55 protein-coding genes (1 of these 55 only partly in view) are annotated in these 55,882 nt (G+C 66.0%); 21 read left to right on the top strand and 34 right to left on the bottom strand.

Annotated elements, in window-relative coordinates; genetic code table 11:
* Nucleotides 1–66: 66 nt before the first annotated feature.
* The 4 genes from bchO to lepA form a co-directional block, all read right to left on the bottom strand.
* Nucleotides 67–1,023 carry an alpha/beta fold hydrolase BchO gene (bchO, locus tag D4Q52_RS08705; protein ID WP_119856239.1) on the bottom strand — a complete coding sequence of 319 codons (957 nt, stop codon included), beginning with the start codon at nt 1,021–1,023 and terminating at the stop codon, nt 67–69.
* A 761-nt stretch (nt 1,024–1,784) separates the two neighbouring features.
* Complete coding sequence (locus D4Q52_RS08710; RefSeq protein ID WP_119856150.1) at nt 1,785–2,534, bottom strand: sulfate transporter family protein; 750 nt, start codon at nt 2,532–2,534, stop codon at nt 1,785–1,787.
* Nucleotides 2,535–2,785: 251 nt separating this feature from the next.
* Nucleotides 2,786–4,603 (bottom strand): bifunctional isocitrate dehydrogenase kinase/phosphatase, encoded by a 1,818-nt coding sequence (gene aceK, locus D4Q52_RS08715; RefSeq protein WP_119856151.1) that lies wholly within the window; start codon nt 4,601–4,603, stop codon nt 2,786–2,788.
* Between the two features lie 661 nt (nt 4,604–5,264).
* Nucleotides 5,265–7,076, bottom strand: a complete 1,812-nt coding sequence (gene lepA / locus D4Q52_RS08720; RefSeq protein ID WP_119856152.1) for a translation elongation factor 4 — start codon at nt 7,074–7,076, stop codon at nt 5,265–5,267.
* Nucleotides 7,077–7,219: 143 nt separating this feature from the next.
* Between lepA and D4Q52_RS08725 the strand changes: the two genes are divergently transcribed.
* Nucleotides 7,220–8,752 carry a glycosyltransferase family 39 protein gene (locus tag D4Q52_RS08725; RefSeq protein WP_119856153.1) on the top strand — a complete coding sequence of 511 codons (1,533 nt, stop codon included), beginning with the start codon at nt 7,220–7,222 and terminating at the stop codon, nt 8,750–8,752.
* A 157-nt stretch (nt 8,753–8,909) separates the two neighbouring features.
* On the opposite strand, the gene D4Q52_RS08730 is transcribed toward D4Q52_RS08725, so the two are convergent.
* The 5 genes from D4Q52_RS08730 to D4Q52_RS08750 form a co-directional block, all read right to left on the bottom strand.
* On the bottom strand, nt 8,910–9,236 hold the full coding sequence (locus D4Q52_RS08730; RefSeq protein WP_119856154.1) for an HPr family phosphocarrier protein: 327 nt from the start codon (nt 9,234–9,236) through the stop codon (nt 8,910–8,912).
* A 10-nt stretch (nt 9,237–9,246) separates the two neighbouring features.
* A complete protein-coding gene (locus D4Q52_RS08735; RefSeq protein WP_054160899.1) occupies nt 9,247–9,648 on the bottom strand; it encodes a PTS sugar transporter subunit IIA in 402 nt (133 codons plus the stop codon).
* Between the two features lie 132 nt (nt 9,649–9,780).
* The gene (locus D4Q52_RS08740; RefSeq protein WP_119856155.1) at nt 9,781–10,302 is read right to left on the bottom strand and encodes an HPr kinase/phosphatase C-terminal domain-containing protein; all 522 of its coding nucleotides are present in this window, start codon (nt 10,300–10,302) and stop codon (nt 9,781–9,783) included.
* The gene (locus tag D4Q52_RS08745; RefSeq protein ID WP_425328465.1) at nt 10,299–12,098 is read right to left on the bottom strand and encodes a stimulus-sensing domain-containing protein; all 1,800 of its coding nucleotides are present in this window, start codon (nt 12,096–12,098) and stop codon (nt 10,299–10,301) included. The genes D4Q52_RS08740 and D4Q52_RS08745 overlap by 4 nt, the downstream gene beginning before the upstream one ends.
* Nucleotides 12,099–12,244: 146 nt before the next feature.
* On the bottom strand, nt 12,245–12,946 hold the full coding sequence (locus tag D4Q52_RS08750) for a response regulator transcription factor (protein ID WP_119856241.1): 702 nt from the start codon (nt 12,944–12,946) through the stop codon (nt 12,245–12,247).
* A 210-nt stretch (nt 12,947–13,156) separates the two neighbouring features.
* On the opposite strand from D4Q52_RS08750, the gene D4Q52_RS08755 reads away from it, so the two are divergent.
* Both D4Q52_RS08755 and D4Q52_RS08760 read left to right on the top strand, forming a co-directional pair.
* A complete protein-coding gene (locus tag D4Q52_RS08755) occupies nt 13,157–13,891 on the top strand; it encodes a HugZ family protein (RefSeq protein WP_119856156.1) in 735 nt (244 codons plus the stop codon).
* Between the two features lie 186 nt (nt 13,892–14,077).
* Complete coding sequence (locus D4Q52_RS08760) at nt 14,078–15,694, top strand: phosphoenolpyruvate carboxykinase (protein ID WP_119856157.1); 1,617 nt, start codon at nt 14,078–14,080, stop codon at nt 15,692–15,694.
* Nucleotides 15,695–15,905: 211 nt separating this feature from the next.
* On the opposite strand, the gene D4Q52_RS08765 is transcribed toward D4Q52_RS08760, so the two are convergent.
* The 8 genes from D4Q52_RS08765 to dnaK all read right to left on the bottom strand — a co-directional run bounded on the left by D4Q52_RS08765 (nt 15,906) and on the right by dnaK (nt 23,349).
* Complete coding sequence (locus D4Q52_RS08765; protein WP_119856158.1) at nt 15,906–16,529, bottom strand: 2,3-bisphosphoglycerate-dependent phosphoglycerate mutase; 624 nt, start codon at nt 16,527–16,529, stop codon at nt 15,906–15,908.
* Between the two features lie 32 nt (nt 16,530–16,561).
* Nucleotides 16,562–17,377, bottom strand: a complete 816-nt coding sequence (dapB, locus tag D4Q52_RS08770; protein ID WP_119856159.1) for a 4-hydroxy-tetrahydrodipicolinate reductase — start codon at nt 17,375–17,377, stop codon at nt 16,562–16,564.
* Between the two features lie 150 nt (nt 17,378–17,527).
* Nucleotides 17,528–17,839, bottom strand: a complete 312-nt coding sequence (locus D4Q52_RS08775) for a DUF1330 domain-containing protein (RefSeq protein ID WP_119856160.1) — start codon at nt 17,837–17,839, stop codon at nt 17,528–17,530.
* A 222-nt stretch (nt 17,840–18,061) separates the two neighbouring features.
* Nucleotides 18,062–18,769, bottom strand: coding sequence for an orotidine-5'-phosphate decarboxylase (gene pyrF, locus D4Q52_RS08780; protein ID WP_119856161.1), 708 nt, complete (start codon nt 18,767–18,769; stop codon nt 18,062–18,064).
* 4 nt (nt 18,770–18,773) lie between these two features.
* Entirely contained in the window at nt 18,774–19,355 is a 582-nt protein-coding gene (locus tag D4Q52_RS08785) for an NADPH-dependent FMN reductase (protein WP_119856162.1), read from the bottom strand.
* A gap of 101 nt (nt 19,356–19,456) precedes the next feature.
* Nucleotides 19,457–20,062: a class I SAM-dependent methyltransferase gene (locus D4Q52_RS08790; RefSeq protein WP_119856163.1), complete on the bottom strand. Its 606-nt coding sequence runs from the start codon at nt 20,060–20,062 to the stop codon at nt 19,457–19,459.
* Nucleotides 20,063–20,152: 90 nt separating this feature from the next.
* Nucleotides 20,153–21,292 carry a molecular chaperone DnaJ gene (dnaJ, locus tag D4Q52_RS08795; protein WP_119856164.1) on the bottom strand — a complete coding sequence of 380 codons (1,140 nt, stop codon included), beginning with the start codon at nt 21,290–21,292 and terminating at the stop codon, nt 20,153–20,155.
* A 155-nt stretch (nt 21,293–21,447) separates the two neighbouring features.
* Complete coding sequence (gene dnaK / locus D4Q52_RS08800; protein ID WP_119856165.1) at nt 21,448–23,349, bottom strand: molecular chaperone DnaK; 1,902 nt, start codon at nt 23,347–23,349, stop codon at nt 21,448–21,450.
* A 534-nt stretch (nt 23,350–23,883) separates the two neighbouring features.
* Here dnaK and D4Q52_RS08805 point away from each other — a divergent pair.
* A complete protein-coding gene (locus D4Q52_RS08805) occupies nt 23,884–24,708 on the top strand; it encodes a hypothetical protein (RefSeq protein ID WP_425328466.1) in 825 nt (274 codons plus the stop codon).
* A gap of 53 nt (nt 24,709–24,761) precedes the next feature.
* Here D4Q52_RS08805 and grpE read toward each other — a convergent pair whose 3' ends face one another.
* Nucleotides 24,762–25,385 carry a nucleotide exchange factor GrpE gene (gene grpE / locus D4Q52_RS08810; protein WP_119856166.1) on the bottom strand — a complete coding sequence of 208 codons (624 nt, stop codon included), beginning with the start codon at nt 25,383–25,385 and terminating at the stop codon, nt 24,762–24,764.
* A 104-nt stretch (nt 25,386–25,489) separates the two neighbouring features.
* Complete coding sequence (gene hrcA / locus D4Q52_RS08815) at nt 25,490–26,578, bottom strand: heat-inducible transcriptional repressor HrcA (protein WP_119856167.1); 1,089 nt, start codon at nt 26,576–26,578, stop codon at nt 25,490–25,492.
* Nucleotides 26,579–26,733: 155 nt separating this feature from the next.
* Between hrcA and rph the strand changes: the two genes are divergently transcribed.
* From rph to D4Q52_RS08835, 4 genes are all read left to right on the top strand, one after another.
* Complete coding sequence (gene rph / locus D4Q52_RS08820) at nt 26,734–27,447, top strand: ribonuclease PH (protein ID WP_119856168.1); 714 nt, start codon at nt 26,734–26,736, stop codon at nt 27,445–27,447.
* Between the two features lie 51 nt (nt 27,448–27,498).
* Entirely contained in the window at nt 27,499–28,131 is a 633-nt protein-coding gene (rdgB, locus tag D4Q52_RS08825; protein WP_119856169.1) for an RdgB/HAM1 family non-canonical purine NTP pyrophosphatase, read from the top strand.
* Nucleotides 28,121–29,278 carry a radical SAM family heme chaperone HemW gene (hemW, locus tag D4Q52_RS08830; protein ID WP_119856170.1) on the top strand — a complete coding sequence of 386 codons (1,158 nt, stop codon included), beginning with the start codon at nt 28,121–28,123 and terminating at the stop codon, nt 29,276–29,278. The genes rdgB and hemW overlap by 11 nt, the downstream gene beginning before the upstream one ends.
* A gap of 251 nt (nt 29,279–29,529) precedes the next feature.
* Nucleotides 29,530–30,339, top strand: a complete 810-nt coding sequence (locus D4Q52_RS08835) for a DUF3800 domain-containing protein (protein ID WP_119856171.1) — start codon at nt 29,530–29,532, stop codon at nt 30,337–30,339.
* A 341-nt stretch (nt 30,340–30,680) separates the two neighbouring features.
* On the opposite strand, the gene D4Q52_RS08840 is transcribed toward D4Q52_RS08835, so the two are convergent.
* Complete coding sequence (locus D4Q52_RS08840) at nt 30,681–31,886, bottom strand: penicillin-binding protein activator (RefSeq protein ID WP_119856172.1); 1,206 nt, start codon at nt 31,884–31,886, stop codon at nt 30,681–30,683.
* Nucleotides 31,887–32,129: 243 nt separating this feature from the next.
* On the opposite strand from D4Q52_RS08840, the gene rsmI reads away from it, so the two are divergent.
* The 8 genes from rsmI to D4Q52_RS08880 all read left to right on the top strand — a co-directional run bounded on the left by rsmI (nt 32,130) and on the right by D4Q52_RS08880 (nt 40,543).
* Nucleotides 32,130–33,089, top strand: a complete 960-nt coding sequence (rsmI, locus tag D4Q52_RS08845) for a 16S rRNA (cytidine(1402)-2'-O)-methyltransferase (RefSeq protein WP_119856173.1) — start codon at nt 32,130–32,132, stop codon at nt 33,087–33,089.
* On the top strand, nt 33,076–33,459 hold the full coding sequence (locus D4Q52_RS08850; RefSeq protein ID WP_119856174.1) for a YraN family protein: 384 nt from the start codon (nt 33,076–33,078) through the stop codon (nt 33,457–33,459). The genes rsmI and D4Q52_RS08850 overlap by 14 nt, the downstream gene beginning before the upstream one ends.
* 68 nt (nt 33,460–33,527) lie before the next feature.
* Nucleotides 33,528–34,469 (top strand): glutathione synthase, encoded by a 942-nt coding sequence (gene gshB, locus D4Q52_RS08855; RefSeq protein WP_119856175.1) that lies wholly within the window; start codon nt 33,528–33,530, stop codon nt 34,467–34,469.
* Nucleotides 34,470–34,956: 487 nt separating this feature from the next.
* On the top strand, nt 34,957–35,184 hold the full coding sequence (locus D4Q52_RS08860) for a hypothetical protein (protein WP_119856176.1): 228 nt from the start codon (nt 34,957–34,959) through the stop codon (nt 35,182–35,184).
* Nucleotides 35,185–35,264: 80 nt separating this feature from the next.
* A complete protein-coding gene (locus tag D4Q52_RS08865) occupies nt 35,265–36,803 on the top strand; it encodes a YifB family Mg chelatase-like AAA ATPase (RefSeq protein WP_119856177.1) in 1,539 nt (512 codons plus the stop codon).
* A gap of 103 nt (nt 36,804–36,906) precedes the next feature.
* Nucleotides 36,907–37,389, top strand: a complete 483-nt coding sequence (locus D4Q52_RS08870; RefSeq protein ID WP_119856178.1) for a hypothetical protein — start codon at nt 36,907–36,909, stop codon at nt 37,387–37,389.
* A 105-nt stretch (nt 37,390–37,494) separates the two neighbouring features.
* Nucleotides 37,495–39,423, top strand: a complete 1,929-nt coding sequence (locus D4Q52_RS08875; RefSeq protein ID WP_119856179.1) for an ATP-binding protein — start codon at nt 37,495–37,497, stop codon at nt 39,421–39,423.
* Between the two features lie 160 nt (nt 39,424–39,583).
* The gene (locus tag D4Q52_RS08880) at nt 39,584–40,543 is read left to right on the top strand and encodes a GNAT family N-acetyltransferase (protein ID WP_119856243.1); all 960 of its coding nucleotides are present in this window, start codon (nt 39,584–39,586) and stop codon (nt 40,541–40,543) included.
* A 129-nt stretch (nt 40,544–40,672) separates the two neighbouring features.
* On the opposite strand, the gene coaA is transcribed toward D4Q52_RS08880, so the two are convergent.
* The 7 genes from coaA to hisB all read right to left on the bottom strand — a co-directional run bounded on the left by coaA (nt 40,673) and on the right by hisB (nt 45,592).
* Complete coding sequence (coaA, locus tag D4Q52_RS08885) at nt 40,673–41,629, bottom strand: type I pantothenate kinase (RefSeq protein WP_234831124.1); 957 nt, start codon at nt 41,627–41,629, stop codon at nt 40,673–40,675.
* Nucleotides 41,630–41,725: 96 nt separating this feature from the next.
* A complete protein-coding gene (locus tag D4Q52_RS08890) occupies nt 41,726–42,049 on the bottom strand; it encodes a phosphoribosyl-ATP diphosphatase (protein ID WP_119856181.1) in 324 nt (107 codons plus the stop codon).
* Nucleotides 42,050–42,116: 67 nt separating this feature from the next.
* Nucleotides 42,117–42,884 carry an imidazole glycerol phosphate synthase subunit HisF gene (gene hisF / locus D4Q52_RS08895; protein WP_119856182.1) on the bottom strand — a complete coding sequence of 256 codons (768 nt, stop codon included), beginning with the start codon at nt 42,882–42,884 and terminating at the stop codon, nt 42,117–42,119.
* 10 nt (nt 42,885–42,894) lie between these two features.
* Nucleotides 42,895–43,632, bottom strand: a complete 738-nt coding sequence (gene hisA / locus D4Q52_RS08900) for a 1-(5-phosphoribosyl)-5-[(5-phosphoribosylamino)methylideneamino]imidazole-4-carboxamide isomerase (protein WP_119856183.1) — start codon at nt 43,630–43,632, stop codon at nt 42,895–42,897.
* 181 nt (nt 43,633–43,813) lie between these two features.
* Nucleotides 43,814–44,464, bottom strand: a complete 651-nt coding sequence (hisH, locus tag D4Q52_RS08910) for an imidazole glycerol phosphate synthase subunit HisH (RefSeq protein ID WP_119856185.1) — start codon at nt 44,462–44,464, stop codon at nt 43,814–43,816.
* The gene (locus D4Q52_RS08915) at nt 44,461–44,976 is read right to left on the bottom strand and encodes a DUF2628 domain-containing protein (RefSeq protein ID WP_119856186.1); all 516 of its coding nucleotides are present in this window, start codon (nt 44,974–44,976) and stop codon (nt 44,461–44,463) included. The genes hisH and D4Q52_RS08915 overlap by 4 nt, the downstream gene beginning before the upstream one ends.
* 22 nt (nt 44,977–44,998) lie before the next feature.
* A complete protein-coding gene (gene hisB / locus D4Q52_RS08920; protein ID WP_119856187.1) occupies nt 44,999–45,592 on the bottom strand; it encodes an imidazoleglycerol-phosphate dehydratase HisB in 594 nt (197 codons plus the stop codon).
* A 191-nt stretch (nt 45,593–45,783) separates the two neighbouring features.
* On the opposite strand from hisB, the gene hslV reads away from it, so the two are divergent.
* The 3 genes from hslV (at nt 45,784) to hslU (ending at nt 48,334) form a co-directional block, all read left to right on the top strand.
* Nucleotides 45,784–46,353, top strand: coding sequence for an ATP-dependent protease subunit HslV (gene hslV / locus D4Q52_RS08925; protein WP_119856188.1), 570 nt, complete (start codon nt 45,784–45,786; stop codon nt 46,351–46,353).
* Nucleotides 46,350–46,961, top strand: a complete 612-nt coding sequence (locus D4Q52_RS08930) for a DUF2585 domain-containing protein (RefSeq protein WP_182915273.1) — start codon at nt 46,350–46,352, stop codon at nt 46,959–46,961. Before hslV ends, D4Q52_RS08930 begins: the two co-directional genes overlap by 4 nt.
* 68 nt (nt 46,962–47,029) lie before the next feature.
* Complete coding sequence (hslU, locus tag D4Q52_RS08935) at nt 47,030–48,334, top strand: ATP-dependent protease ATPase subunit HslU (RefSeq protein ID WP_119856190.1); 1,305 nt, start codon at nt 47,030–47,032, stop codon at nt 48,332–48,334.
* Nucleotides 48,335–48,691: 357 nt separating this feature from the next.
* Here hslU and D4Q52_RS08940 read toward each other — a convergent pair whose 3' ends face one another.
* Genes D4Q52_RS08940 through D4Q52_RS08950 form a run of 3 tightly spaced genes read right to left on the bottom strand, consistent with a single transcriptional unit; the run spans nt 48,692 to nt 51,516 of the window.
* A complete protein-coding gene (locus tag D4Q52_RS08940; RefSeq protein ID WP_119856191.1) occupies nt 48,692–49,279 on the bottom strand; it encodes a Smr/MutS family protein in 588 nt (195 codons plus the stop codon).
* A 4-nt stretch (nt 49,280–49,283) separates the two neighbouring features.
* Nucleotides 49,284–50,831 (bottom strand): MltA domain-containing protein, encoded by a 1,548-nt coding sequence (locus D4Q52_RS08945; RefSeq protein WP_234831125.1) that lies wholly within the window; start codon nt 50,829–50,831, stop codon nt 49,284–49,286.
* Nucleotides 50,809–51,516, bottom strand: coding sequence for a Tim44/TimA family putative adaptor protein (locus tag D4Q52_RS08950; RefSeq protein ID WP_119856192.1), 708 nt, complete (start codon nt 51,514–51,516; stop codon nt 50,809–50,811). The genes D4Q52_RS08945 and D4Q52_RS08950 overlap by 23 nt, the downstream gene beginning before the upstream one ends.
* A gap of 430 nt (nt 51,517–51,946) precedes the next feature.
* Between D4Q52_RS08950 and secB the strand changes: the two genes are divergently transcribed.
* Nucleotides 51,947–52,414, top strand: a complete 468-nt coding sequence (secB, locus tag D4Q52_RS08955) for a protein-export chaperone SecB (RefSeq protein ID WP_119856193.1) — start codon at nt 51,947–51,949, stop codon at nt 52,412–52,414.
* Between the two features lie 114 nt (nt 52,415–52,528).
* On the opposite strand, the gene dnaQ is transcribed toward secB, so the two are convergent.
* From dnaQ to D4Q52_RS08975, 4 genes are read right to left on the bottom strand one after another with little or no spacing between them, the layout of a single operon-like run.
* A complete protein-coding gene (gene dnaQ / locus D4Q52_RS08960; RefSeq protein ID WP_119856194.1) occupies nt 52,529–53,224 on the bottom strand; it encodes a DNA polymerase III subunit epsilon in 696 nt (231 codons plus the stop codon).
* Nucleotides 53,225–53,262: 38 nt separating this feature from the next.
* Nucleotides 53,263–53,862 carry a dephospho-CoA kinase gene (gene coaE, locus D4Q52_RS08965; protein ID WP_119856195.1) on the bottom strand — a complete coding sequence of 200 codons (600 nt, stop codon included), beginning with the start codon at nt 53,860–53,862 and terminating at the stop codon, nt 53,263–53,265.
* A gap of 15 nt (nt 53,863–53,877) precedes the next feature.
* The gene (locus D4Q52_RS08970; RefSeq protein WP_119856196.1) at nt 53,878–54,486 is read right to left on the bottom strand and encodes a Maf family protein; all 609 of its coding nucleotides are present in this window, start codon (nt 54,484–54,486) and stop codon (nt 53,878–53,880) included.
* Nucleotides 54,483–55,322, bottom strand: a complete 840-nt coding sequence (locus D4Q52_RS08975) for a pyruvate, water dikinase regulatory protein (protein ID WP_119856245.1) — start codon at nt 55,320–55,322, stop codon at nt 54,483–54,485. The genes D4Q52_RS08970 and D4Q52_RS08975 overlap by 4 nt, the downstream gene beginning before the upstream one ends.
* Nucleotides 55,323–55,770: 448 nt before the next feature.
* Between D4Q52_RS08975 and hemJ the strand changes: the two genes are divergently transcribed.
* Nucleotides 55,771–55,882 carry the 5' portion of a protoporphyrinogen oxidase HemJ gene (hemJ, locus tag D4Q52_RS08980; RefSeq protein WP_119856197.1) on the top strand. 329 nt of this gene lie beyond the right edge of the window, so the window shows 112 of its 441 coding nt (coding positions 1–112); its start codon is at nt 55,771–55,773; its stop codon lies off the right edge, out of view.

The raw sequence follows: 55,882 nt of genomic DNA on the forward strand, positions 1-55,882 counted from the left end.
CAGCCCGAGTCGTTGCGATGAAGGATGGATTGCCGGGTCAGGCCCGGCAATGACAGCTTTGAATCGTTACTCCGCCGCGACCACCATTGGTGGCAGCAGTCCGGCTTCGCGCGCCAGTTCCGTCATCAGGCCGGCGACGTCGTGGGGGCGTTCTTCGTGGGCGAGATGGCCGAGGCCCTGCATCACTTCGACGCGGGCGCCCGGCACCATCGCGTGCACGCGGGTCGAATCGTGGCTGGCGATGGTCTTGTCGTTGCTGCCGGCGATCAGCAGCAGGCGCGGCGCCAGTTGTGGCAGCTCGGCCGCGAGTTCGTCGAGCCGCCAGTTCGCCATCATCCGGATCGCCGCCGCGACATGGCCGGGGCTGCCCACGAGGCGGCGATAGTACTCGATGCCGGCGGGCTCCAGCGTCGAGCCGGTGTCTGCGACCATGCGTTCGACCATGCCGGGGTTGCGGGCGAAGCGCGCCACCAGCCGCGGCACCAGCGCGCTGGTCGCAAGCATCCGTGCCAGCGGCAGCATGTAGCGGCTGGCAGCGCCGCCGATCGGCAGCAGCGCCGCGTTGAGGCCGATCAGTGCGGCCGGAGCGATGCTGCCGTCGAGGCACATCCGCGCCGCCACCGCGGCGCCGGCCGAATGCCCCGCCACCATCGCCGGACGATGGCCGAGGCCGCGCAGCAGCGCGGCGAGATCCTGCGCCATCGCGGCCATCGACATGCGCGACGCATCGGGCGTCGCCGTGAAGCCGTGGCCGGGCAGATCGGGCGCCACGACGGTGAAATGCTCGGCCAGCAGCGGCGCAAGCATGCGCCAGGAATGCGTCGCCGCGCCGGTGCCGTGGAGCAGCAGCACCACCGGGCCGCGGCCCATCTGCTGCACATGCCAGCGCAGCCCGCCGGCATGCACGAAGACGCTGGTCTCGCGATGCGGCCAATCGCGGCCGTGTTCGGTCCAGTTAGGTTTGGCAAGCGACGCGGCGAAGGATGGACGTGGAGGTTGATTGTCGTTGAGGGCGCGCTGCATGCCATTGTTCTCGTTGTTGCGCCGATGGCAACATTGCCGGCGCACGCTGTCAAATGCCGGACCGGCCGACGGTTCCAGCGCCGCCACGGATTATCTAATGGCTGGTAATTAGTTAGGGTGCGAGTTGTAGTGCAGCGAAGTAAGCGTTTCCTGGATCGACCGCGCGCCGCCGAACGCACGCAGCGGGTTGACACTTTTCGTCAGCTTTACCCGACACCTCGCGGCGGTCTCAAGCGCAGCCGACTCGAGGTCCTGACGAAAACTGTCCGCTCGACGTGACAAGCGTGAAATCGCGCGCGCTATACCCGGTTTGTGGTTTGCCGCCTGCAAATGCAGCCCAATATCAGTCGCAACGAGCGCACGCGGCGACTCACTTTCGATCAAGATGATCGATCTCGTCAGATTCGCCCCCAGCTCGGCTCGAACGGAGATCCTAGCGATGAAGATGTCCCATTTCGCCAATTTCGTGCTGATGATCGTCGGCGGCGCCGCGCAGGAAGTCGCCCATGCGGTGAAGCGCCGCTTCGGCGGCGAGACGCGGGAGAAGTAAGCGCGTCGGTAAGCACTCACAGAGGCGTCATGCGCGGGCTTGATCCGCCTGCGCGGCCGTAGCCGCTTCAGCGCGGCGAAGGCCCGCGCATCCATCGCGCGTGAAGGCGGCTGCTGAAAAGCGTGTTGCAAACGGGATGGATGGCCGGGTCAAGCCCGGCCATGACGGGTCTTTATGAGGAGGCGTGCGTGGCCGGATCGCTGCCGCTTCCTCAGCTCATCGTCACCCGCCGCCGTTCGTCCGACGCGATCACTTCCGGGCGGGAGCCGGACAGGCGTTTGTGCAAATGGACCATGAAGGCCATGCCGAACAGCGGGGTCGCCAGATTGACGATCGGGATCGACACGAAGGCGGCGATGATCAGGCCGCCGATGAACACCGTGGTGGCGTTGTCGCGCCGCATCGCTTTGGCCTCGGCGGCGGGACGAAACCGCATCGCCGCCAGCTCGAAATATTCACGGCCGAGCAGCCAGCCGGTGGCGACGAAGAACACGATGACGCCGACCCCTGCGAACAGCAGGAACGGCAGCGCGACCAGATACACCAGAATGGTCAGCAGCGCGGTCTTCAGCGTCTCGATCAGCGCGACGCCGACCGGCAGCGCCACACCGGGCTGCTCGTTCGGATAGTAGGCGCGCTCGACGTGCTCGGCCGCCTCGTCGACGAAGATGCCGGCGACCAGCGAGGTCACCGCCGGCATCAGGAACACAGCGCCGACCACGATGCCGAGCCCGGCCGCGATTGAGATCACCCAGGAGAAAATGTGCAGCGGCGTCTGGAAGCCGCCGAGCGCAGCTTCGGCCCACAGCTCGCTGGAGGTCGCGCCCCAGCTCAGCAGCCGCTGCAGCCCGACCGCCGCCACCGCGATCAGCGCCAGTGCGAAGCCGATCGAGCGCCACAGAATGGAGCGCATCGGCGGCGACAGAATCTGGGTCAGCGCCTTGATGGCGGCGTCGAGCATTGGGAGTCCTCGTCCGAAACAGAGCTTCGAACAGGTAGAGGCGGCCGGAGTGTTCGGCAAGGGCGGGTAGGTTCGTCAGCCATTTGGCCATCGCCTCTCCCGTCATGCCCGGCCTTGTGCCGGGCATCCGCGCCCTGCTGAGTCAGGCGCAGGAAAGGCGTGGATGGCGGGACGAGCCCGGCCATGACGGAGCCTGTGCGGGAGGTGCGGTTGGCTTGTCGATCGCTGACGTCAACGACGACGCAACGGATCTACGCCCGCAGCCGCCGTGCCGCCGGGTAGTTCATCACCCGCGGCACCTTGCCGGCGCGCAGCGCCTGTTGCATGCCTTGCCAGTATTCGGCCTGCAGCAGTTCCGGATGCGCGTCGCGGAAGGCGCGGCGGAGCGAGGGGTCGTCGATGCGCAGGCCTTCGAGCATGTCGGAGGGGCGGAACACCACGCCATCCTCGAACGTGCTGCGCGGCGCGTCGGCGGTGCGGACCTTGACGGCGGTCAACGGCTCCACCGCGTCGTAATCGAACAGATACACCTTGCGAATGCGGCTGACGCCGTAATTACGACCGTCGAGGTCCTTGTTGAAGATATCCGCGGCGGCGTTGTTCTTAATGCAGTCGCCGAGATTGACCACCGCGGCGCGGGCGTCGTCCGGCTTCGCCGTGCCGAGATAGAGCGGCAGCGGCGTCAGCTTGATCTGCACGATCAGATGCCGGAACACCAGCGCGCCGCGCTCCATCGTCACCGTGCCGATGCCGGCCTCGAGCAGCTCGTCGAGCAGGTCCGGCGCAAACATGGTGCGGTCGAGCTTGACGTTGGAATAGATGATGTTGTCGAGCATCGAGCCGGCACGGTCGATCTCGTGCACCAGATTGTATTTGCGCAGCACCGCGTCGAGGCCGTCGAAATAATCGAACTTGTAATCGTCGGTCGGATGGTCGCGGATGATCTTCAGCACATAGGCCGAGGACGGCATGGTGAAGGCGATCGCCACCGTGCCCTTGAAGCCCGGCGCGGTGGTGAGGCGTTCCTTGCTGCGCTGATGCTCGGCGAGGATCTCGGTCATCACCGCGACCTTGCCGAGGTGGTGGAAGCCGATGCAGGAATATTGCGTGCCGAGCGGGCGCTTCGGCATCAGCTCGAAGAGCAGCCGCGCCAGCTCGTGATAATGCGGGTTCGTGGCGTGGTAATTGGCCAGCGTCGACGAGAACGCGAATTGCAGCTCGTCGCTATCGGTCAGCACGGCGTCGACCACCAGGCCGTCATCCTCGTTGAGCAGCGCGATCAACAGCGGAATGCTGCGCATCGGCATGTCGCCGCGATCGCGCAGCTTGACGCGGCCGATCAGGCAGGCGCCGCGATTGCGGAAGAAGCCGGAGCGCGCGATCTCGATCCGCGCCGGCTCGCCGTCGCGTGGCCCAAGCGGCTCCAGCGCCGCCTCGATCGCCGCGGCGGCCAGCGCAGCGTCGCCGTCGAGATCGCGCCACGTCGCGTCCAGCCCCGCGCTCGCCAGGATATCGCGCACCACCGCCGGCCGGATCGGCAATGTCGTCACCGTGGTGTCGAGGATCGGCGCCGCCGTCGCCGGCGGCCGCGCCGCCGGGCCGGAATCGTAGGACACCGGCCGCCATTCGTCGTCGACCAGCTTGCGGCGCAGCGAATGCCAGAACGCGAACGCAAAGTCGGCCTCGTAGCGGCCGGCGATCGCCGCCAGCAGCTCGGCCTCGGCGCGCTGCCAGAGCTGCTCGTGCTTGACCAGCTCCGGCAGGCCGGCCTTCAGCGGCGGCACCAGCTGATCGATACAGGTGGTGTAGAGCCCGATGCGGATTTTTGACAGCCGCACCGTCAGCGCCCAGTCGCGCGCCTCGAACGCCGCCTTGGCGAGCGCCGGGATCCGCCGCGACACCGCGTAGTACTGATCGAACGCCGCCAGCACCACCCGCGCCAGAATGCGCGCCTGATCGTCCGGATCCTCGCCGCGCACCAGCGCATCGAGCAGATCGGCATCCGGCTCGGCGATGCGGATGGCGGAGTCGAGGTCGGCGGGGTCGAGCGGGTGCGCGGTGGCGGTCATCGGTGGATGATGCGCCGGTTTGGCAGGCGGCAGCGTGATCTGACGCAAATCCCCGCTTCAGCGCCCGTCCGGAGGTGGCGTCAGGGCCGATTCGAAGTCTCGCCGTCATTGCGAGCGAAGCGAAGCAATCCAGACCCGCAAGCACCGAATGGATTGCTTCGCTTCGCTCGCAATGACAGAGGCTGCGTCGACCTGAGGGGCGCCGCAGGGTCGGCCGCCGGCTGGGAGCAGGGCTGATCGGGCTCGGTTGGCATAACGGCAACGTAACAGATCGGGTATCGCGGCGGAGTAGCAGGCGGATTGCTACTCGGCAGCGATGTAGCCCGCATGAGCGCAGCGACATGCGGGTGGTCCTGCCTTGGTATTCATGCCGGGAGAAGCCGCGCGCGACAGCCAGAGCAGGTCGAGCCTACGCCACGCTTGGGAGGTGTTCGAGCGCCGTACGGGGCGACGGTCGACCAACGACGATCCGAGTAGATTCGAACGCATGTGGCTTTGCGTGTATGAAACAACCCCGGAGGCGTTCGGTAGCTGTCGGTGTTTCAATGTCGAGAACGAATTTCCGAGTACAGGTATTTCCGACGTTGCTACGACCCTGTCGAATGTCCTTCTGGAGATCGAAGCGGAATTCAACGCGCGCAATAAATCGCGCTGACGCCCCTCAACTATCCACCTTCAACGCCGCGATGAACGCCTCCTGCGGAATGTCCACCTTGCCGAACTGGCGCATCTTTTTCTTGCCCTCCTTCTGCTTCTCCAGAAGTTTGCGCTTTCGGGTGATGTCGCCGCCGTAGCATTTGGCGGTGACGTCCTTGCGCAGGGCGCGGACGGTTTCGCGGGCGATGACCTTGCCGCCGATCGCCGCCTGGATCGGGATCTGGAACATGTGCGGCGGGATCAGTTCCTTCATCTTCTCAACCATGGCGCGGCCGCGGCCTTCGGCGCGCGTCCGGTGCACCAGCATCGACAGTGCGTCGACCGGCTCGGCATTGACGAGGATCTGCATCTTGACGAGATCGGCCGGCTTGTAGTCGGTGAGGTGATAGTCGAACGAAGCGTAGCCCTTCGACACGCTCTTGAGCCGGTCGTAGAAATCGAACACCACCTCGTTGAGCGGCAGTTCGTACTTCACCATGGCGCGGGCGCCGACGTAAGTGAGTTCCTTCTGATTGCCGCGGCGGTCCTGGCACAGCTTCAGCACGCTGCCCAAGTACTCGTCCGGCGTCAGAATGGTGGCTTCGATCCACGGCTCCTGGATCTCGGCGATCTTGACCACGTCCGGCATGTCGACCGGATTGTGGATCTCCATCTCGGTGCCGTCGGTCAGCTTCATGTGATAGATCACGGAGGGCGCGGTCGCGATCAGGTTGAGATCGAACTCGCGGGAGAGCCGCTCCTGGATGATCTCCAGATGCAGCAGGCCGAGGAAGCCGCAGCGGAAGCCGAAGCCGAGCGCCGCTGAGGTCTCCATCTCGAACGAGAAGCTGGCGTCGTTGAGCCGCAGCTTGCCCATCGCGGCGCGCAGCGTTTCGAAATCGTCGGCATCGACCGGGAACAGGCCGCAGAACACCACCGGGATCGCCGGCTTGAAGCCCGGCAGCATTTCGGTGATCGGCTTTTTGTCGTCCGTAATCGTGTCGCCGACGCGGGTGTCGGCGACTTCCTTGATGGCGGCGGTGATGAAGCCGACTTCGCCCGGGCCGAGCTCGTCGACATTGACCATCTTGGGGGTGAAGAAGCCGACGCGCTCGACGTCGTAGGCGGCGCCGGTGCCCATCATGCGGATGCGCTGGCCCTTCTTCAGCACGCCGTCGACCACGCGCACCAGCACCACGACGCCGAGATAGACGTCGTACCAGCTATCGACCAGCAGCGCCTTGAGCTGGGCGTCGCGGTCGCCCTTCGGCGGCGGCAGCCGGGTGACGATCGCTTCCAGCACGTCGGGCACGCCGAGGCCGGTCTTGGCCGAGATCATCACCGCGTCGGAGGCGTCGAGCCCGATGACGTCCTCGATCTGCTGCTTGACCTTGTCGGGCTCGGCGGCCGGCAGGTCGACCTTGTTGAGGACCGGGACGATTTCGTGATTGGCGTCGAGCGCGTGATAGACGTTGGCGAGGGTCTGCGCCTCGACGCCCTGCGAGGCGTCGACCACCAGCAGCGAGCCCTCGCAGGCCGCCAGCGACCGCGACACCTCGTAGGCGAAGTCGACGTGGCCGGGCGTGTCCATCAGGTTGAAGATGTAGGTCTTGCCGTCCTTGGCGCGGTACGACAGCCGCACGGTCTGCGCCTTGATGGTGATGCCGCGCTCGCGCTCGATATCCATCGAATCGAGCACCTGCTCCTTGCCGGCCATTTCACGGTCGGACATGCCGCCGGTGATCTGGATCAGGCGGTCGGCGAGCGTCGACTTTCCATGGTCGATATGGGCGACGATGGAGAAGTTGCGGATGTTCTCGATGGGGACGGTGGTCATGGCCGCGAGATAGCACCCGGACTCCGGCCCGGCAAGGCGAACGGACGGCGCAACCGCCCGAAAAACCGCCGCTTTTGGCGTGCTTGACGGAGCCGGCGGAAGCGGATCATGTCCGCCGCGCCTGCCTCCAGCCCAGGGTCCGGATGACTTCGCTTGCCACTTCCCGCGCGCCGTCGCTGATCGATCGCTGGACCGACGCGCTGCTCGATCCGAAGCGGCAGGAGCGCGCCGTGGTGCTGTCGCTGGCGGTTTATGCGGCGATCTGGACCGCCTACCGGACGATCGCCACCTGGCCGCGCGACGTCCATGCCGACGTCTCCGAGCTGTACGCCTGGTCGCGGCATCTGGCGTTCGGCTACGACAAGCACCCGCCATTCTCGGCGCTGGTCACCCGCGCCTGGTTCAGCGTGGTGCCGGTGTCGGACATTACCTTCCATCTGCTGGCGACCGTCAACATCGCGCTGACGCTGTACATCGCCTGGCGGACGATGCGGCGTTATCTCGCTCCCGAGAAGGCGCTGTTCGGGCTGGCGCTGCTGACCTTCATCCCGTTCTTCAATTTCATCGCGCTGAAATACAACGCCAATGCGGTGCTGTTGCCGCTATGGGCGCTGACCATCCATTGCTTCCTGCGGGCGTTCGAGTCGCGCGGCTGGCTGTGGCCGGCGCTGGCCGGGCTGTTCGCTGGCTGCGCCATGCTGGGCAAATACTGGTCGATCGTGCTGATCGGCGCGCTCGGGCTCGGCGCGCTGCTGGATCCGCGGCGGGCGCGGTTCTTTGCGTCGCCAGCGCCGTGGCTGATGATCGTGGCGGGCGCGCTGGTGCTGGCGCCGCATCTGGCGTGGCTGGTCGAGCACCGGTTTCCTTCTTTCGCCTATGCGGCCGCGCATGAATCCGACGGCTTCGTGCATAACGCGCGCGACACGCTTGGTTATCTCACCGGCTGCGTCGGCTATGCGGCGCTGGCGCTGATCGTTTGGGCGGCGCTGCTGCGGCCCACGCGCGCGGCGCTGGCCGAGAGCGCCTGGCCGGCCGATCCGCAGCGCCGGCTGATCGTCACCATTCAGGCGTTGTTGCTGGTCGGGCCGGCGCCGGTGGCGCTGCTGACCGGCGTGCGCGTCGTGCCGCTGTGGGCGATGCCGGCCTACACGCTGCTGCCGATCGTGCTGCTGTCATCGCCGCTGATCGCGGTCGGCGGCGACGCGCTGCGCAAGGTGCTGATCGGCGCGGCCGCGCTGGCGCTGGCGATCCTGGCGGCGGCGCCAGGCGTCGCAGTGGCGATCCACACCACCAGCACGCCGGAGCCGTACGAATATGCCTCGCTGCTGGCGGGCGACATCGCGAAGCAATGGCAGCGCCACAGCACCCAGCCGATCGGAATGGTGGCCGGCGAGACGGTCCTGGCGTCCAATACGGCGTATTACCTGCGCACCGAAACGCGGGCGTTCGAGACCGCGGATCCCACGGCACTGAAGGCGGAGATCACGGCGCGCGGCGGCGCGCTGGTGTGCTCGGCGGCCGATCAGGCGTGCCTGGCGAGGGCCGAGCAGATCGTAGCCGGGCAGCAGCAGATCCTGCGCAGCAAGGTCTGGCTCAGCCGGCCGCTGTTCGGCCTCCCCGGCGGCACCGTCCAGGACGTGTTCTTCCTGGTGCTGCCGGAGGTGGCGGCCAAGTAAGCCCGTGAATTGGTCATGGCCGGCTCGTCCCGCCTGCGGGGCCGGAGCCCCTGCGGCGCGGCGAAGGCCCGGCCATCCACGCCTTTGCTGCGGATCGGCCGGGAAGGCGTGGATGCCCGCGACAAGCGCGGGCATGACGGAAGTCTAGGGAGTGAGCTTACTCTTCTTCGCCGAACTTGTTGGCCATCAGTTCGGCCAGCGCATCGACGGCTTCCCTGGCCTGCGGGCCGGTGGCCGAGAGGGTGACGCTGGTGCCGATGCCGGCCGCCAACATCATCAGGCCCATGATCGAGGTACCGCCGACGGTTTCGCCATTGCGCGTCACCGTGATGTCGGCGTCGAACTTCTCGGCCATCTGCACGAATTTGGCCGAGGCCCGGGCGTGCAAGCCACGCTTGTTGGTGACAGGGATATCGCGGGAGATTCTGCCGGCGGGCGAGCCTGCCTGTGCGTCGGGCGCGGTCTGGGGCAGGTCTGCGGTCATGTGTGCGCGGTCATTTGCCGGCCAGCACCCGGCTGGCGATGGTGACGTATTTGCGGCCGGCCTCCTGGGCCAGCGCGATCGCATCGGGAAGGGTGCGCTCCTCGCGGACCTTGGCCAGCTTCACCAGCATGGGCAAATTGATCCCCGCGAGCACTTCGACTTTTGGCCGGCTCATACAGGAGATCGCCAGGTTCGAGGGCGTGCCGCCGAACATGTCGGTCAGGATCGCCACACCATCCCCACTGTCGACACGATTCACCGCCTCAATGATGTCGCTCCGACACAGGTCGGCGTCATCCTCGGCGCCGATCGTGACGGCTTCGATTTGCTTTTGCGGCCCCATCACGTGTTCCAGCGCTGCCTTGAACTCGTCGGCAAGGCGCCCGTGGGTCACAAGTACCAGACCAATCATCGGAAACTCCTCGCGGGCGCTTCTTGGGTGCACCGCGCGAACGGGTCACTTTGACCATCCAGAGCCCCTATGCAAGGGGATCTTTGCGATTCACCCTTCGAGAAAGGGACAAACCGGGAACCAAGGACGGGTCTATTCAGTGACGATAGTGTGGCTCATATGGTTACCAAAATCCTTCCAACAATCGTCCAACGATGCCGCAGCCACGACACCCTCGGTCGTCAGGGCCGCCACCACCACGGGTAACGGATCGTAACCGGCGCCGACCGGTAGCCGCGGCAGAAGGACGCCGCCGAGTTCGATCATCAGCGCCTCGGTCTCGGGCAGCCGTGCCGCATCGGCCGCTGCAAGGTCAACCACCAGGCCCACGGTAGCCTCTGTGGCGAAGTCGCAGCGGCGGATGCCGAGGCCGCGGATTTCGATCAGGCCCGCGAGCTCCGGCACCGGACGAACCCACAGTCGGCCGTCGCGCGGTTCCAGAAAGACCCGGTCGTCGGCGATCAGTTCCGCGGGCGGGATCTGGCCGCTGCGGCCTGCGACGATCAGCCCGAAGGCGAGGCGGGACTTGCCGGAGCCGCTTGGACCGCGGATCAGCACGGCGCGCGCCCCGACCCTGACGGCCGAAGCGTGGACGCTGGGCGCCGCCGCACTCATGTCGAGGGAAGCCGGACCACGAAACGCGCCCCCGCGATGGTCGGCTCACCGTCCGCATCGCGCGGGCCGGGGCGGTTCTCGGCGCGGATCTTGCCACCGTGGGCCTCGACGATCTGGCGGGAGATCGACAGGCCGAGGCCGGAGTTCTGGCCAAATCCCTGATGCGGCCGGTCGGTGTAAAAGCGCTCGAAGATCTTGTCGAAGGCGTCGTCGCGAATGCCGGGGCCCTCGTCATCGACCACGATCTCGATCTCGGTCTTGCGACGGCGGCAGACGATCTGCACCTTGCCGCCTTCGCAGGAGAACGACTGCGCGTTCGACAGCAGGTTGGAAATCACCTGGCCGAGCCGTGAATCATGGCCCGGCACCGAGAAGGTGTCGGTCGGCGGCCCCTCGAACCGGACTTCGACGGCCGCATGGGTGCCGAGCCGGGTCTCGTTGGCGACCAACGTCAGGGTCGTCAGCAGCCGGCGCAGGTCGACCGGCGCGGCATCCTGGCGCTGCAGTTCGGCGTCGAGCCGGCTGGCGTCGGAAATATCGGAAATCAGACGGTCCAGCCGCTTGACGTCGTGCTCGATCACCGCCAGCAGCCGGCCGCGGCTCTTCTCGTTCTTGGCCAGCGGCAGCGTCTCTACCGCGGAGCGCAGCGAGGTCAGCGGGTTTTTCAATTCGTGCGAGACGTCGGCGGCGAACGCCTCGATCGCCTCGATGCGGTTGTACAGCGAATCGGTCATGTCGCGCAGCGCGCCGGACAGATGGCCGATCTCGTCGCGCCGCGTGGTGAAGTCGGGGATCTCGACGCGGGCGCGGATGCGGCGGCGGACGCGCTCGGCGGCGTCGGCGAGCCGGCGCACCGGACCGGCGATAGTCGAGGCCAGCAGCACCGACAGCACGAACATCACCACCGCGGCGACGCCGAACACTTTGAGAATCGCCAGCCGCTCGGCGGTGACCATCTGGTCGATATCGTCGCCCTGCGTCGACAGCATCAGGGCGCCGTGGATGGCGCGGAAGCGCTGCACCGGCACCGCCACCGAGACGATCACTTCGCCGCGCTCGTTGATGCGCACCATCGAGTTCTTCTGGCCCTTCAGCGAGTCGGCGACTTCCTGATAGCCGTTGCCGTTCTCCGGCCCGAGCTCGCGATACAGCGGCAGGTCGCCGCGGTTGAGCCAGGTGCGGATCGCGATCATGGCCCGCTCGACGACGCCGGGTTTCTCGATCGCCGGCGGTGGCAGTTCGAACCGCATCACGTCGCCGCGGCCATACAGGCTGCGGCTGTCGAGGATCAGCACGCCATCGCGATCATAGATCCGAGCGCGTGTCTTGGTCGGCGAGATCAGCCGCCGCAACACCGGCGCGACGCGTTCCGGATTGATCGGAAAATCCAACACCGCATATTCGTCCGGCGGACCATAGGTCTCGCCGGGCTTGAGATCGAGCAACCGGTCCGGATCGATCGTGATGGTGTTGGTTTCGACCGTCGCCGACGCGGCGATGGCGCCGGCGATGATCTCGGCCTGCACCAGCAGGCTCTGGGCGCGGGCGTCGATCAGGCCGGCGCGGAATTGCGACAAATAGAGAATGCTGGTCGACAGCGCCAGCAGGCCGGCGAGGTTGAGCGACAGGATGCGCCGCGTCAGGCTGGAGAAGCTCAGCGTGAAGAAGAATTGCCCGGCGCGCCGAAGCCAGACGAATGGGCGCCGCCACGGCGGCGCCGCCGCGACGACGTCATCCGGCTCGGGGATGTCGTCCCCGGCACGGTGGTCTTGATCAGGCGCGGTGCGATCCAGCAATGGCCAAGCTGCCCGGATGTTGGCGATCAGCAAATTTGTCGGCGCATGATCCGCTTCGAAACCCGGTCATGGGTTTCGGGATCATGCACCAGCATATCGCAGTGCGGCCGCGTCGTCAGGCTCCGAGCCCGACCAGGGCGGCCCGATCAGGTTTCCTTGAAGCGGTAACCGACGCCGTACAGCGTCTCGATCATCTCGAAGTCGTCGTCGACCATCTTGAACTTCTTGCGCAGCCGCTTGATGTGGCTGTCGATGGTGCGGTCGTCGACATAGACCTGATCGTCATAGGCGGCGTCCATCAGCGCGTTGCGGCTCTTCACCACGCCGGGCCGGGTCGCGAGCGCCTGCAGGATCAGGAATTCGGTGACTGTCAGCGTCACCGGCTCGTTCTTCCAGGTGCAGGTGTGACGCTCCGGGTCCATCCGCAGCAGGCCGCGGTCGAGCGCCTTGGCGTCGTTCTCCTTCGGCACCCCCGCGGGATCCTTCGGCGCCGAGCGCCGCAGCACCGCTTTGACGCGCTCGACCAGAAGCCGCTGCGAGAACGGTTTGCGGATGAAATCGTCCGCCCCCATCTTGAGACCGAACAGCTCGTCGATTTCCTCGTCCTTCGAGGTCAGGAAGATTACCGGCAGATCGGACTTCTGGCGCAGCCGCCGCAGCGTTTCCATGCCGTCCATCCGCGGCATCTTAATATCGAGGATGGCAAGGTCGGGCGGCGAGGTGCGGAAGCCATCGAGGGCCGACGCGCCATCCGTATAGGTCATGATCCGGTAGCCCTCGGCTTCCAGAGCGATCGAGACGGATGTGAGAATGTTGCGGTCGTCGTCGACCAAGGCGATTGTCGGCATGAAGCTCTTTCCGAAAGGCGTGGCTAGACCGCGAAGCGATTCGGCGATCTCGGGTTGGCGGTTGCCCAAACACCACAGTCAACGAGCAATGCAAGCTGGGCTGAAATGTGGCCGGTTCCCAAACCCGCGAACGGGAGGCGTGCGGGGATTGATATAGGCCCGTTTTCTGGGCATCAACACCCCTCAGGTCACGATTGGCGGAATAAACCCATGCAGCCGACCGACGATTTTGATCCTGTCCGGGTCGCCAAATCGCTGCTCCGCCGGCGACGCGAGGGTGCGTTGGCGACGCTGATGCGGGATGGCGGCGCGCCGTATTGCTCGCTGGTCAATGTAGCGAGCGCCCCGGACGGCTCGCCGCTGCTGCTGATTTCCCGCCTTGCCGTGCACACCCAGAACCTGCTGACCGACCCGCGGGTGTCGCTGATGCTGGACGAACGCGCCCCGGGCGACCCGCTGCAGGGGGCGCGGATCATGCTGATGGGCGAGGCGGTCGCCGTCGCAGCCGCCGAGCTGCCGGCGCTGCGCAGCCGGTATCTGGCGGCCCACTCCGGAGCCGAGGCCTATATCGATTTCAAAGACTTTTCGTTGTTTCGGATCGTCACCAGCGGCGCCCATCTGGTTGCCGGCTTCGGCCGCATCGTCGACCTGGCTGCGTCAGATTACCTCACTGACCTCGCCGGTGCCGAAGCCCTGCTGGAGATTGAAGCGGCAGCCGTCGCCCACATGAATGCAGATCATTTGATCACGCTGAATTCCTATGCGACCCGGCTGCTGGGCGGCGACGAGGCGGAGTGGCGCTGCACTGGCGTGGACCCCGAAGGCCTCGACCTGCAGGCGGGCCCTTCCGTGTTGCGACTGACTTTCCCCGAACGGGTCAAAAACCCGGCCGAGCTGCGCCACATGCTCAAACGCATGGCAGACATCGCCCGTGCGACCTCGTGACTTGAGGCAGCGCAATGTCGCCTCGGGGTAAACCAAATAATGCCCGCCCGGGTTGGCAAAGTCACCTTTCGCCACTATTCAGTCGCGCCACCGGACCGAGCCGGTATATATTGGCCTGACCGCGGGCTGAGCGCATTGGCGGCAATTGCGCGACCGGGACAACGCGGACTCGAGGAGGATCTATTCGTGCAAGAGACGGGCGTGCATAACGGTGCTCACGGCGCCGATAAATTCGGGCTTAAAAATCTCAAAGGCGTGTACTGGAACTTCGGCGCGCCGCAGCTCTACGAGCACGCCCTGCAGAACGGCGAAGCAGTGCTATCCGCCGATGGCGCGCTGTGCGCCGACACCGGCGTGTTCACCGGCCGCAGCCCGAAGGACAAGTTCACGGTGCGCGACGCCACCACCGAAAATACCATGTGGTGGGGTGGTAATCAGTCGATCACGGCAGAACAGTTCGAGACGCTGTATCAGGATTTCATCAAGCACGCAGAAGGCATGCAGCTGTTCGCCCAGGACCTGTATGGCGGCGCCGATCCGACCTTCCAGATCAAGACCCGCGTGTTCACCGAACTCGCCTGGCACTCGCTGTTCATCCGCACCCTGCTGCGCCGTCCCGAGCAGGCCGACCTCGCGAGCTTCGTGCCCGAACTCACCATCATCGACCTGCCGAGCTTCCGGGCCGATCCCAAGCGTCATGGCTGCCGCTCCGAGAACGTCGTGGCGATCGACTTCGCCCGCAGGATCGTGCTGATCGGTGGTACGCAGTACGCCGGCGAGATGAAGAAGAGCGTGTTCACCACGCTGAACTACTATCTGCCCGAGCGCGGCGTGATGCCGATGCACTGCTCGGCCAATGTCGGCCCGGACGGCGACGCCGCGATCTTCTTCGGCCTGTCCGGCACCGGCAAGACCACGCTGTCGGCCGACCCGAACCGCACGCTGATCGGCGACGACGAGCACGGCTGGGGCAAGGACGGCATCTTCAACTTCGAAGGCGGCTGCTACGCCAAGTGCATCAAGCTGTCGCCGGAAGCCGAGCCGGAGATCTTCGCCGCCTCCAACATGTTCGGCGCGGTGCTGGAAAACGTCGTGCTCGACGAAGTCACCCGCAAGCCGGATTTCGACGACGGCTCCAAGACCGAGAACACCCGCTCGGCCTATCCGCTGGAATCGATCCCGAACGCCTCGCGCACCGGCCGCACCGGCCATCCGAAGAACGTGGTGATGCTCGCCGCCGACGCCTTCGGGGTGATGCCGCCGATCGCCAAGCTGACGCCGGCGCAGGCGATGTATCACTTCCTGTCGGGCTACACCGCCAAGGTGGCCGGCACGGAGCGCGGCCTCGGCAACGATCCGGAGCCGGAGTTCTCGACCTGCTTCGGCTCGCCGTTCCTGCCGCGCGATCCGTCGGTCTACGGCAACATGTTGCGCGACCTGATCGCCAAGCACGACGTCGACTGCTGGGTGGTCAACACCGGCTGGACCGGCGGCAAATACGGCACCGGCCATCGCATGCCGATCAAGGTGACCCGCGCGCTGCTCACCGCGGCGCTCAACGGCAGCCTGCGTAACGCGCAATTCCGCACCGACAAATACTTCGGCTTCGCGGTGCCGACCGCGCTGGACGGCGTGCCGAGCGACATCCTCGACCCGGTCAACACCTGGGCCGACAAGGCCGAGTTCGACGCCACCGCGCGCAAGCTGGTCGGCATGTTCCAGAAGAACTTCGCCAAGTTCGAAGCCCAGGTCGACGCCGAAGTCCGCGCCGCCGCGCCAGACGTGAAGATGGCGGCCGAGTAAGCGACGAACAATATCTACAAACGCAAAGGGCGGCCGCGAGGCCGCCCTTTGTCGTTACATCAACGCTGCTGCGCTTGACGTTCGCGACTACGAATTCCGTCATGGCCGGGCTCGTCCCGGCCATCCACGCCTTTTCCGCGTTTCCGTCAGCAAGGCGTGGATGCCCGGCACAAGGCCGGGCATGACGAAAATCAGAATTCGTAGCTGAGTATCAGCCCGCCAGATCGACCACCGACGCGACGGTCGAGTCGGCGTTGAGGCGGTACACGACCGGGGCGCCGGTGCCGAGTTCGCGCTTGAGGATCTGCTCGGGGGTGAGCTTCTCCAGCACCATGATCAGCGCGCGCAGCGAATTGCCGTGCGCCGCCACGATGGTGCGCTCACCGCGCAGCACGCAGGGCAGGATCTCCTGCACGTAGTAGGGCAGCGTGCGGGCCAGCGTGTCCTTCAGGCTCTCGCCGCCGGGCGGCGGCACGTCGTAGGAGCGGCGCCAGATGTGGACCTGCTCCTCGCCCCATTTGGCGCGGGCGTCGTCCTTGTTGAGGCCCGACAGGTCACCGTAATCGCGCTCGTTCAACGCCAGGTTCCTGGTGGTTTTCAGCCCGGTCTGGCCGAGCTCGGCGAGCATCAGATCGAGCGTGGTCTGGGCGCGGGTCAGCACCGAGGTGAAGGCGACGTCGAACGTCAGCCCTTCGGCCTTGAGCTTCTGGCCGGCCGCCTTGGCTTCGGCGATGCCCTTCTCGGTCAGGCCGGGGTCCTTCCAGCCGGTGAACAGGTTCTTGAGGTTCCATTCGCTCTGGCCGTGGCGGACGAGCACGAGAAGACGATCGCTCATTGTCGGAATTCCGTTTGCTGCTGCGATGAGTGTCAGAAGTCGGCAAGCCCGAGCACGTCGGCCATCGAGTAGAGGCCCGGCTGTTTGCCGTGCGCCCACATCGCCGCCTTGAGTGCGCCGTGGGCGAAGATCATGCGATCCTCGGCCTTGTGGGTGAGTTCGATCCGCTCATAGGGCCCGGCGAAGATCACGCTGTGATCGCCCGTGACGGTGCCGCCGCGCAGCGATGCGAAGCCGATGTCGCCGGTCTTGCGTGCGCCGGTGAAGCCGTCGCGGCCGCGCGCCGAATGCGTCTCCAGGTCGACATTGCGGCCGGCCGCCGCGGCCTCGCCGAGCAGCAGCGCGGTGCCGGACGGCGCGTCGATCTTGGCGCGGTGATGCATCTCGACGATCTCGATGTCGAAGCCGTCGTCGAGCGACTGCGCCACGCGCCGCGTCAGCGCCGCCAGCAGATTGACGCCGAGGCTCATATTGCCGGACTTCACCACGATCGCCTGCCTGGTGACGCTCTGGATCACCGCATTGTCGGAGGACGACAGCCCGGTGGTGCCGATGACGTGGACAATGCCGCGCTGCGCCGCGATCGCCACATTGGCGAGCGTCGCGGCCGGCACGGTGAAGTCGAGGATGCCGTCGGCATTGGCCGACAGCTTCCACAGATCGCCCGACAGCTCGACGCCGTTCGCCGGCAGGCCGGCGAGCAGGCCGGCATCCTTGCCGAGCAGCTCCGAGCCCGGCGCTTCGAGCGCGCCGGTCAGCACCACGCCTTTGGTCTCGCTGATCGCCCGCGTCAGGGCGCGGCCCATGCGGCCGCCGGCTCCGGCAACGATCAGGCGCATCTCGGACATCGGCTTGCGATCCTTTCTGGCGATCGACGGGTCACTGCCCCGCGAGGCCCGGTGCTGCGACCGGTGCTCCGCCAGACAGGCTCGGGGTATAGCGGCCACCGTCCGGCGCGGCAACTGATCGCACGGCCGCCGCGCTTGCTGCGGCGCCGTTCAGGCCTGCGGTTGCGGGCCGTCGTAGCCTTCGACGATCACGATCTCGCCTTGCGAATACGGCCCGCGGGCCTTGATCAGCGCCTGATATTCGGGCGAGTGGTAGCACGCCAGCGCGGTGGCGTAGTCCTTGAACTCGATCACCACGTTACGCGAGCGCGACGGGCCTTCATGCGCCTCGTAGGTGCCGCCACGGGTGAGAAACTTCGCCCCGAACTTGGCGAACACCGCGCCGTTATGCGCGACGTAGTCGCGCTTGTAGCCGTCAAGATCGTGCACGTCGATCCGCGCCACCCAGTAGCCTTTGGCCATCGTTGTCTCCTGAGAGTTTGACGCAAAACTAAGGCCGGATTCTTGGCCACATTTTGCAATCGGCTCGTTTGCTTACAGAGTCCGTCATGGCCGGGCTTGTCCCGGCCATCCACGCCTTTTCTGCATTTCCGGCAGCAAGGCGTGGATGCCCGGCACAAGGCCGGGCATGACGCGTGGAGACGGAACTGCTCGATCTCATAGACCGCATATCCGGCCAGGCTGTTAGCTCCGACCTGCTTGCTCGATTTCTGCGACGATCGCGTCGGCCGCCGCTTTCGGGTCCGCCGCCTCCATCACCGGCCGTCCGACCACCAGATGGCTGGCGCCGGCGGCGATCGCCTTGGCGGGCGTCATGATTCGCTTCTGATCACCGGCGGCGGCGCCGGCCGGGCGGATGCCCGGCGTCACCAGCGCCATGTCCGGGCCGATCAGGCCGCGCAGATGGCCGGCTTCCTCCGGCGAGCACACCAGCCCGTCGACCCCGATCGCCTGCGCCTGACGGGCGCGGGCCTCGACCAGATCGCGAACGCCGAGCGCATAGCCGGCGTCGGTGAGATCGCGGTCGTCATAAGAGGTCAGCACGGTGACGGCGAGGATCTTGGGGCCGGAGCTGCCACGCGCCTCGACCGCGGCCTTCATGGTCTGCGGATAGGCATGCACGGTGAGGAAGGTCGCCCCCAGCGAGCTGAGGCTCTCGACGCCGCGCGCGACGGTGTTGCCGATGTCGTGCAGCTTGAGATCGACGAACACCTTCTTGCCGGCGCGCGCCAGCTTCTCGACCAGCGGCAGGCCGCCGGCGTAAGCGAGCTGATAGCCGATCTTGTAGAAGCCGACGCTGTCGCCGAGCCGGGCGATCATCGCTTGCGCGGCATCGACGCTCGGAACGTCGAGCGCGACGATCAGCCGGTCACGAGCGGTGGTGTCGGCCATGTGGTTACCTCATCATCTGCTGGGCGAAGTCGATCAATTGCCGAACCATCGCATCCATCGCGGCGATGTCGGCGGCAAGTTTCAGCCGATCGCGCTCGTCATAGGCCTGGTGGGCGAACGATAGCGTCAGCTGATTGGGGATCACCGGCGCGCGGCACCCCGACAGGATCAGCCGCAGCGCCGCCAGACAGCGCGCGCCGCCGAGCTTGCCTTCGGAGGCCGCAGCCAGCGCGAAAACGCGCTCGCGAAATACCTGGCCCTGGGTCTCGTGCGGATCCTCGACCCGCGACACCCAGTCGATCGCGTTCTTGAGGAGCGGCGGCGGCGCCGAGTTGTATTCCGGGCTGACGAGCAGCACGCCATGATGCGCGCCGATCATCCGCTTTAGCTTCACGGCATTGATCGGCACACCGGACTTCGCTTCCAGATCGGCGTCGTAGATCGGCAGCGGATAGTCGGCGAGCGAGATCCGGGAGACGTCGACGTCGGCGCGGGCGAACTCATAGGCCGCGGCCGCGGCCAGCCGCACATTGTGCGAGCCGGTGCGGAGCGAACCCGGAATGATCAGGATCTTGACCGCGGACATCACGCCGAACTCCTGCCGGCCAGCGGACGCATGGCCGCGCTTTGTTTAGCGAAACGGCGCGGCGGGGAAACCGGAAAAATCCGGACAGAGAGGGGAAGGGCTCAGCCCTTGCGATACACCCAGACCCGGGCAGGCGGGATGTTCATCCAGATCCGCTCGGAGGCTTCGGTGACGACGCCGGGGAGCGATTTGGGGATCGGGGGCGCAACCGAATAGGTGAACTGCACGAACGGGGCGCCGGGATCGAGCAGCGTGAAGGAATCCCGGATCAGCTTCATCCGGGTCAGCATCGGCTTGGTGACCAGCGGCAGGCCGGACACCACCGCGGTCGCCGGCTCCGGCAGCACCTGCCACAGCGTGTCGCGCAGCCGGTAGGCGTCGCCCTGAACGACGGTGGCTTGCGGATAACGCTCGCGCAGCAGCGCGCAGAAGCCGGGATTGTATTCGACCAGCACGAGGCGCTTTTGATCGACGCCGTGCTCGACCAGCGCGTTGGTGATGGCGCCGGTCCCCGGGCCAAGTTCGATGACTGGCCCGGTCGAGTGGATATCGACATATTGTGCCATGGTGCGGGCGAGCAATTTGCCCGACGGCATTACCGCGCCCATGTGCAGCGGCTTCTCGATCCAGGAACGCAGGAAGCGCACCTCGTCATCGAGAGGACGGGGCGGCTTCTTCAACGCACGAGCCGTGGACTGCAAAGCCATTCCGCTACCAAACCGGGAGGTATTCGCCCAGTGTCAAATTATTGTTACATCACAACTATAGGGCACATCCCGGCCGGTCAAGTTAGACAGTTAGGGAGTGCTCGTGCGGGAGCCGAAGAAGTCCTTGACCATGGAGAAGAAACCCGCGGCCTCGGGTTGGGTTGCACCGGACGATAATTTTTCGAACTCGGCCAGCAACTCCTGCTGCTTCTTGGTCAGATTTTGCGGCGTTTCCACGGCAACCTGAACATACATGTCGCCGACCTGGCGCGAGCGCAGCACCGGCATACCCTTGCCGGCAATCCGGAATCGACGGCCGGTCTGGGTGCCTGACGGGACCTTCACCTTGGTCTTGCCGCGTTCGATGGTCGGCACTTCGAACTCGCCGCCGAGCGCCGCGGTGACCATCGAGATCGGCACACGGCAGTGCAAGTCGGCGCCGTCGCGCTGGAAGATGTCGTGCGGGGCCAGCGACAGGAAGATGTAGAGATCGCCGGGCGGGCCGCCGCGGACGCCGGCTTCGCCCTCGCCAGCGAGACGGATGCGGGTGCCGTCCTCGACGCCCTGCGGGATGTTGACCGACAGGTTGCGCTCTTTGGTGACCCGGCCGGAGCCGCTGCATGACGGGCACGGGTCTTCGATGGTCTGGCCGCGGCCCTGGCAGCTCGGGCAGGTACGCTCCAGCGTGAAGAAGCCCTGGGCCTGGCGGACGCGTCCGGCGCCGCCGCAGGTCGCGCAGGTCTTCGGCTTGGTGCCGGCCTTGGCGCCGGTGCCGGAGCAGGGATCGCAGGTGACCGAGACCGGAATCTCGATCTGCGCGGTCTTGCCCTTGTAGGCGTCCTCGAGGGTGATCTCCATGTTGTAGCGCAGGTCGGCGCCGCGCTCGCGGCCGCTGCCGCGGCCGCGCTGGCCGGCCATCCCGAACAGATCCTCAAAAATGTCGGAGAACGACGAGGCGAAGCCGGCGCCGAAGCCGGGACCACCGCCGCCCATGCCCTGTTCGAACGCAGCATGGCCGTAGCGGTCATAGGCGGCGCGCTTGTCGCCGTCCTTGAGCACCTCATAGGCTTCGTTGATTTCCTTGAACCGGACCTCGCTCGAGGCGTCACCCGGATTGCGGTCCGGGTGCCATTTCATCGCCAGCTTGCGGAAGGCGCTCTTGAGCGTCGACTCGTCGGCACCGCGCTCGACTTCGAGGGTTTCGTAGTAGCAACGTTTGGTCGTGGACATCCGTCAAACCTGCTCGAACTCGCTTCATCGCTGCGCAACTTTCAGCGTGAGCGTGCGGCGGTCGCGCCGCGTTTGGCCTAACGAAAAACAACCCCCACCCGATGATCGCAAGGCTGCGCTCGTCAGATGGGGGTCGCGGTCTCCGTTACGACGTCTTAGGCGGACTTCTTGTTGTTCTTGTCGTCGTCGACTTCGGTGAAGTCGGCATCGACGATGTCGTCCTTGGCGGCGTGCTTGGCCGCGTCGGACTCCGCCTGCTGGGTGTACATCGCCTCGCCGAGCTTCATCGAAGCCTGCGCCAGCGTGTTGGTCTTGGCCTTGATGGCCTCGGCGTCGTCGCCCTTGAGGGCTTCGCGCAGGTCGCCCAGCGCATCCTCGATGGCGCGGCGCTCGGGCTCGGCGACCTTCGAACCATGCTCGGCCAGCGCCTTCTCGGTGGAATGCACCAGCGCGTCGGCGTGGTTCTTGGCGTCGACCGCCTCGCGGCGCTTCTTGTCCTCGGCAGCGTTGGCCTCGGCGTCCTTGACCATCTTGTCGATGTCGGCGTCGGACAGACCGCCCGAAGCCTGGATGCGGATCTGCTGCTCCTTGCCGGTCGCCTTGTCCTTGGCCGAAACGTTGACGATGCCGTTGGCGTCGATGTCGAACGTCACCTCGATCTGCGGCATGCCGCGCGGGGCCGGCGGAATCCCCATCAGGTCGAACTGGCCGAGGATCTTGTTGTCGGCCGCCATTTCGCGCTCGCCCTGGAAGACCCGGATGGTGACCGCGTTCTGATTGTCTTCGGCGGTCGAGAACACCTGGCTCTTCTTGGTCGGGATCGTCGTGTTGCGATCGATGATGCGGGTGAACACGCCGCCCAGCGTCTCGATGCCCAGCGACAGCGGGGTCACGTCGAGCAGCAGCACGTCCTTGACGTCGCCCTGCAGCACGCCGGCCTGGATCGCCGCGCCGATCGCCACGACTTCGTCCGGGTTGACGCCCTTGTGCGGCTCCTTGCCGAACAGCTGCTTCACCACTTCCTGGACCTTCGGCATGCGGGTCATGCCGCCGACCAGCACCACTTCGCTGATTTCACCGGCGGTGAGGCCGGCATCCTTCAGCGCCTTGCGGCACGGCTCGATGGTCTTCTGCACCAGATCGTCGACCAGCGCTTCGAACTTGGCGCGGGTCAGCTTCATGGTGAGATGCTTCGGACCGGACTGGTCCGCGGTGATGAACGGCAGGTTGATTTCGGTCTGCGTGGTCGACGACAGCTCGATCTTGGCCTTTTCGGCGGCTTCCTTGAGCCGCTGCAGCGCCAGCTTGTCGTTGCGCAGGTTGATGCCCTGCTCCTTCTGGAATTCGTCGGCCAGGTAGCTGACCAGACGCATGTCGAAGTCTTCACCGCCCAGGAAGGTGTCGCCGTTGGTCGACTTCACCTCGAACACGCCGTCGCCGATCTCCAGGATCGAGACGTCGAAGGTGCCGCCGCCGAGGTCGTACACCGCGATGGTGCCGGACTTGGTCTTGTCGAGGCCGTAGGCCAGCGCGGCCGCGGTCGGCTCGTTGATGATGCGCAGCACTTCGAGGCCGGCGATCTTGCCGGCGTCCTTGGTGGCCTGGCGCTGGGCGTCGTTGAAGTAAGCCGGGACGGTGATGACCGCCTGATCGACCTTCTGGCCGAGATGCGCCTCGGCGGTCTCTTTCATCTTCTGCAGAATGAAAGCGGAGACCTGCGAGGGCGAGTAGGTCTGGCCATCGGCCTCGACCCAGGCGTCGCCGTTGCCGGCCTTGACGATCTTGTAGGGGACGAGCTTCTTGTCCTTCTCGACCATCGGGTCATCGTAGCGGCGGCCGATCAGGCGCTTCACTGCGAAGAAGGTGCGTTCGGGATTGGTGACTGCCTGGCGCTTGGCCGGCTGACCGACCAGCCGCTCGCCGTCGTCAGTGATCGCGACGATCGAGGGGGTGGTGCGCATGCCCTCAGCGTTTTCGATGACTTTCGAATTCTTGCCGTCCATGACGGCGACGCACGAATTGGTGGTGCCGAGATCGATCCCGATGACCTTTCCCATAGTGCTCATTCCTTCCTTTTGCGGCGGGTCGGGCGGGCCCTGGCGGCGCACCAGTCCAAACCCCCAGATATCACTTGCGCGCGATTGTGCGGCGGTGAGCCTCATATAGGAGGGGGGGGTGGTGGCCGCAAGGACTGGCGCGGGGCTGCGATCACGAAAACATGGGCTTTGATGAATCCCGTGTGATCGCCGAGATGGCGCGGCCGGAGCCGGTTTGCAGCGCCGGCGCGGCGGCTCGTCCCACTGCGCGGTTGCGTCTTGACGTCGGGACTAAACATGGTCTGGTGAGCGTCCGCCACGACGCGGGAATGGCCGATTGACCGGCGCGGCACGGCGCGGGCCGACCATCGAACGGCCGCATTGCGATCTCAGGAGAGCCCCGATGAGACAGACAGCGCGCCTCTTTGCGATCGCCCTGAGTTTAACCCCGGCCGTCGCCGTCAGCTCGCCGCGACGCTGGCGGCCACGCCGGCGCTTGCGGCCGATGCGATTTATCCGCGCGGCATCCGGGTCGGCATCGTGCCGATGCCGGGATTGACTGAGTCGCAGAGCTTTCTCGGCTTTGAATCACCCGGACATGGCGTCAAGGTGCTGCTGGCGGAATTGCCTGGTCCCGCTTATGGCGAAGTCGAAGCCGCCTTCAAGGCGCTGCCCGACAGCCCCGCCATCAAGGTCAAGCCACAGAGCGTCGAGACGCCGGCCGGCACCGCGTACTACACGGCCGAGGACGCAGTCGCCGGCACCGACAAGGTGCGGCGCTACTCGCTGATCGTGCCCGGCGGCAAGGCGTTCTCCGGCTATGTGGCGGTACAGATCGCCGACAGCGAGGCGACTAATTTTCCCGAAGACGCCGTCAGGAAAATGCTCAGCACGGTGACGGTGCGGCCGGAGGTGCCGGTCGCCGAGCAGATCGCCCAGATGCCGTTCGACGTGCGCGAGATGGCCGACTTCAAGAAGGTGCGGATGCTGGCACCAGGGGCCGCGCTGCTGCTCGCGGACGGCAACGAGGACACCGGCATCGAAGCCGCGCCGTTCATGGTGCTCGGCCTGATCGGCTCGGTGCCGGAGCAAAACGACGATCGCGCCCGCTTCGCCCAGCAGGCGGCCGCCTCGATCCCGGGATTGCGCGAGGCCCGGATCACCAGCTCCGAGCCGCTGCGGATCGACAGCCAGCCCGGCTACGAGACCCGGCTCGAAGGCATCAGCGGCAAGGACAATACGCCGGTGACCGTGGTGCAATGGCTGCGGTTCGGCAGCTCCAACGTGGCGCTGCGGGTGATCGGCAGCACGCCGCGGGACAAATGGGCGGAGGCATTTCCGCGCTTTCGCAAGGTCCGCGACGGACTGAAGCCGCGCTGATCGCACGGCTTCGTCTCCTCACACCGAAAACCTTCGGCTGAGCGGCCCGGCGATCAGGCCGCGCCGCCGGGCTCGCTTCCATTCGAAGCGGGCGCCGGCTTGGCGCCGCCCTTCGAGACGCCGACCAGCGCCGGACGCAGCACGCGATCGCCGATTGTGAAGCCGGCCTGTACTACCTGCACCACGGTGCCGGCGGGCACCGACGGATCCGGCACTTCGTACATCGCCTGCTGGAAGTTCGGATCGAACTTCTGCCCCTGCGGATCGAACTTCTTGACGCCGTTCTTTTCCAGCGCGTTGAGCAGCGAACGCTCGGTGAGTTCGACGCCTTCGATCAGACCCTTGAGCCCTGCATCCGCATTGGCGCGGGCTTCGGCCGGCACGGCATCGAGCGCACGCTGCAGATTGTCGGCGATGTCGAGCACGTCGCGCGCGAACGCGGTGACCCCGTAGGTGCGCGCGTCGGCGACTTCCTTCTGGGTGCGCCGCCGCAAATTCTCCATCTCGGCCAGCGTGCGCAGCATCTTGTCGCGCGCCTCGGCGGCCTCTTTCACCAGCGCCTCGTTGGCGCCTTCTTCCGGGTCGTCCGGCATGATGTACGGCTTGGAAACCACCGGATCGGCGGCGGCCTGCGCGTCGTCCTGGTTGTTGTCCTTGGGTCCGTTGGGATCGGTCATCACGCTACCTTTTTGAAGAAAACGTCTGCAGGGGCCGCAAATGGGCTGGCCGGGATATCGTGGTTTATGCGGCGAAAATCAAGCGAGCGCGGCGATGCGGGCGATCAGCCGCCGAGCATCCGGCTGACGACCCGCGCGGTGTAATCGACCATCGGAATCACCCGCGCGTAGTTCAGCCGGGTCGGGCCGATCACGCCGAGCACGCCGACGATGTGGCCGGCGCCGTCGCTGTAGGGCGCTATGATAGTCGAGGAGCCGGACAGCGAGAACAGCTTGTTCTCCGAGCCGATGAAGATCCGCACGCCCTCGGCGCGCTCGGCGCGGCCGAGCAGATCGACCACGCCGCGCTTGGTCTCGAGATCGTCGAACAACAGCCGCACCCGCTCCAGATCCTCGAGCGCGTGCAGGTCTTCGAGCAGATTGGCTTGGCCGCGGACGATCAGCTGCCGCTCCTCGCCGTCGCCGCCCGACCAGCTGGCAATGCCTGCCGAGATCACCTTCTGGGTCAGTGCGTCGAGTTCGGCGCGGTCCTGGGTCAGCAGGGTCTCGAGTTCGAGCCGCGCTTCCGCCAGCGTCCGGCCGCGGATCCGGGCGTTGAGGAAGTTGGAGGCCTCGGTCAGCGCCGAGGCCGGTACACCGGCCGGCAGCGTCAGCACGCGGTTTTCGACCTGGCCGTCCTCGGCCACCAGGATCACCAGCGCCCGCTCCGGCTCGAGCCGGACGAATTCGAGATGCTTGAGCCGGACGTTGGACTTCGCCGTCAGCACCACCGCGGCGGCCCGGGTCAGGCCCGACAGCCGGGTCAGCGCCTCGCCGAGCGCGGCTTCCACGCTCTGGGCGCGGCCGACTGAGGACAGCTGCGCCTGGATCGATTGCCGCTCCGGCTCGGTGAGGTCGCCGACCTGCATCAGCGCATCGACGAAGAACCGCAGTCCCAGCTCGGTCGGCAGCCGGCCGGCCGAGATGTGCGGCGCATAGATCAGGCCGAGCTGTTCCAGATCGGCCATCACGTTGCGGACCGAGGCCGGCGACAGCGGCACCGAGATCAGCCGTGAGATATTGCGGGAGCCGACCGGCTCGCCGGTCGCCAGATAGCTTTCGACGATCTGGCGAAAGATCTCGCGCGAACGTTCGTTGAGCTGGGCCAGGCCGGAATTGGGCGCGATCAGGCCGATCGGATCGTGGTGAGCCAACTTGTCCTCCGTGACCCCTCTAATTTGTCGTCGCGCGCGGCCGGTTACAAGTCGGGTTGTCCACCGCCGCTGCCGTTGCGTTCCCCTTGCCGCTGCGGCGCTGCGCCCCTAAAAGCGGCCCGAACGCCCTTTCCCGAAATCGACGGAGAATTCCCATGCGGCCAAGCCGCCGTGCGCCCGATGAGTTGCGCGCCGTGTCGCTCGAACGCGGCGTCGTCAAATACGCCGAGGGTTCCTGCCTGGTGAAATTCGGCGACACCCATGTGCTGGTGACCGCGACGCTGGAAGAGCGGCTGCCGCCGTGGCTGAAGGGCCAGGGCCGCGGCTGGGTGACGGCCGAATACGGCATGCTGCCGCGTGCCACGCTGGAGCGCACCCGCCGCGAGGCCTCGGCCGGCAAGCAGAACGGCCGCACCGTCGAAATTCAGCGGCTGATCGGCCGCTCGCTGCGCAGCATCGTCGACCTGCAGGCGCTCGGCGAACGCCAGATCACGGTCGATTGCGACGTACTGCAGGCCGATGGCGGGACCCGCACAGCCTCGATCACCGGCGCCTGGGTGGCGCTGGCCGACTGCCTGAACTGGATGAAGGCCCGCAACATGACCAAGGGCCAGGTGCTGCGTGACAACGTCGCGGCGATCTCCTGCGGCATCTACAACGGCACGCCGGTGCTCGACCTCGACTACGCCGAGGACAGCGAGGCCGAGACCGACGCCAACTTCGTCATGACCGGCGACGGCCGGATCGTCGAGGTGCAGGGCACCGCCGAGAAGACCCCGTTCTCGCAGGACGAATTTCTGGCGCTGATGGCACTGGCCCAGAAGGGCGTCGGCCGGCTGGTCGATCTGCAGAAAATGGCGGTGGCGTGAGTCATTCTTGCCACCCATTCGCGGCCGCTTCTGAGCTACGCTGAGGCCGCCATGCATCGTCGAATCACCGGCAAGCTCGTGATCGCCACCCACAATCCCGGCAAGCTCGCCGAGATGCGCGAGCTGCTGGCTCCTTACGGGATCGAGGCGGTGTCGGCCGGCGAACTCGGCCTCGGCGAGCCTGACGAGAGCGGCGACAGTTTTCGGGCCAACGCCCGGATCAAGGCCGAAGCCGCCGCACAGGCCGCACAGCTGCCGGCCTTTGCTGACGATTCCGGCCTTGCGGTCGATGCGCTCGGCGGCGCTCCGGGAATATATTCCGCACGCTGGGCGGGCGAGACCAAGGACTTCGGCGCCGCGATGGCCCAGATCGAGCGGCTGCTGCAGGAGCGCGGCGCCACCACGCCGGATCAGCGCAAAGCGCACTTCGTGTCGGCGCTGTGCGTCGCCTGGCCGGACGGCCATGTCGACGAAGTCGAAGCGCGGGCCGACGGCACGCTGGTGTGGCCACCGCGCGGCACCGCCGGGTTCGGCTACGACCCGATGTTTCTGCCCGACGGCTTCGATCGCAGCTTCGGCGAAATGACCAGCATCGAAAAGCACGGCCTGCCGCCGCTCGGCCTCGGCCTGTCGCACCGCGCCAAAGCGTTCGTCAAACTGGCGGAGATCTGCCTTGCCGGCTAACTCCGATCAGGCTTTCGGCGTCTATGTGCACTGGCCGTTCTGCCTGTCGAAGTGCCCGTATTGCGACTTCAACAGCCATGTCCGCCACGCCGCGATCGACGAAGACCGCTTTGCCCGCGCGTTCGCGCGCGAGATCGAGACCACCGCGGCCCGCACCGGCCCGCGCGAGGTCACTTCGATTTTCCTCGGCGGCGGCACGCCGTCGCTGATGCAGCCGCAGACCGTAGGCGCCATTCTCGACGCCATCGGCAAATATTGGCGCGTTGCGCCGGATGCCGAGGTCTCGCTCGAGGCCAACCCGACCAGCGTCGAGGCGACGCGGTTTCGCGGCTATCGGGCCGCCGGCGTCAACCGCGTCTCACTCGGCGTGCAGGCGCTCGACGACGCCTCGCTGAAGGCGCTCGGCCGGCTGCACACCGCGCAGGAAGCCATGGAAGCGGTGGCGATCGCCCGCTCGGCGTTCGATCGCTACTCGTTCGACCTGATCTACGCCCGTCCCGGTCAGACCCCGGCGATGTGGGAGGCCGAGCTGCGCCGCGCGATCGGCGAAGCCGCCGAACATTTGTCGCTGTATCAGCTGACGATCGAGGCCGAGACGCCATTCTATGCGCTGCACCGCGCCGGCAAGCTGCAAACGCCGGACGAGGCGGCGTCGCGCGCGCTGTATGACGTGACGCAGTCGGTCTGCGCCGAGCTCGGCCTGCCGGCCTACGAGATTTCCAACCACGCCCGGCCGGGCGCCGAGTGCCAGCATAACCTCGTGTACTGGCGCGGCCAGGAATATGCCGGCATCGGCCCCGGTGCGCATGGCCGGCTCGATATCGGCGGCGTCCGGTATGCCACGGCTACCGAACGGCGGCCGGAGAGCTGGCTGATGCGCGTCGAAGGCAGCGGCCACGGCGTCGTCACCGACGAGCGCCTCAACAGCGAAGAGCGCGCCGACGAATTCCTGCTGATGGGGCTGCGGCTCGCCGAAGGCATCGATCCGCGCCGCTATCAGGTACTGTCGGGCCGTTCGCTCGACCCGAAGCGGATCGCGCTGCTGCGCGAAGAAGGCGCCATCACGGTCGACGCCGACGGCAGGCTGCGGGTGACGCAGACTGGCTTCCCGGTGCTCGACGCCGTGGTGGCGGATCTGGCGGCTTGACCGCCCAGGACACCCAGCAAGTCGTGTTTAGCGAATAACCTGTTCGAGATATCTCGTTGGCCGTTGCAGCCAAACATAGGATGTTTGGTCGCGATGGAAACGATCCTTCATCCGCTTAGGAGCGTTTGTATCGAGCACCTGTCCGCAGATCATCCGGATCTTGTTCTAACCTTTGGTCGTATCGCTTTTCTTGAGTGTCTGTCTCAAGCTCACAAGCCGAAATTTCAACTTCTCATTACTATTGAACAGACATGGATCTGCTGCCTAACGGAATGGACATTTTCTACATTGATGAATCCGAACGGCATCCACTTTCACTTGCCAGTTCTATCATCATTCCGTTTCTGCGTCCCAAAGGCGATGGCGGATGGAAGTTTGTATGGCAAAACCACCTCGATGAGGCAACCGCGTGGCGCCGCAACCTTTCACGAAATCACTCGGTTCGTTTTAGAGAAGAACTACACGGTTACAAAATACTGAAGTGCCAAGGGCTCTATCACCGAACGCACCGTAACTTGGCGCCGATTGAGGCGGTTAATTTTTACAAGGATGCACTGGCAACACTTACATGGCTTCCGAACGCCTCCGTATTTTCTGCATTTGCCACAGAGACGTCAGAATTGATGGGCCACAAAGGAATTGCAGCGTGTCTTTTCGGCCTATTTCAAAGGATGCGAAAGCATTGCGAAACAAATCAAAGAAACGGCCTCGTGTTCTTCGATGAAGGCCACATCTCTTACATTAAGCTTTATCGGATGGCGCAAAAATTCCTTCCGACAGGCTCCAGTTTAGGGCGATGGGATAACGGAAGACTCACCAAGAACATGCCTCTCATTCAGTTTCCGAAAGATGCGAGCATGAAAGTGTCTGAGTTGTCCTACTTCATGCAGATTGCTGATCTCATCAGCTACGCGGCCCGTATCAAGATTGAACAGGAGCTAGGAAAGCTAGCTGCGAAACGCGTAGCGCGAGAACATCACACAGTCTACGACGCGCTTCCTGCTGAAAAACTCCGGACTGTGTCCACCAAAAAAAGAAGAGACGCTATCGTTCCGATATAGAGCCGCCCTTGGGCAACCAAGGGCGGCTTAGTTAGAGTCCCACGCACTCCGAGCATCACGAAGAGACAAGGCGCTGCGGGCTAGGCTAATATATCGATTCCTGTCGAAAAATCAATATCTTACTAACCACTTGATTTGCGAGTCTTTTTCGATTGGCAGGTAAGCGGGTAGATGCTTTCGTAGTCTTAGCGCGGGCAAAGAATAGTAAAGTCGGCGGTCGTTACTCCGCCAAGGTTTGGGCCGTTAAGGCTCCTCATAACGCAGCGATAATTTGATCGATTGAGGCGGCAGGGCTTCAATCGATCGGCTGGAAGTCCGGCGCTTCGAATCACGAAAAGCGCCTACGCGCCAAAGCTCTTCGGTGAGCCGGCGACCGCTTGGGCGCCGCTGGTGGCGACTTTCATCACGGCGAGGCCGCGCTCGTTGGTGCCGTCGGCGCGGAAGCGGAACAGGCCGTCGATGCCGGCGAAGCCGGACGGATTGGTCAGCACCTCGCCGGAGAAGCGCTTGCCGCCCTGGGTGCGAGCCAATGCGGCGACCAGCGCCACCGCGTCATAAGCCAGCGTCGCCGTGCGCACCGGGTCCTGGCCATAGCGCGTTCGATAGCGCCCGGAGAAATTGCGGAAGCCGGACGGATCCGGCGCCGCATACAGCCCGCCCTGCAGCGCAGGCGTGGCGAACACGCGGGGATTGTCCCACAGCCCGGTGCCGAGCAGTTGCAGCCGGCGCAGATCGGCGCCTGCCGCGGTCAGAGCGTCGGCGACGCTCGCCAGCGCATCGCCGTCGTCGGCGAGCAGCAGCGCATCGGCGCCCGTCAAGGCCTGCGCGATGGTCCGCGCCGCGCCGGCACGGTCGGCGCCATATTTCTCGAACGCGGCGATGCGGCCGCCTTTCGTGCTGACGATCTGCTTGAATGCCGCTTCGACCACGCCCCCATAAGCGTTGTCCGGAAGCAGCGCCGCGTAGGAGCGTTTGCCGGTGCTCGACGCGTAGCCGATGATCCGGTTGACATCTGATTCCGGCAGGAAGCTGAGCAGATACACCCCACGCCCGGCGACGCTCGAATCGGTCGAAAACGCGATCATCGAAATCCCGCGCGCGCGGGTCAGCGACGCCGCGGCCGGCACCGACTGCGCGAACAGCGGCCCGAGGATGATCTCGGCGCCTTCGTCGAGCGCCTGCTGGGTGGCGAACTGCGCGCCCTGCGGATTGCCGGTGTCGTCCTTCACCAGCAGCTGGATGTCCGGATTGTTGAACTCGGCGAGCGCCATCTCGGCGGCGTTCTTCATCGACGTCGCCGCGACGCCGGCATTGCCGGGCGCCGACAGCGGCAGCACCAGCCCGACCTTGACGCTGCCATTGCCGACCGCCTGGGTCTGCGGTTGCGGCTGCGCGGCATCCGGCGGCGGCTGCTGGCCGAACTGATTGGTCAGGGTCTGCTGAACGCCCGAGCAGGCGCCGAGCAGTGGCGCGCCGAGCAGCAGGCCCATCGCGGTTCGCCGCGTAGCGCTCATCGGCTTGCTGGTGGGGTCGCGCAGATCTGCCATGGCACCTCTTGGACGTCTCGGACGTGTCGGTCTCGCAAAGATGGTTTGGACGACCGCATCGGCGCTGCCGGCCCGGTGTCGCTTACGCGGTCCGCCTTCCGTGCCGGTCCCGCTCCGCGCACGACCGGCGCGAACCCCATCATAATGTCGGCGAATGATTAACCAAACAAAAGGTTTATGCTGTTTCACCCGGAGCGGTCGAATGTGATGTCCGGTACCGCGCCTTTCCCCTAAACTGCAGCCATGCGCGCCAAACCCAGCCCTCCCTCACTTGATCCGACCGCCGACGCCGAGGCCCATAGCTTCCTGGTCGCCGGCCAGAAGCTGATCGCGCCGCGCGCGGCGCCGGGCCTGTATCTGGTCGCGACCCCGATCGGCAATCTCGGCGACATCACGTTGCGGGCGCTGGAGACGCTGGCCGGCGTCGACCTGATCGCCTGCGAGGACACCCGCATCAGCCACCGGTTAACCGAGCGCTACGGCATTTCGGCACCGCTGACCGCCTATCACGAACACAATGCTGCGCAGGCGAGACCGAAGCTGCTGGAGCGGCTGGCGCGCGGCGGCTCGATCGCGCTGATCTCGGATGCCGGCACCCCGCTGATCTCCGACCCGGGCTTCAAGCTGGTGCGCGAAGCCACCGCCGCCGGCCACGAGGTGATCGCACTGCCCGGCGCCTCCGCGGTGCTGGCGGCGCTGACGCTGGCGGCGCTGCCGACCGACCGGTTCTTCTTCGACGGCTTCCTGCCCGCCAAGCAGGGCGCCCGGCGCAACCGGCTCGGCGAGCTCGCGGTGATCGACGCCACGCTGGTGCTGTTCGAGGCCGGCAGCCGGATCCATCACAGCCTGCGCGATCTTGCCGACGTGCTGGGCGATCGCGATGCCGCGGTATGCCGCGAACTCACCAAGCTGCATCAGGAGGTGCGCCGTGCGCCGCTGCCACAGCTCGCCGAAACCGCCGAGACGCTCGACACCCGCGGCGAATTCGTCGTGGTAATCGGGCCGCCCGATGCGGCCGCGCAGACCATGACGCCGGAAGCGCTCGACGCCTTGCTGCACGACGCGCTGCAGCACGCCAGCGTCAAGGACGCGGTGGCACAGGCGGTCGAGATCTCCGGCCGGCCGCGCCGCGAAATCTATGCCCGCGCGCTCGAACTGCGGCCGCGCGAGGCGGGCCATGGCAAAGACGATGGCGAAGACTGACACGCCCGCGCCCGAACGCGTCGCCGCGTTCCAGACCGGCCTGTCGGCCGAGACGCGGGCGGCGGCGCTGCTGATGGCGAAGGGCTATCGCATTTTGGCGCGGCGCTTCAAAACGCCTTACGGCGAGATCGACATCGTGGCGCAGCGGCGCAACCTAATCGCCTTCGTCGAGGTCAAGGCGCGGGCCCGGCTCGACGACGCCGCCTATGCGGTAACGCCGCGGCAGCAGCAGCGCATCATCGCGGCCGCGCAGGCCTGGCTGATGGCGCATCCCGAGCATGCCGCGTTCGAGCTGCGGTTCGATGCCGTGCTGGTGGCGCCGAAGCGTCTGCCGCAGCATCTGCCGGCGGCGTTCGACGCCAGCGCTTGACCGCCGCGGCCGATCGGCCGATAGCCGTTCGGCCTACGTCCTTTGGTTCGCAATCCCGGAAGCTGTGCATGACACTGAAGATCGCCGTCCAGATGGACCCCATCGCGCGCATCAACATCCGCGGCGATTCGACATTCGCGCTGCTGCTCGAAGCGCAGAAGCGTGGCCACGCGATCTCGTACTTCACGCCCGACAAGCTGTCGCTGCGCGGCAACGACGTCGTCGCCTCGGTGCAATCGCTGACGGTGCGCGACCAGGAGGGCGATCACTTCACGCTCGGTGAGCCGACGCGCGTCGACATGCGCGGCTTCGACGCCGTGCTGCTGCGCCAGGACCCGCCGTTCGATCTTGCTTACATCACCTCGACGCACCTGCTCGAGCGGATCCACCCGGACACGCTGGTGGTCAATGATCCGGCCAGCGTCCGCAACGCGCCGGAAAAGCTGTTCGTGATGGATTTTCCCCAGCTGATGCCGCCGACGCTGATCAGCCGCAACCTCGACGAGATCAACGCATTCCGCGCCGAGCACGGCGCGGTGGTGATGAAGCCGCTGCACGGCCATGGCGGCGCCGCGGTGTTTCGCGTGCTGCCGCAGGACATCAATTTCGGCTCGCTCTACGACATGTTCGCGGTGACGTTCCGCGAGCCGTGGGTGATCCAGCGCTTCCTGCCCGAGGTGAAGCACGGCGACAAGCGCATCATCCTGGTCGATGGCGAGTTCGCCGGTGCGGTCAATCGCGTCCCGGCCCCAGACGATCTGCGCTCCAACATGGTCCGCGGCGGCGCCGCGGCGGCGACCGATCTGTCCGACAAGGAGCGCGCGATCTGCGCGGCGCTCGGCCCCAAACTCCGCGAACGCGGGCTGCTGTTCGTCGGCATCGACGTGATCGACGGTTACCTCACCGAGATCAACGTCACCTCGCCGACCGGCATCCGCGCCATCGCCCGGCTCGGCGGCCCGGATGTGGCGGCGCGGATCTGGGATGTGATCGAAGCCAAGCGGACGTAGCCGGTCGGAGTGCCATGGCTCCAGCCAGCTATGGAAGTCGAAAACGACGGTCTCACTCGAAAACTGCATGCAACGCTCGGACGCTGGTTTTCATCCAAGTAGAGTTGCACGCTTGGCGGGTGATTTTGGTCAGGTGATACCAACGTCGTGACGTGAACGGTATCCTGCTTCAGCCGACTAAGTAAAAAGTCGTAGGCAGGTTCTCCCAACGTCTTACCGCTAGAACTCGGCCGGCTTCGGCTCTAACCTGCGGCTTTCAAGTTATTTGGTTGCCGACCTCTGCCGAGGTCATGCCGACGCTCCGCCACGGCCTGCTTGAGCCACACCGGTCTTGCAGGCGATCAGTACGGATCGCGTAGATGACCCCGACGCAGGCATTCGGCTGATCGGACGTGGCGGGATTGGCGCCGGTTGTCCTGATCTTCCCGAATGTCAGCACACGTGGAGGCGGCGCGTCGTATTTTGCTGTCGGACCGCGGGTGGTCATATGGGTACTTCGTCCAAGTCATCGCAAACCAATACGGCGCGAGCGTCGTCTGCCGAGGACGGCAGCAATGCCGCGTCGATCGACGATCTCGCCTCGACGATCAATCTCGCAATCGAGCAGGCCGAGGATCTCGGCATCGGCGCCGCGGTCCAATTGTTGATGATGGCCCGGCTCGAGGTCGATCTCACCGAAATCGCCCGCGAGACCAAAACCAGGACGACGGCCTGAAGCTCTGCCAAAGCGATGTTCTATTAATGTTCTTGTAAGGGTTCCGGAACCCGACTAGCCTTGCGGCGGCGAGGGGCGTCATGGTCCAGCACGTTTCCACTGTGGCATTCGAAGGCATCGAGGCGCGGGCCGTCGATGTCCAGGTGCAGGTGTCGCCGGGTCTGCCGGCTTTCGCGGTGGTTGGCCTCGCCGACAAGGCGGTGTCGGAAGCGCGTGAGCGGGTCCGTTCGGCGCTGATCGCGTCCGGGCTGGCGCTGCCGGCGCGGCGCATCACCGTCAATCTCGCTCCGGCCGATCTGCCGAAGGAAGGCAGCCATTACGACCTGCCGATCGCGCTCGGCCTGATGGCGGCGATCGGTGCGATCCCGTCCGACGCGACAGCCGGCTTCACCGTGCTGGGCGAACTCGGCCTCGACGGCTCGATTGCCCCGGTGGCCGGCGTGCTGCCCGCCGCCATCGCCGCCAACGCCCGCGACGAGGGGCTGATCTGCCCGGCCGCCTGCGGCTCGGAAGCCGCCTGGGCCAGCCCCGATCTGCAGATCATCGCGGCGCAGTCGCTGATCCAGCTCGCCAATCATTTCAAAGGCACGCAGTTGCTCGGCCGGCCGCAACCGCGGGTGCAGGCGGCGGAAGCTTCAACGCTCGATCTGCGCGACATCAAGGGCCAGGAAAGCGCCAAGCGCGCGCTGGAGATCGCCGCCGCCGGCGGGCACCACCTGTTGATGGTCGGCTCGCCCGGCTCCGGCAAATCGATGCTGGCGGCGCGGTTGCCCTCGATCCTGCCGCCGCTATCGCCGGCCGAACTGCTCGAAGTGTCGATGATCGCCTCGGTGGCGGGCGAAATCCGCGACGGGGCGCTGACGGCGCGGCGGCCATTCCGGGCGCCGCATCATTCGGCCAGCATGGCGGCGCTGACCGGTGGCGGCCTCAAGGCGCGGCCCGGCGAGATCTCGCTGGCGCATCAGGGCGTGCTGTTTCTCGACGAACTGCCGGAGTTCGATCCGCGGGTGCTGGACTCGCTGCGGGCGCCGCTGGAGACCGGCGAGGTCGCGGTGTCGCGCGCCAACGCCCGCGTCACCTATCCGGCGCGGGTGATGCTGGTGGCGGCGATGAACCCGTGCCGCTGCGGGCGCGCTTACGAGCCCGGCTATGCCTGCAAGCGCGGCCGCGTCGAGCGCTGCAGCGCCGACTATCAGTCGCGCATCTCCGGGCCGCTGATGGACCGCATCGATCTGCGCATCGAGGTGCCGGCTGTCACTGCCGCCGACCTGATCCTGCCACCCGCCGCCGAGGGCTCGGCCGAAGTCGCGGCGCGGGTCGCCGCGGCGCGCGAGGTGCAGCGCCGCCGTTACGCGGCGCTCGGCCTGCCGCAGATCCGCACCAATGCCGAAGCCCCAGCCGCCGCGCTGGAGACCGTCGCCCAGCCGGATGCCGCCGGGCTGAAGCTGCTGCGCGAGGCTGCCGAAACCATGCGGCTGACGGCGCGCGGCTATCACCGCGTGCTGCGGGTGGCGCGCACGCTGGCCGATCTCGACGGCAGCGAGCAGGTCGGCCGGCTGCATCTCGCCGAGGCGCTGTCGTACCGGGCGCTGGGCGAAGACGTTCGTCGCGCGGCGTGATGGTGAATCACCACAAGCGCCTATCAACCTAAAGGTAACGAGTTTTGTTTACGCTCCGCCAACCATAGCCCGCTTGACGGGGCTGCGTTCGCGAGTTGGCGTGATGTTGCGTTTCCGAGTTCTGGCTTCGACCGTCCCGTTGCTGATGCTGGGGCTGTTCGCGCACAGCGAGCTGGCAGCCGGGCCGCAGCCCTGCATTGCCGTCGGGGATCACATCGTGCAGATCGCGCCGGCGTCCTGGATGGCCCAGCGTCACGTCGGCTTCACCGACGATCCGAGCCGCGCCACCGTGCAGGTGCAGATCGTCGATGATCCCGACGCAGCCGATTTCGCGATCTCTGACGACAGCGCCAGCGACGAACACAGCGCCTGCGCGGCGACGCCGGATAGCCGGCTGATCGGCATCGCGGCGCATCCGCCGGCCGCCGAGTCTGTGATCTATCTCACGCACGACGCCGTGGCCGCCGATTATCGGATCTACGTGCGCTCGACCCGCTTCACCGAACGCGAAGCCGCCGCGCTGTTGGTCGGCGCGTCGGACCGCGCAACACCGATCAGTACGGCCTCGCTCGCTCACGGCTTTTAAGCTTCGATCAACCTTACCGGCATTGCTTGGCGGAACAGCCGCCGGATTCAAGCTCTTTGCAATCCGAGGCCCCAATATTGGAGGCAGGTGCAGGAGGTTGGGCGGATGACGAAGGAGCTGCGAATCGGATTGCGACGCCGCGCCTTCGCACGCCGGTTTCCGCGCCTAACCTTGGCGCTTCGCTCGATCCTCGTGTTTCTGGCGGCGTTTTTCGGAGCCTACGGCTTCATCAGCGGCAGCCGCATCGAAGTATCGAACTACGATCCGCACGCCTTCGCGATCGGCGCCAGCTTCCTGTTCGCCCTGGCATGCTTCGGTTTGGCGGTGCAGAGCATGCGGCTGCGCGACGTGCGCCAGCAGCTGCGCGGTGTAATCCTGCACAATGAGGCGCTGACCGACCGCAATTGGGAGTTGGAGGGCGCCGAGCAGCACGCCCGTGCGCTGCAGCTTGCGCCGCCGAAGTCTGGAGATGACCACGACGCGACCCTGCAGACCAGATCGCGGCTGCTGGCGCTGGCATCGCACGAGATGCGCACGCCGCTGAACGGCATCATCGGGATGAGCAATCTGCTGCTCGACACCGAGCTCACGGCCGAGCAAAAGACCTACGTGCGCGCCAGCAAGACGTCCGGCGAAGCCCTGCTGTCGCTGATCGACGAACTGCTCGACTACGCGAAAATCGACGCCGGCAAGATCGAGCTCGCAGCGGCGCCATTCGCGCTCGCGCCTCTGATCGAGGACGTCAGCGAATTGCTGGCGCCACGGGCCCACGCGCGCGGCCTCGAGATCGCCGCGGACCTGCACGAACGTCTGCCGACTCAGGTGGTCGGCGACGCGGCGCGGCTGCGCCAGGTGCTGCTCAATCTCGCCGGCAACGCCATCAAGTTCACCTCCGACGGCGGCGTGGCCCTGGTGGTCGAGCCGGGACAGGACGGCGCGATCGATTTTGTGGTGCACGACACCGGAATCGGCATCGCGCTCGAAGCGCAAGAGCGCATCTTCAGCGAGTTCGAACAGGCCAACGCCGCGATTGCCCGCAACTACGGCGGCACCGGCCTCGGGCTCAGCATCAGCGAGCGCATCGTCCGCCGGATGGGCGGACGCATCACGCTGCACAGCCAGCCTGGGTTGGGCAGCACCTTCACGGTGTCGTTGCCGCTCGGCGCCGCCGAGCAGGACGGCGCCGCTGGATTTGCAGCGCCGGATCTGTCCGGACGCTCGATCCTGATCGCGGCGCCGCAGACCATCGAGGCGATGCTTGTGAAGCACCGGCTGCAACGCTGGGGTGCCCAGACCTGCGTGCTGTCCGACATCGCCGCTGCGCACGCGCTGCTGCCGGAGCGATCGTGGTCGGCCGTGCTGATCGATTTCGGCTTCGGCGCGGCCGATGCCGAAGCACTGGCGCGCAGCGCCGAACCGCATGCCGAGCAGCGCATCGTGTTGCTGACCCCGTCGGCGCGGTCCGAATTCCTGCCGGCACTGCCGGCGGCCTTCACTGGTTATCTGGTCAAGCCGCTGCGCGCGGCGTCGCTGGCGGCGCGGCTGAGCGCGGCATTGCCCGACGTCGTATCACCCGGTATCGCCGATGCCGGCCCGCCGAACGGCGCGGCTGCGCCGCCCGGCCAGCGCGGATTGTCGGTGCTGGTCGCCGAAGACAACGACATCAACGCGTTGCTGATCCGCACGCTGCTGGACAGGCTCGGTCATCGGGCGGTGATGGCCGCCGACGGCGCGCAGGCTGTTCGGCAATGGCAGACGGCGCTGACCGGCGATACGCCATTCGACGTGATCCTGATGGATGTACAGATGCCGGTACTGGACGGCATCGCGGCGAGCCGGCAGATCCGCGAGCAGGAAGCCGGCCACGCCGCGCCGAGGACCCCGATCCTGGCGCTCACCGCCAATACGCTCGCCGAAGATCGCGCCGGCTGTCTGGCGGCCGGCATGGACGGCATCCTGATCAAACCGGTCGACCGCGACAAGCTCGCCGACGTGCTCGCCGATATCGCAGCCGCTCGGCAGATTGCGGCATAGGCCAGGCAACCTGTTACCAGCCATGCTGATCAGCATCGCACTTTAGCCGCGTGTCATGCGGCAGCAATCGATGTGTCACAACGCTGTCGGAACCCCGTGATCTTTGAGGCGCGCCGGCCGCGCGCCATTCGATTCGGTTGCAGGCGGTCACGAGGATGCCATGCACACCGAACAATTCGCCCGCTCGAAAAAACTCATCAAACTACTTCGCCCCGAGGTGGCCGGCGCCGCGGCGCAGACCGCGATCACCTGGTTCAAACCGGCGCTCAAAATCGGCGACCACGGCAAGCCGATCGCGCAGCCGACGACGACCCCGGCGACGCTGGGCCGGCTCGGAGCGCTGGAAGTGCGGCTGGCGCAGAAGAAGCAGGACATCAAGCGCGCCCAGAAGCTGCGCTACCGCGTGTTCTATAAGGACGGCACCGCGATCGCCGACGCCGCCACGCTGCTGGCGCAACGCGACAAGGACGCGTTCGACAAGATCTGCGACCATCTGCTGGTGATCGATCACGCCGCCAAGCCGTCGCTCAGCGGGAAGCAGCCGGTGGTCGGCACCTATCGGTTACTTCGCCAGGACATCGCCGATCGCCACGGCGGCTTCTACACGCAGAACGAGTTCGACATCGACGGCATGATCGCGCGGCATCCGCAGCTGCGCTTCCTCGAGCTCGGCCGCTCCTGCGTACTGCCGCCGTACCGCAACAAGCGCACCGTCGAACTGTTGTGGCACGGCATCTGGAGCTATGTGCGCCAGCACGGCATCGACGTCATGATCGGCTGCGCCAGCTTCGACGGCACCGACCCGGAGCGCCTCGCATTGCCGCTGTCGTTCCTGCACCACTACGCGGCCGCGCCCGAAGCCTGGCGCGCGAAGGCGCATCCGTCACGCTATGTCGAGATGAACCGGATGCCGAAGGAGGCGGTCAACCAGAAGGCCGCGCTGCGCGAGCTGCCGCCGCTGATCAAAGGCTATCTGCGCCTCGGCGCCACGATCGGCGAGGGCGCGGTGATCGACCACCAGTTCGGCACCACCGACGTGCTGATCATCATGCCGGTCTCGGCCATCAGCAGCCGCTACATCGAACACTTCGGCGTCGATGCGTCGCGACACGCGGCGTAATTACTTCCCCTTGCAGTTGAATGCATCCGCGGTCATTGGGAGGAGCGAAGCGACGAAGCAATCCAGCTCGGTGCACGGAGCTGGATTGCTTCGCTACGCTCGCAATGACGCGGCAGACTTTGGCTGACTCTACAGCCGCCGCAGCGCCACCGAATCCACCACGTGGTCGGCGCCCTTCTTCAGGATCAGCGTCGCGCGCGGGCGCGTCGGCAGGATGTTGTCTTCGAGGTTGGCGAGGTTGGTGCGCTCCCAGATCGCGATCGCGGTGGCGGTGGCCTCTTCGTCGGACAGCGGCGCGTAGCGGTGGAAGTAGGAACGCGGGTCGTGGAACGCGGTGTCGCGCAGCGCCAGGAAGCGGCGGATGTACCAGTCGCGCAGCACCGGCTCCTCGGCATCGATATAGACCGAGAAATCGAAGAAGTCCGACACCACCGGCACCGCCTGGCCGTCGCGCGGCAGCCGGCCGGTCTGCAGCACGTTGACGCCTTCGACGATCAGGATGTCGGGCCGGTCCACCACGGTGAACTTGTTGGGCACGATGTCGTAGGTGAGATGCGAATAGATCGGCGCCTTGACCTTGCGGCGGCCGGACTTGATGTCGCTGAGAAAGCCGAGCAGCGCCGGCAGATCGTAGCTCTCCGGAAAGCCCTTCTTCTGCAGGATGCCGGCGCGCTCCAAAATGGCGTTCGGGTGCAGGAAGCCGTCGGTGGTGACGAGATCGACCTTCGGGCGCGGCGACCAGCGTGCCAGCAGCGCCTGCAGCACGCGCGCGGTGGTCGACTTGCCGACCGCGACCGAACCGGCGACGCCGATGATATAAGGCATCTTGCGTTCGACCACGCCGAGAAAGCGGCGCTGCGCGTAGTACAGCTGCTGCATCGAGGCGACATGGATCGACAGCAGCCGCGACATCGGCAAATAGATCTCTTCGACCTCGGTGAGATCGAGCCGGTCGTGCATCGATTTCAGCGCCGCGATCTCGGCGGCGTCGAGCGTCATCGGCGTGTCCTGGCGCAGATTGGCCCACTCCGACCGCGAGAAGGTGCGGTAGGGGTTGTAGTGGTGCAGTTCCGACCTGGCGTCCATCGCGTCGTCCTCGCCTTGTTGTCCGGTAGCGGCTTTTGTTGTTGTTGCGGCCATCGGCCGATGAGTGAGTTGAACGGCGTTGCGGCGGAGCCGCGCTTACTCGCGTTTGCGCGAGGCTTTTTCTTCCAGTCCAGACATTGAGGTGCGCTGGCCGAGCGCGGCCTCGACCTCGCCCAGCGTCACGCCGCGCGCCTTCAGCAGCACCAGCATATGGAACAGCACGTCGGCGGCCTCGGCGATCAGATTGTTGCGGTCGTTTTCGACCGTGGCGATCACCAGCTCGACCGCTTCCTCGCCGAACTTCTTGGCGCAGTGCTCGGCGCCTTTGTCCAGCAGCTTCCTGGTGTAGGAGACGTCGCCGCTCGAGGCAGCCCGGGCGTCGATGACGCCTTCGAGGTCTTGAAGGGTGAAGCGGGCCATACGCGTACTCTACAGTTCTGCCGATGCAAAATTACCGCACCGGTCGACAGGAAACCAGAGATCGAGGCTAAGGATCGAGCCGCATCGGCAGACCGGCCTGCAGCATGTGATCCTTGGCCTGCCGGATGGTGTATTCGCCGAAATGGAAGATCGAGGCCGCCAGCACCGCGGTGGCGTGGCCCTCGCGGATGCCGTCGACCAGATGATCGAGATTGCCGACACCGCCCGAGGCGATCACCGGAACGCCGACGCTGTCGGCGATGGCGCGTGTCAGCGGCAGGTCGAAGCCGGCCCTCGTGCCGTCGCGGTCCATCGAGGTCAGCAGGATCTCGCCGGCGCCCAGCGATACGACCTCCTGGGCGAACTCGATCGCGTCAATGCCGGTGCCCTTGCGGCCGCCATGGGTGAAAATTTCCCAGCGGTCCCTGTTCGGTACCCGCTTGGCGTCGATCGCCACCACGATGCACTGGTCGCCGAACTTCTCGGCGGCCTCCTTGACGAATTCGCGCCGTGCCACCGCGGCCGAATTGATCGAGACCTTGTCGGCGCCCGAACGCAGCAGCGTCTTGATATCGTCGACGGTGCGGACGCCGCCGCCGACGGTCACCGGCATGAAGCAGGCCTCCGCCGTGCGCCGCACCACGTCCAGCATGATGCCGCGGTTCTCATGGGTGGCGGTGATATCGAGGAAGCACAATTCGTCGGCGCCGGCGGCATCATAGGCGATCGCGGCCTCGACCGGGTCGCCGGCGTCGCGCAGATCGACGAAGTTGACGCCCTTGACGACGCGGCCGTCCTTGACGTCGAGGCAGGGAATGACGCGGACCTTGAACATCGCGGCGTCCTTACGCGGCCTTGGCGGCGCCGATCAGCGCCAGCGCCTGCGCCGGATCGAGCCGGCCATCATACAGCGCCCGCCCGGCGATCGCGCCTTCGAGTTTGTGAGCACGCGGGCTGAGCAACGTTTTCACATCCTCGATCGAGGCGAGGCCGCCCGAGGCAATCACCGGAATGCTGATCGCATCAGCCAGCGCAATCGTGGCGTCCCAGTTGATGCCCTTCAGCAGGCCGTCGCGGGCGATGTCGGTGAAGATGATCGCGGCGACGCCGGCGTCTTCGAAGCGCTGCGCGATCTCCAGCGCGGTGACCTGCGAACTCTCGGCCCAGCCCTCAACCGCGACGTTGCCGTCGCGAGCATCGAGGCCGACGGCGACGCGGCCGGGGAATTGCCTGGCGGCATCCTTCACCAGCGCCGGATCGCGCACCGCGGCGGTGCCGATGATGACGCGGCTGATGCCCTTGGCGAGCCAGGCTTCGATGGTTTTCAGATCACGGATGCCGCCGCCGAGTTGCACCGGCATCGACACCACCTTGAGCATCGCCTCGACCGCCTGCGCATTCATCGGCTTGCCGGCGAAAGCGCCGTCGAGATCGACCACGTGCAGATACTGGAAGCCCTGCGCCGCGAAGCTTTTCGCCTGCGCGGCGGGATCGAGGTTGAACACGGTGGCGCGCGCCATGTCGCCCTGTTCGAGCCGCACGCACTGGCCGTTTTTGAGATCGATCGCGGGGAAGAGAATCATCGCAGGAGCTCGCTCCCTCCCCCCTTGCGGGGGAGGGTTGGGGTGGGGGGTAAGCCACGCGCGCCGGACTCGCGGACCCCCACCCCCGACCCCGGATCAAGTCCGGGGCAGGCTCCCTCCCCGCAAGGGGGAGGGGAGCAGCGCCATCGCGCGCTCCGGAGGTATGGCCGCATCGTCATGCTCACGGCTTCCACTTCAGAAAATTCGAGATCAGAGCCAGCCCGAAACGCTGGCTCTTTTCCGGGTGAAACTGGGTGCCCAGCATGGTGTCGCGGCCGACCACCGCGGTGAGCGGGCCGCCATAGTCGGCGCGGGCCAGCACGTCGGCGTGGTTCTCGGCGGCGAGGTGGAAGGAGTGCACGAAATAGGCGTGCAGGCCCTTCGGCCCGAGCGGCAGCTTCTCCAGCACCGGGTGATCCGCCAGCACGTCGAGCGTATTCCAGCCCATGTGCGGGATCTTCAGATCGTCCTGCTGGGGCGCGATCTTGACCACGTCGCCGGGAATCCAGCCGAGGCCCTCGGTGGTGACGTGCTCCTTGCCGCGGGTCGCCATCAGCTGCATGCCGACGCAGATGCCGAAAAACGGCCGCGCCTTGACCCGCACCGTCTCGTTCAGCGCCTCGACCATGCCGTCGATCGCGTCCAGTCCCTTGCGGCAGTCCGCGAAGGCGCCGACGCCCGGCAGCACGACGCGGTCGGAGCGAAACACCTGCTCGGGATCGCGGGTGACGATGATCTTCTCGGGAATTTCCATGCTCCGTGCCGCACGTTCGAACGCCTTGGCGGCGGAGTGCAGATTGCCGGAGCCGTAATCGACAATAGCGACGCTCATCGCAGCCCTCCCGGACGCGGAAACGAGCCGACGATATCGCCATGGATCGACGACGCCGGCAGCGGGATGCCGCGGGGCGGCGGCGGGGCGCCGCGGTCGACCGGCAGCGAAAAGCTGACCGGGGTGCCCTGACGGCCGGACCAGCGATCGAAGAACCGCCGCTCGGCAGCCGGCAGATCGTCGCCGATCGCGACGTCGAGCTGGCGCCAGCCACGGCGGCGCAGCGTCCAGCGCCACAGGCTGCCGGCCTCAAGCCCGAGCAGCACGGCGATCAGCAGCAGCACCAGCACACGCGGCAGGCCGACGACGCCGAGCGCGCTCAGCGCCATGGCCGCCGCCACCGACACGACCAGATAACCGAGCAGCGCCAGCCACAACCGCTTGGTCAGCAGCCACAACGGACCGAACACGAACGCCCAAAAGTAGAACCCGTCGCGCACGAACACGAAACGGTCCGGCGCGGCGCTGCGCTCGTCGCCGTCCGGGGGCGCATGAACTGTGTAGACCGGCATCCGATGTCTCCGCTGGACGGCGCTAGCCGCCGAGCTGCCCCTTGGTCGAAGGCACTTCGCCTGCCGTTTGCGGATCGATCGCCACCGCGGCACGCAGCGCCCGCGCCAGACCCTTGAAGCAGGACTCGGCGATATGGTGGCTGTTCACGCCATATAGGGTCTCGACATGCAGAGTCACGCCCGCGTTGATGGCGAAGGCCTGGAACCATTCGCGTACCAGCTCGGTGTCGAACTCACCGATCTTGTCGCGCGGAAACTCGGCCTTGAACACCAGGAACGGCCGCCCGGAGACGTCGATCACCACCCGCGTCAGCGTCTCGTCCATCGGCATCAGCATGCTGGCATAGCGGGTGATCCCCGCCATGTTGCCGAGCGCCTGCTTGACCGCCTGGCCGAGCGCGATGCCGACATCCTCGGTGGTGTGGTGGAAGTCGACATGCAGATCGCCGGCCGCCTTGACGGTGATGTCGATGCGCGAATGCTTGGCCAGCAGCTCCAGCATGTGGTCGAAGAAGCCGATCCCGGTCGCCGAATTGGACACGCCGGTGCCGTCGAGGTTGACGGTCACCTCGATGTCGGTCTCGCGGGTCTTGCGCTTGATCGTCGCCGTGCGCATCAAAGCGGACACTCCTTGAAAAACGCCGCCCTTTTAACAGGCGGATGACGGCTTCGCTACTGCACGCGGCGCAACCGCGTCCCGATCTTCGTCCTATGGTGACTGGAATTCGCCCGCCGCATCGGCCACTTGCCGGGCGGTTTGCATCGGCGGCCGGTCGTGCCTAGATCAGCGCTCGCGAAAGGATTGCCATGAACATTCATTCTTCCTCGGGCGAGGCCGCTCCGCAGGTCTGGCACGGCACCACCATTCTGACCGTCCGCAAGGGCGGCAAGGTGGTGATCGGCGGCGACGGGCAGGTCTCGATCGGCCAGACCGTCATCAAGGCCAACGCCAAGAAGGTCCGCAAGCTCGGCAAGGGTGAGGTGATCGGCGGATTCGCCGGCGCCACCGCCGACGCCTTCACGCTGTTCGAGCGACTCGAGGCCAAGCTCGAACAATATCCCGGCCAGCTCACCCGCGCGGCGGTCGAACTCGCCAAGGATTGGCGCACCGACCGCTATCTGCGGCGGCTCGAAGCCATGATGATCGTCGCCGACAAGGACGTGTCGCTGGTGCTGACCGGCACCGGCGACGTGCTGGAGCCGGAAGCCGGCGTGATGGCGATCGGCTCCGGCGGCAATTACGCGCTGGCGGCCGCCCGAGCGCTGATCGACACCGATCAGGACGCCGAGACCATCGTGCGCAAATCGCTCGGCATCGCGGCCGAGATCTGCGTCTACACCAACGGCAATCTCACCATCGAAACGCTGCCCGCATGAGCATGGCGCGGGCCGAACGGCCGGGTGCGTCCGCGGCCGGCCTGCCGGTCCGCCGGGCGCTGCTGGTCGTTATTGGCCTGCTTTGCGTGCAGGCCGCGGCGCTGTACGCGATGGGGCGGGTGCCGATCTGCACCTGCGGCACCGTCAAGCTGTGGCACGGCGTCGTGCAGAGCTCGGAGAATTCGCAGCACCTCACCGACTGGTATACGTTCTCGCACATCATCCACGGCTTCCTGTTCTACGCCGGCACGCGGCTCGTGCTGCCGCGGTGGTCGTGGGCGGCGCGGCTGATCGCGGCGGTGCTGATCGAAGGCGCCTGGGAGCTGACCGAGAATTCCAGCTGCATCATCGAGCGCTACCGCGCCGGCACGATCTCGCTCGATTACTACGGCGACAGCATCGTCAATTCGGTCGCCGATACCTGTGCGATGATCGTGGGCTTCTTGCTGGCGTGGCGGTTGCCGGTCGCGGTGACGATCGCCATTGCGGTCGTGTTCGAAGTGCTGGTCGGGCTGCACATCCGCGACAATCTGACCCTCAACGTCATCATGCTGATCTATCCATCCGATGCCATCCGGCAGTGGCAGGCGGGACCGCCCATCATCTAACAGCTTTGCATCTGACTGCTTGCATCTCACCGCTTGCTCCTCACTCCGACCGACCCTACGTAGGCCCCATGACCGACTTTTCCCCCCGCGAAATCGTTTCCGAACTCGACCGCTTCATCGTCGGCCAGGCCGACGCCAAGCGCGCGGTCGCCATCGCGCTGCGCAACCGCTGGCGGCGGCTGCAGCTCGAAGGGTCCTTGCGCGAAGAAGTGCTGCCGAAAAACATCCTGATGATCGGCCCGACCGGCGTCGGCAAGACCGAGATCGCGCGGCGGCTGGCGAAGCTCGCCGGCGCGCCATTCCTCAAGGTCGAAGCCACCAAGTTCACCGAGGTCGGCTATGTCGGCCGCGACGTCGAGCAGATCATCCGCGATCTCGTCGAAGTCGCGATCGCGCAGGTCCGCGAGCGCAAGCGCAAGGATGTCCAGGCGCGCGCCCAGGTCGCCGCCGAGGAGCGCGTGCTCGACGCGCTGGTCGGCCCAGGATCGAGCCCGGCAACCCGCGATTCCTTCCGCCGCAAGCTGCGCGCCGGCGAACTCAACGACAAGGAAATCGAGATCGAGACCCAGGGCGGTAGCGGCGGAGCGCCGATGTTCGAGATTCCCGGGATGCCAGGCGCCCAGATCGGCGCAATCTCGCTCGGCGACATCTTCGGCAAGATGGGCGGCCGAACCAAGACCCGCCGGCTGAGCGTCGCCGAATCGCACGATATCCTGGTGAACGAGGAAGCCGACAAGCTGCTCGACGGCGATCAGCTGGTGCAGGAAGCGATCGCCGCGGTCGAGAACAACGGCATCGTCTTCCTCGACGAGATCGACAAGATCTGCGTGCGCGACGGCCGCTCTGGCGGAGAAGTGTCGCGCGAGGGCGTGCAGCGCGATCTGCTGCCGCTGATCGAAGGCACCACCGTCACCACCAAGCACGGCGCGGTGAAGACCGAGCACATCCTGTTTATCGCCTCGGGCGCCTTCCACATCGCCAAGCCGTCCGACCTGCTGCCGGAACTGCAGGGCCGGCTGCCGATTCGCGTCGAGCTGAGCGCGCTCAGCCGTGACGACATGCGCCGCATCCTGACCGAGCCGGAAGCATCGCTGCTCAAGCAATACGTGGCGTTGATGCAGACCGAAGGCGTCACACTGGAATTCGGCGACGACGCCATCGATGCGCTCGCCGACGTTGCCGTGGCGGTCAACTCCACGGTCGAGAACATCGGCGCGCGGCGGCTGCAGACCGTGATGGAGCGCGTGCTCGACGACATCTCCTTCGTGGCCCCCGACCGCGGCGGCGAAACCATCCGCATCGACGCCGACTACGTCCAGAAGAACGTCGGCGACCTGGCGAAGAACACGGATCTGAGCCGGTTTATTTTGTAGGTGGGTGGGGAATAGACGTGATCGGCTCGAGCCGCTGATGACGCAGAGTGCCTACTCCAAGTACAAACGTCATGCGCGGGCTTGACCCGCGCATCCATCGTTCCTCGCAAGACGATGGATTGCCGGGTCAAGCCCGGCAATGACGGGCGTGGGGTCGTGATGCGTTTCGGCTACCTACCGGCCTCTCCCCACTCTCCTACGTCATCGCCCGGCTCGACCGGGCGATCCAGTTCTGCTGCTAAGTAACAGATGCTCTGGGATACTGGATCACCCGCATGCGCGGGTGATGACGGCGGTGGATGGGGATACGTCGCCGGATGAGATCCAAGGCTTACTAACCATACCCGAGCTTGCTAACTAACTGCGCGCCCTTCTTACCCGCACATACAGCGCGCCTTCGCCGCCGTGGCCGATCGCGGCTTCGTCGAAGCCGATCACGTAGCTGCGGAATTCCGGCAGGCTCAGCCAGTGCGGCACCTGGCGGCGAAGGACGCCGCGTTCGCCGTCGCCGGGGCGTCCGCCTTTGCCGGTGATCACCAGCACGAACGACAGCCCGTCGTGGCTGGCGTGCTGCAGAAACCGCAGCAGCGCGAGATGGGCGCGCGCCTGGGTCATGCCGTGCAGATCGATCCGGGCGTCGATATCCTTGCGGCCGCGCGACAGATGCGAGCGTTCGCGGCGGCCGAGCGTCGCCAGCGGTGGCGGACTCATCGGCGCCGCGAGTTTGGCCGGGCGCTTGATCGGCTGCTGCGATGGCGGCGGGGCAGTCGACTTTGCGACGGGTGCGTCCGGGGCTGCAGTCAGTTCGATGCGGGTCAGCCGCGGTCGCCCGCGCAACGGCTTGACCTGCTTGGCGACGCTGTCCCACAGCGCGCGCTCGTCCTCGCTGAGCTGACGCTTGCGGCGCGAGGCCGGTGGATCGACCGGAGGGATGACTCGCTTCATGCGATCACGGCGCCGGCCGTTGCGGAGACGGTGCGTCGGAACGCTTGGGCTCAGGCTTGGGCTTGCGCTTTGCCGCATCGGCCGGCGGCGGATCCGGGCGCGTCTGCGGCGTCGGCACGGCCTGGGTGGCGGGCGAGATCGGAGGATTGCTCGCCGTTGCGTCGGCGGGCTTGGTCTCCGGCTGAGCCGACGGGGAAGCCTTGACGGGTGTCTGCGGAAACAGCTTGGCGATCTTCGCCGAGGGCCGCGGGTCGGGGAGGGGCATGGTGCGGCCGCGCGCCAATGGATCAAGACTCTTGGGCATCAGCATCACGAAACGAATCGGGTGTCGCATCCGGCCGGCCACCGCACCGGCCGCAGCGCCGGCGCCGAAATACAAATCGGCGCGTGCCGGACCGACGATCGCGGAGCCGGTATCCTGCGCCACCATCAGCCGGCGAAATCCCGTCCTGGCGCTCGCCGACTCGACCGGCAATTCGCCGGTGATGAAGAACGGCGTACCGTAGACGTGAAGCGCCTTGTCGACGGCGATCGAACGGCCGGCGGTGAGCGGCACGCCTTGGGCGCCGACCGCCTCGTCGTCGTCCTTCAGCTTGACCTCGCGGAAGAACACGTAGGAGCGGTTGGCGCGCCGCAGCTCCTTGGCGCCGTCCGGATTGGCGTCCATCCATTCGCGGATGCGCTGCATCGACATCTGCTCTTTGGGGATGATGCCGCGATCGATCAGCACGCGGCCGACCGGCGTGTAGGGGTAACCGTTATGTGCATCGTAATTGATGCGGACCACGCTGCCGTCCTCGAGCTTCACGCGTGCCGAGCCCTGGATCTGCGAGAACAGCAAGTCGGTCTGGCTCTTCAGCCAGCAGATCTCGAGACCGCGGCCAGCCACGGCGCCGTCTTCGATCGCGGCGCGGTCGTAATACGGTACCAGCTTGCGTCGGCCGATCTTGCGATACACCGGGCCACCGTTTGGAAGTGCGGCGTCCTGCGCGTAGCCACGCACGAACAGATTCGACGGCCGGCGATAGACCGGCACGTTGTAGACGTCGGTCTGCACCCGCGAGCCCTCGACCACCGGCTCGTAGTATCCGGTGACGAAGCCGGCCTCCTCGCCGAGCCGGGAAATCTCCACCGGCAGAAAATGCTGTTCAAAGAACTTGCGAGCCGCGGCATTGCCGGTGACGTCGGCGTTTCGCGCCGCGGCGCATGGCTCGGCCAGCGAGGCGCCGAGCGGCTTGCTGTCGGAAACGGTTTTGCTGCGAGCCGCCAGGATCGGCCGGCAGCTGACCCGAAAGGTCTTGAACGCCGCGAGCTGGTCGTCGTCATTCCAGCCGGCGACTTGATCCCAACTCACCGGCGCGTATTGGGCGCCGGGAATTTCGATCGGCCAAACTGGTTGGACGTGCCGTTTGGCGTGATGATGATGCTTCGGCGCAGAGTGCCGGGGCGCAGCGTCCGCCGACAACGGCGTCAACAGCAGCGCGGCGAGGGCACCGCGCACCCAGACGGCGCGCGGTGCGCCGCGCGGCTCACTGGCCGGCGCCGGTGCCAACCAGCTTCCAGTTCGGATCGCGCGAGCTGATGTCGCGGGCGAAGGTCCAGACGTCGGTGATGTCCGAAACCTTGTCGGGGGTACCATCGACGACCGCGCCGGTCTTGTCGCGGGTCACCGAAATCATCTGCGACACGAATCGCACGGTGAGCTGTGCGGTGTGATCGCGGACTTCAGCGCCGACCAGCTCCGCCTTCTCGATCGCCACGAAGCGGGTCTCGGTCTTGTACTCGTTCTTCTCGCGCTCCCTGATGGCGGCGTCGAAGCTGTCATAGACCTCGCTCGACAGCAGGTCCTTGAGAGAACGGCGATCGCCATTGGCGAACGCCATCACGATCATCTCGTACGCGCTTTTGGCGCCGGTCAGGAAATGATTGGCATCGAACGAGGAGTCCTGCAGCAACACGGCATTGAGGCCGTGGGCGAGCGGCGAGTCGGGCTCGGCAATGCCCTTCCAGCGATCCGACGGCGGCACCACGTCGGCGCTCGGCGCGGCAGGTGCCTGATCGATCACAGAGCCCGGCATCGGCACCACATTGGTGTCCGGCTTGCCGGGCAGCACGTCGCGCGCCGCGGCACGATCGAACGGCGGACGTTCGTTGCCGGTTTTTTGACCCAGCACGTTGCGCAGACGCAGGAAGATGAACACCGCAAGTGCCAGGAAGATGATGGTGTAGATATCCACGTCGCTTCACTTTCTCATCGGCGCCGGACCCGGCGCACAATGCGCCTGCGGACCGGCGGCCCAAATTCACGATGGGCCAGCTCCACATGTAGGGAGGAACTCGGCCCGTCCAATGCCGCGTTTTGGCACAGCCGGGCCAGTTGGCAAGTGCCGTCCCGTCGCGCCCGCGCCACGATCCGGCCGAATGTAGGCCCTTCGTCGCAACTGGGAAACCGGATCATTGTAAGAAAGTTCACGGCGCCAGTGATTTAGACGTGACCGACCGGTCGTCTTGGCGGCCCGACGCAACCGGCGATCGGCGGCGCTAGCACGTCGGTCGACCTTGTGGATGGCGGCGCGGCTATGTTAGCCACTCGCCGACAGATTCACCCGCTTATCCGCGTGGATGCCGCCCTGCGGCCACAGCCTCCCGCGCTCCAGGAGAATTTCGATGACCAATGGCAATGGTGCTCCTCCCGAGGGCGCTCCTCCGCAACTCAACGTGCTGGCGCAGTACACCAAGGACCTGTCGTTCGAGAACCCGAACGCCCCGGCCTCGCTGGCGCCGCAGCAGAACCAGCCGGCCATCAACATCCAGATCAATGTCGGCGCCAACAAGCTGGCCGACACCGAATACGAAGTGACGCTGTCGATCGAAGGCAAGGCCGAATCCGGCAGCAGCGTGCTGTTCAGCTTCGAGCTCGCCTATGCGGGCGTCTTCCGGATCGTCAACATTCCGGAAGAAAATCTGCACCCGCTGATCATGATCGAATGCCCGCGGCTGCTGTTCCCGTTCGCCCGCGAGATCATCGCCACCGCGGTCCGCGACGGCGGCTTCCCGCCCCTGATGCTCGACCCGGTCGATTTCGTCGGCCTGTATCGCCAGAACCTCGAGCGCGCTCAGGGTCAGCCGAGCTGAGATTCGGCTCGGGCCTCGATCCAAACGTTGTCATGGCCGGGCTTGTCCCGGCCATTTGCGTTCTGGGGGTGATGCGCTGGCGTTGGATGCCCGGACGAACCGGGGCGCGGCCGCTCAGGCGCCGGCCGTGTACTCGTTCCAGATCGCCTTCTCGCCCATCAGGCCGATGAAGGCGCGGTGGGCTTCCAGATCGCTCGCGGTGAGCCGTGGCACGAGCGCGATCGGCCGCTGCCGGCGCGGGGTGTCGCCGCCGACGCCAGTATGCTCCGTCGGCACTTCGGCGAGAATCAGCTGCGACTGCCGCGCGCCGATCAGGTCGATATAGACCTCGGCCAGCAGTTCGGCGTCGAGCAGCGCGCCGTGCTTGGTGCGGCGCGAATTATCGATGGCGTAGCGCGAGCACAGATCGTCGAGACGGTTGGACACGCCCGGATGCTTGCGCCGCGCCAGCAGCAGCGTGTCGACCAGCCGCTCGCGCGGGATCGCCACGCGCGACAGCCGCGCCAGTTCGGCATTGATGAAGCTGATGTCGAACGAGGCGTTGTGGATCACCAGCGGCGCGTCGCCGATGAAATCGAGAAACTGATCAGCAATCTGCGCGAACAGCGGCTTGTCGGCGAGAAATTCGGCCGACAGCCCGTGCACCGCGAAGGCCTCGGCCGGCATGTCCCGCTCGGGATTGATATATTGGTGATAGGTCTGGCCGGTCGGCATCCGGTTGTAGATCTCGACACAACCGATCTCGACCAGCCGATCGCCGCGGAGCGGATCGAGGCCGGTGGTTTCGGTATCGAGAACGATTTCACGCATGACAGATCAGCAGTCCGGCAACAGCGAAGCTCGCCGACTCACGGCCGGCGTCGCGGCATCTTAGCAGCGGCGGCGAGGATTTCCTGGATTCTGGCCCGCACCGGGTCGAGCCCGTGCGAGGTATCCACCACGAAATCGGCGCGCTTGCGCTTTTCGGCATCCGGCATCTGCCGCGCCAGGATGGCGTCGAGCTTGTCGGGCGTCATGTTCTCTCGCGCCAGAATGCGTTCGCGCTGCACGATCGGCGAAGTGGTGACCACCACCACCGCATCGACCCGCTTCTCGCCACCGGTCTCGAACAACAGCGGCACGTCGACAAGCGCGACGGCGGCGCCGGACGATTCGGCGTCGTCCAAGAAGGTTTGGTGATGCGAGCGCAGCATCGGGTGCACGATCTGCTCGAGCCGCTTCATCGCCGCGGCGTCGTGCACCACTTTCGCGGACAGTAGCGCGCGGTCGACCTTGCCGTTCACGACAGTGCCCGGAAAAGCCGCCTCGATCGCCGGCACCGCTTCGCCTTCGTAGATCTTATGCACGGTGGCGTCGGCATCATAGACCGGCACGCCGGCCTCTTCGAACAGCTTGGCGGTGGTCGACTTGCCCATTCCGATCGACCCGGTCAGCCCGAGCACCAGCATTGCTTCGCCTGCTCCCTAGAACGTCAGCAATTTCTGGCTACGCAGAAATGCCAGCAGAGGCAACAGCGGCAGGCCCAGAATGGTGAAGTGATCGCCATGGATGCCGTCGAACAAATGCACGCCGAGGCCTTCGACCTGGTAGCCGCCGACACTCGACAGCGCCTTGTCGCCGGCCTGATCCAGATAGGCGGAAATCTCGTCGTCGGTCAGCGGCCGCATCGTCATGCGGGCAATCACCACATCGGAAAACAGCGTGATGCCGCTACGCACCAGCGCGATCGCCGAATGCAGCTCGTGGCGACGGCCGGCGAGTTCGCGCAGCTGCTTGGCGGCCTCGGCGCGATCGGCCGGCTTGTTGAAGCCGCGAGCGCCGAGCGCCAGGGTCTGATCCGCGCCAAGCACCAGGCGGCCGGGATGGCGGTTCGAGACGAACGCCGCCTTCTCGCGCGCCAGCAGACCGGCGATCTCACCGGGCGAGGACAGGCCCGACGCTTTGGCAATCCCGCGCTCATCGATATCGGCGGGAATCGCCTCGAACGGGATTTCCGCCTGGGTCAGCAGCGCCTGCCGGGCGCGGCTTTGCGACGCCAGCACCAGCGGATGCGGCCCCAGCCACAGTGTCATTCCGACATCCTCTGACGCTGCCGATCGGCGAGCAGTTTCATGATCGCCGCGGCGGTTTCCTCGATCGATCGGCGGGTGACGTCGAGCAGCGCCCAGCCATATTTGGCGCTGAGCCGGCGTGCCAGCAACACTTCGTCGGTCACCGCCTGTTTGTCGATATAGGAATCGTTGCCAGTGCCGGCGCCGAGGCTGAGCAAGCGGTTCTGCCGCACCTGAATCAGCCGCTCGGGCGAGGCATGCAGGCTGACCACAAGGGGCTTTTTCAAAGTTTCGAGCTGATGCGGAATCGGAATGCCCGCGACCAGCGGCACGTTGGCAGTGCGGATGCCGCGATTCGCCAGATAGATCGAGGTCGGCGTCTTCGAGGTGCGTGACACCCCGACCAGCACTACGTCGGCTTCTTCCAGGCCTTCGACGTGCTGGCCGTCGTCGTGCATCATCGAATAGTTCAGCGCGTCGATGCGCTGGAAGTATTCGGCATTCAGGGTGTGCTGCGCGCCGACCCGGCCGGTGGTCGATGCGCCCAGATAGGCTTCGAACAGCTGCATCACCGGGCCGATGATCGACAGGCTCGGGCTGTTGATCTCCTGGCATTTGGCTTCGAGCCGGCTGACCAGTTCGCCCTCCAGCAAAGTGAACAGCACGATGCCCGGCGATTCCTCGATCTCCTGCAGCACGCGGTCGAGTTGCTTCTGGCTGCGCACCAGCGGGTAGACGTGTTCGACCGCATTGACGTTGGCGTATTGCGCCGCGACCGCGCGGGACACTGTGATCAGGGTCTCGCCGGTCGAATCCGACACCAGATGGAGGTGAAAATAGCTGCCGTCGGTCAGCATCATGACCCTGTGTATCCTGTGAACAACGGGGCGAACGCCGCCGGATTGCGACGCCGCGGCCGGACCGGGCGGGATAACCCGGCGTTTTCTTCACAGGCCTCGGGGTGAGGAAAGTGTCTCGGGATGAAGCCGAGGTTAACGGGTGAATGTGGATTTGTCTCTTGATAAAGCGACGACAAAAGGCCGAGTCAGGCCGTCGCACAGCGTTCGGCGCGTCTGGGACAGCGCCGGCCGCAGCCTGTGCAAATGTGAATCGCACAAGGACAAGCCGGGGCATCCGTTGCGCCGGCACTATTCACGTTCACTACGACTCAAACCCTAAGAATCTATAAATATTGTTTAGAAGGGTGGAGCTTGCGGAAAAGTCCGTCATCGCGCATTCGAGTAACGCGCGGTGAGGAACATCGGTTCCGATCCGGGACGCGACTGCTCCGCGATTGGCGACCCCATGCTCGACTGGACCGACGTCTACCTCTGGGTGAAGGCTCTGCATGTCGTCGCGGTGATCTCATGGATGGCCGGGATGCTCTACATGCCGCGGCTGTTCGTCTATCACTGCG

Origin of the sequence: Rhodopseudomonas palustris (assembly GCF_003591005.1) — a bacterium.
GTDB classification, from domain to species: Bacteria; Pseudomonadota; Alphaproteobacteria; order Rhizobiales; family Xanthobacteraceae; genus Rhodopseudomonas; species Rhodopseudomonas palustris_K.

Coding starts and splice junctions, on each gene's coding strand:
- D4Q52_RS08930 (WP_182915273.1), top strand. CDS start 46,350: ATGAGCATGGCGCGGGCCGAACGGCCGGGTGCGTCCGCGGCCGGCCTG.
- hisA (WP_119856183.1), bottom strand. CDS start 43,632: ATGATTCTCTTCCCCGCGATCGATCTCAAAAACGGCCAGTGCGTGCGG.
- hisH (WP_119856185.1), bottom strand. CDS start 44,464: ATGAGCGTCGCTATTGTCGATTACGGCTCCGGCAATCTGCACTCCGCC.
- D4Q52_RS08785 (WP_119856162.1), bottom strand. CDS start 19,355: ATGTCCGCGGTCAAGATCCTGATCATTCCGGGTTCGCTCCGCACCGGC.
- D4Q52_RS08865 (WP_119856177.1), top strand. CDS start 35,265: ATGGTCCAGCACGTTTCCACTGTGGCATTCGAAGGCATCGAGGCGCGG.
- rph (WP_119856168.1), top strand. CDS start 26,734: ATGCGGCCAAGCCGCCGTGCGCCCGATGAGTTGCGCGCCGTGTCGCTC.
- D4Q52_RS08970 (WP_119856196.1), bottom strand. CDS start 54,486: ATGACACTGTGGCTGGGGCCGCATCCGCTGGTGCTGGCGTCGCAAAGC.
- D4Q52_RS08840 (WP_119856172.1), bottom strand. CDS start 31,886: ATGGCAGATCTGCGCGACCCCACCAGCAAGCCGATGAGCGCTACGCGG.
- D4Q52_RS08790 (WP_119856163.1), bottom strand. CDS start 20,062: ATGGCTTTGCAGTCCACGGCTCGTGCGTTGAAGAAGCCGCCCCGTCCT.
- aceK (WP_119856151.1), bottom strand. CDS start 4,603: ATGACCGCCACCGCGCACCCGCTCGACCCCGCCGACCTCGACTCCGCC.
- D4Q52_RS08940 (WP_119856191.1), bottom strand. CDS start 49,279: ATGAAGCGAGTCATCCCTCCGGTCGATCCACCGGCCTCGCGCCGCAAG.
- dnaK (WP_119856165.1), bottom strand. CDS start 23,349: ATGGGAAAGGTCATCGGGATCGATCTCGGCACCACCAATTCGTGCGTC.
- D4Q52_RS08850 (WP_119856174.1), top strand. CDS start 33,076: ATGGCGAAGACTGACACGCCCGCGCCCGAACGCGTCGCCGCGTTCCAG.
- coaA (WP_234831124.1), bottom strand. CDS start 41,629: ATGGACGCCAGGTCGGAACTGCACCACTACAACCCCTACCGCACCTTC.
- secB (WP_119856193.1), top strand. CDS start 51,947: ATGACCAATGGCAATGGTGCTCCTCCCGAGGGCGCTCCTCCGCAACTC.
- rsmI (WP_119856173.1), top strand. CDS start 32,130: ATGCGCGCCAAACCCAGCCCTCCCTCACTTGATCCGACCGCCGACGCC.
- hisF (WP_119856182.1), bottom strand. CDS start 42,884: ATGTTCAAGGTCCGCGTCATTCCCTGCCTCGACGTCAAGGACGGCCGC.
- D4Q52_RS08735 (WP_054160899.1), bottom strand. CDS start 9,648: ATGATTGGTCTGGTACTTGTGACCCACGGGCGCCTTGCCGACGAGTTC.
- hslU (WP_119856190.1), top strand. CDS start 47,030: ATGACCGACTTTTCCCCCCGCGAAATCGTTTCCGAACTCGACCGCTTC.
- D4Q52_RS08730 (WP_119856154.1), bottom strand. CDS start 9,236: ATGACCGCAGACCTGCCCCAGACCGCGCCCGACGCACAGGCAGGCTCG.
- hisB (WP_119856187.1), bottom strand. CDS start 45,592: ATGCGCACGGCGACGATCAAGCGCAAGACCCGCGAGACCGACATCGAG.
- D4Q52_RS08765 (WP_119856158.1), bottom strand. CDS start 16,529: ATGAGCGATCGTCTTCTCGTGCTCGTCCGCCACGGCCAGAGCGAATGG.
- lepA (WP_119856152.1), bottom strand. CDS start 7,076: ATGACCACCGTCCCCATCGAGAACATCCGCAACTTCTCCATCGTCGCC.
- D4Q52_RS08870 (WP_119856178.1), top strand. CDS start 36,907: ATGTTGCGTTTCCGAGTTCTGGCTTCGACCGTCCCGTTGCTGATGCTG.
- gshB (WP_119856175.1), top strand. CDS start 33,528: ATGACACTGAAGATCGCCGTCCAGATGGACCCCATCGCGCGCATCAAC.
- D4Q52_RS08710 (WP_119856150.1), bottom strand. CDS start 2,534: ATGCTCGACGCCGCCATCAAGGCGCTGACCCAGATTCTGTCGCCGCCG.
- pyrF (WP_119856161.1), bottom strand. CDS start 18,769: ATGGCCGACACCACCGCTCGTGACCGGCTGATCGTCGCGCTCGACGTT.
- D4Q52_RS08890 (WP_119856181.1), bottom strand. CDS start 42,049: ATGGCCCGCTTCACCCTTCAAGACCTCGAAGGCGTCATCGACGCCCGG.
- dnaQ (WP_119856194.1), bottom strand. CDS start 53,224: ATGCGTGAAATCGTTCTCGATACCGAAACCACCGGCCTCGATCCGCTC.
- bchO (WP_119856239.1), bottom strand. CDS start 1,023: ATGCAGCGCGCCCTCAACGACAATCAACCTCCACGTCCATCCTTCGCC.
- D4Q52_RS08835 (WP_119856171.1), top strand. CDS start 29,530: ATGGATCTGCTGCCTAACGGAATGGACATTTTCTACATTGATGAATCC.
- coaE (WP_119856195.1), bottom strand. CDS start 53,862: ATGCTGGTGCTCGGGCTGACCGGGTCGATCGGAATGGGCAAGTCGACC.
- dapB (WP_119856159.1), bottom strand. CDS start 17,377: ATGTCCGAGATGCGCCTGATCGTTGCCGGAGCCGGCGGCCGCATGGGC.
- D4Q52_RS08915 (WP_119856186.1), bottom strand. CDS start 44,976: ATGCCGGTCTACACAGTTCATGCGCCCCCGGACGGCGACGAGCGCAGC.
- hslV (WP_119856188.1), top strand. CDS start 45,784: ATGAACATTCATTCTTCCTCGGGCGAGGCCGCTCCGCAGGTCTGGCAC.
- D4Q52_RS08740 (WP_119856155.1), bottom strand. CDS start 10,302: ATGAGTGCGGCGGCGCCCAGCGTCCACGCTTCGGCCGTCAGGGTCGGG.
- D4Q52_RS08755 (WP_119856156.1), top strand. CDS start 13,157: ATGCAGCCGACCGACGATTTTGATCCTGTCCGGGTCGCCAAATCGCTG.
- D4Q52_RS08975 (WP_119856245.1), bottom strand. CDS start 55,322: ATGCTGACCGACGGCAGCTATTTTCACCTCCATCTGGTGTCGGATTCG.
- D4Q52_RS08725 (WP_119856153.1), top strand. CDS start 7,220: ATGACTTCGCTTGCCACTTCCCGCGCGCCGTCGCTGATCGATCGCTGG.
- grpE (WP_119856166.1), bottom strand. CDS start 25,385: ATGACCGATCCCAACGGACCCAAGGACAACAACCAGGACGACGCGCAG.
- D4Q52_RS08750 (WP_119856241.1), bottom strand. CDS start 12,946: ATGCCGACAATCGCCTTGGTCGACGACGACCGCAACATTCTCACATCC.
- D4Q52_RS08875 (WP_119856179.1), top strand. CDS start 37,495: ATGACGAAGGAGCTGCGAATCGGATTGCGACGCCGCGCCTTCGCACGC.
- rdgB (WP_119856169.1), top strand. CDS start 27,499: ATGCATCGTCGAATCACCGGCAAGCTCGTGATCGCCACCCACAATCCC.
- D4Q52_RS08880 (WP_119856243.1), top strand. CDS start 39,584: ATGCACACCGAACAATTCGCCCGCTCGAAAAAACTCATCAAACTACTT.
- D4Q52_RS08860 (WP_119856176.1), top strand. CDS start 34,957: ATGGGTACTTCGTCCAAGTCATCGCAAACCAATACGGCGCGAGCGTCG.
- dnaJ (WP_119856164.1), bottom strand. CDS start 21,292: ATGTCCACGACCAAACGTTGCTACTACGAAACCCTCGAAGTCGAGCGC.
- D4Q52_RS08775 (WP_119856160.1), bottom strand. CDS start 17,839: ATGGCCAAAGGCTACTGGGTGGCGCGGATCGACGTGCACGATCTTGAC.